This is a genomic window from Pseudomonas sp. B6001 (assembly GCF_013386015.1).
GTDB lineage: Bacteria > Pseudomonadota > Gammaproteobacteria > Pseudomonadales > Pseudomonadaceae > Aquipseudomonas.
The window spans coordinates 118,781-174,906 of the sequence record NZ_JACAOX010000001.1; the positions used below are offsets into that span (position 1 = coordinate 118,781).

The 56,126-nt window shown below is 60.8% G+C and carries 56 protein-coding genes and 1 tRNA gene (1 of these 57 cut by a window edge); 19 read left to right on the top strand and 38 right to left on the bottom strand.

Annotated elements, in window-relative coordinates; translation table 11 throughout:
- Positions 1–136: 136 nt before the first annotated feature.
- The 26 genes from HX821_RS00550 to HX821_RS00675 form a co-directional block, all read right to left on the bottom strand.
- The gene (locus HX821_RS00550) at positions 137–484 is read right to left on the bottom strand and encodes an Hpt domain-containing protein (RefSeq protein WP_003214564.1); all 348 of its coding nucleotides are present in this window, start codon (positions 482–484) and stop codon (positions 137–139) included.
- A gap of 30 nt (positions 485–514) precedes the next feature.
- Entirely contained in the window at positions 515–2,233 is a 1,719-nt protein-coding gene (locus HX821_RS00555; protein WP_177035124.1) for a fused response regulator/phosphatase, read from the bottom strand.
- The gene (locus HX821_RS00560) at positions 2,230–2,535 is read right to left on the bottom strand and encodes an STAS domain-containing protein (RefSeq protein ID WP_003214569.1); all 306 of its coding nucleotides are present in this window, start codon (positions 2,533–2,535) and stop codon (positions 2,230–2,232) included. The genes HX821_RS00555 and HX821_RS00560 overlap by 4 nt, the downstream gene beginning before the upstream one ends.
- Before the next feature lie 88 nt (positions 2,536–2,623).
- A complete protein-coding gene (gene fliJ, locus HX821_RS00565) occupies positions 2,624–3,073 on the bottom strand; it encodes a flagellar export protein FliJ (protein ID WP_008434833.1) in 450 nt (149 codons plus the stop codon).
- A gap of 3 nt (positions 3,074–3,076) precedes the next feature.
- Positions 3,077–4,435 carry a flagellar protein export ATPase FliI gene (gene fliI, locus HX821_RS00570; protein ID WP_087694334.1) on the bottom strand — a complete coding sequence of 453 codons (1,359 nt, stop codon included), beginning with the start codon at positions 4,433–4,435 and terminating at the stop codon, positions 3,077–3,079.
- Positions 4,425–5,189 (bottom strand): flagellar assembly protein FliH, encoded by a 765-nt coding sequence (gene fliH, locus HX821_RS00575; RefSeq protein ID WP_008434837.1) that lies wholly within the window; start codon positions 5,187–5,189, stop codon positions 4,425–4,427. The genes fliI and fliH overlap by 11 nt, the downstream gene beginning before the upstream one ends.
- Before the next feature lie 10 nt (positions 5,190–5,199).
- On the bottom strand, positions 5,200–6,219 hold the full coding sequence (gene fliG, locus HX821_RS00580) for a flagellar motor switch protein FliG (protein WP_003214577.1): 1,020 nt from the start codon (positions 6,217–6,219) through the stop codon (positions 5,200–5,202).
- Positions 6,212–7,987 carry a flagellar basal-body MS-ring/collar protein FliF gene (fliF, locus tag HX821_RS00585; RefSeq protein WP_008434839.1) on the bottom strand — a complete coding sequence of 592 codons (1,776 nt, stop codon included), beginning with the start codon at positions 7,985–7,987 and terminating at the stop codon, positions 6,212–6,214. Before fliF ends, fliG begins: the two co-directional genes overlap by 8 nt.
- A 14-nt stretch (positions 7,988–8,001) precedes the next feature.
- Positions 8,002–8,334: a flagellar hook-basal body complex protein FliE gene (gene fliE / locus HX821_RS00590; RefSeq protein ID WP_003214581.1), complete on the bottom strand. Its 333-nt coding sequence runs from the start codon at positions 8,332–8,334 to the stop codon at positions 8,002–8,004.
- 129 nt (positions 8,335–8,463) lie between these two features.
- On the bottom strand, positions 8,464–9,846 hold the full coding sequence (locus HX821_RS00595) for a sigma-54 dependent transcriptional regulator (RefSeq protein WP_177035125.1): 1,383 nt from the start codon (positions 9,844–9,846) through the stop codon (positions 8,464–8,466).
- A gap of 6 nt (positions 9,847–9,852) precedes the next feature.
- Positions 9,853–11,064: a PAS domain-containing sensor histidine kinase gene (locus tag HX821_RS00600; protein ID WP_102604700.1), complete on the bottom strand. Its 1,212-nt coding sequence runs from the start codon at positions 11,062–11,064 to the stop codon at positions 9,853–9,855.
- Between the two features lie 110 nt (positions 11,065–11,174).
- A complete protein-coding gene (locus tag HX821_RS00605; RefSeq protein ID WP_003214588.1) occupies positions 11,175–12,650 on the bottom strand; it encodes a sigma-54 dependent transcriptional regulator in 1,476 nt (491 codons plus the stop codon).
- 171 nt (positions 12,651–12,821) lie between these two features.
- Positions 12,822–13,118, bottom strand: a complete 297-nt coding sequence (locus tag HX821_RS00610) for a hypothetical protein (RefSeq protein ID WP_003214590.1) — start codon at positions 13,116–13,118, stop codon at positions 12,822–12,824.
- A gap of 24 nt (positions 13,119–13,142) precedes the next feature.
- Positions 13,143–13,538, bottom strand: a complete 396-nt coding sequence (fliS, locus tag HX821_RS00615) for a flagellar export chaperone FliS (protein WP_003214591.1) — start codon at positions 13,536–13,538, stop codon at positions 13,143–13,145.
- Positions 13,539–13,667: 129 nt separating this feature from the next.
- A complete protein-coding gene (gene fliD, locus HX821_RS00620) occupies positions 13,668–15,059 on the bottom strand; it encodes a flagellar filament capping protein FliD (protein WP_087694336.1) in 1,392 nt (463 codons plus the stop codon).
- An 80-nt stretch (positions 15,060–15,139) separates the two neighbouring features.
- Positions 15,140–15,496, bottom strand: a complete 357-nt coding sequence (locus tag HX821_RS00625; protein WP_177035126.1) for a flagellar protein FlaG — start codon at positions 15,494–15,496, stop codon at positions 15,140–15,142.
- A gap of 74 nt (positions 15,497–15,570) precedes the next feature.
- Positions 15,571–17,004 (bottom strand): flagellin, encoded by a 1,434-nt coding sequence (locus HX821_RS00630; RefSeq protein ID WP_087694338.1) that lies wholly within the window; start codon positions 17,002–17,004, stop codon positions 15,571–15,573.
- Between the two features lie 266 nt (positions 17,005–17,270).
- Positions 17,271–18,200: a ketoacyl-ACP synthase III gene (locus tag HX821_RS00635; RefSeq protein WP_003214601.1), complete on the bottom strand. Its 930-nt coding sequence runs from the start codon at positions 18,198–18,200 to the stop codon at positions 17,271–17,273.
- A 303-nt stretch (positions 18,201–18,503) separates the two neighbouring features.
- The gene (locus HX821_RS00640; RefSeq protein ID WP_177035127.1) at positions 18,504–20,087 is read right to left on the bottom strand and encodes a flagellar hook-associated protein 3; all 1,584 of its coding nucleotides are present in this window, start codon (positions 20,085–20,087) and stop codon (positions 18,504–18,506) included.
- A 14-nt stretch (positions 20,088–20,101) separates the two neighbouring features.
- Complete coding sequence (flgK, locus tag HX821_RS00645; RefSeq protein ID WP_102604682.1) at positions 20,102–22,138, bottom strand: flagellar hook-associated protein FlgK; 2,037 nt, start codon at positions 22,136–22,138, stop codon at positions 20,102–20,104.
- A gap of 10 nt (positions 22,139–22,148) precedes the next feature.
- Positions 22,149–23,411: a flagellar assembly peptidoglycan hydrolase FlgJ gene (gene flgJ, locus HX821_RS00650; RefSeq protein WP_102604681.1), complete on the bottom strand. Its 1,263-nt coding sequence runs from the start codon at positions 23,409–23,411 to the stop codon at positions 22,149–22,151.
- A gap of 4 nt (positions 23,412–23,415) precedes the next feature.
- Entirely contained in the window at positions 23,416–24,504 is a 1,089-nt protein-coding gene (locus tag HX821_RS00655; protein ID WP_032899355.1) for a flagellar basal body P-ring protein FlgI, read from the bottom strand.
- 27 nt (positions 24,505–24,531) lie between these two features.
- Positions 24,532–25,227, bottom strand: a complete 696-nt coding sequence (flgH, locus tag HX821_RS00660) for a flagellar basal body L-ring protein FlgH (protein ID WP_003214607.1) — start codon at positions 25,225–25,227, stop codon at positions 24,532–24,534.
- Positions 25,228–25,280: 53 nt separating this feature from the next.
- The gene (gene flgG / locus HX821_RS00665) at positions 25,281–26,066 is read right to left on the bottom strand and encodes a flagellar basal-body rod protein FlgG (protein WP_003214609.1); all 786 of its coding nucleotides are present in this window, start codon (positions 26,064–26,066) and stop codon (positions 25,281–25,283) included.
- 63 nt (positions 26,067–26,129) lie between these two features.
- Entirely contained in the window at positions 26,130–26,870 is a 741-nt protein-coding gene (locus HX821_RS00670; RefSeq protein ID WP_003214611.1) for a flagellar basal body rod protein FlgF, read from the bottom strand.
- A 307-nt stretch (positions 26,871–27,177) separates the two neighbouring features.
- A complete protein-coding gene (locus HX821_RS00675; RefSeq protein ID WP_003214613.1) occupies positions 27,178–28,743 on the bottom strand; it encodes a sigma-54-dependent phenylalanine hydroxylase transcriptional regulator PhhR in 1,566 nt (521 codons plus the stop codon).
- Between the two features lie 266 nt (positions 28,744–29,009).
- Between HX821_RS00675 and phhA the strand changes: the two genes are divergently transcribed.
- From phhA to HX821_RS00690, 3 genes are all read left to right on the top strand, one after another.
- Positions 29,010–29,801, top strand: a complete 792-nt coding sequence (gene phhA / locus HX821_RS00680; RefSeq protein WP_003214615.1) for a phenylalanine 4-monooxygenase — start codon at positions 29,010–29,012, stop codon at positions 29,799–29,801.
- 104 nt (positions 29,802–29,905) lie between these two features.
- Complete coding sequence (locus HX821_RS00685; RefSeq protein ID WP_003214616.1) at positions 29,906–30,262, top strand: 4a-hydroxytetrahydrobiopterin dehydratase; 357 nt, start codon at positions 29,906–29,908, stop codon at positions 30,260–30,262.
- Positions 30,262–31,458 carry an amino acid aminotransferase gene (locus tag HX821_RS00690; protein ID WP_177035128.1) on the top strand — a complete coding sequence of 399 codons (1,197 nt, stop codon included), beginning with the start codon at positions 30,262–30,264 and terminating at the stop codon, positions 31,456–31,458. The genes HX821_RS00685 and HX821_RS00690 overlap by 1 nt, the downstream gene beginning before the upstream one ends.
- Positions 31,459–31,537: 79 nt before the next feature.
- Here HX821_RS00690 and HX821_RS00695 read toward each other — a convergent pair whose 3' ends face one another.
- Positions 31,538–32,347, bottom strand: a complete 810-nt coding sequence (locus tag HX821_RS00695) for a UDP-2,3-diacylglucosamine diphosphatase (RefSeq protein ID WP_003214618.1) — start codon at positions 32,345–32,347, stop codon at positions 31,538–31,540.
- Between the two features lie 133 nt (positions 32,348–32,480).
- Between HX821_RS00695 and HX821_RS00700 the strand changes: the two genes are divergently transcribed.
- Together HX821_RS00700 and HX821_RS00705 are read left to right on the top strand one after the other, a co-directional pair.
- A complete protein-coding gene (locus HX821_RS00700; protein ID WP_003214620.1) occupies positions 32,481–33,272 on the top strand; it encodes an AraC family transcriptional regulator in 792 nt (263 codons plus the stop codon).
- 154 nt (positions 33,273–33,426) lie between these two features.
- Complete coding sequence (locus HX821_RS00705; protein ID WP_003214622.1) at positions 33,427–34,317, top strand: DMT family transporter; 891 nt, start codon at positions 33,427–33,429, stop codon at positions 34,315–34,317.
- Here HX821_RS00705 and HX821_RS00710 read toward each other — a convergent pair.
- Positions 34,311–34,598 (bottom strand): SelT/SelW/SelH family protein, encoded by a 288-nt coding sequence (locus tag HX821_RS00710; RefSeq protein ID WP_003214624.1) that lies wholly within the window; start codon positions 34,596–34,598, stop codon positions 34,311–34,313. The genes HX821_RS00705 and HX821_RS00710 overlap by 7 nt on opposite strands.
- Positions 34,599–34,681: 83 nt before the next feature.
- Between HX821_RS00710 and HX821_RS00715 the strand changes: the two genes are divergently transcribed.
- Positions 34,682–36,871, top strand: a complete 2,190-nt coding sequence (locus tag HX821_RS00715) for a patatin-like phospholipase family protein (protein ID WP_003214625.1) — start codon at positions 34,682–34,684, stop codon at positions 36,869–36,871.
- A 132-nt stretch (positions 36,872–37,003) separates the two neighbouring features.
- On the opposite strand, the gene HX821_RS00720 is transcribed toward HX821_RS00715, so the two are convergent.
- A complete protein-coding gene (locus HX821_RS00720) occupies positions 37,004–37,438 on the bottom strand; it encodes a MarR family transcriptional regulator (RefSeq protein WP_004371158.1) in 435 nt (144 codons plus the stop codon).
- A gap of 121 nt (positions 37,439–37,559) precedes the next feature.
- Positions 37,560–39,686, bottom strand: coding sequence for a DNA helicase RecQ (gene recQ, locus HX821_RS00725; RefSeq protein ID WP_004371161.1), 2,127 nt, complete (start codon positions 39,684–39,686; stop codon positions 37,560–37,562).
- Between the two features lie 276 nt (positions 39,687–39,962).
- Here recQ and HX821_RS00730 point away from each other — a divergent pair, with 276 nt between their 5' ends.
- Together HX821_RS00730 and HX821_RS00735 are read left to right on the top strand one after the other, a co-directional pair.
- Positions 39,963–40,550 (top strand): YecA family protein, encoded by a 588-nt coding sequence (locus HX821_RS00730; protein ID WP_004371163.1) that lies wholly within the window; start codon positions 39,963–39,965, stop codon positions 40,548–40,550.
- Positions 40,551–40,570: 20 nt separating this feature from the next.
- Positions 40,571–40,963, top strand: coding sequence for a YbaN family protein (locus tag HX821_RS00735; RefSeq protein ID WP_177008388.1), 393 nt, complete (start codon positions 40,571–40,573; stop codon positions 40,961–40,963).
- A gap of 117 nt (positions 40,964–41,080) precedes the next feature.
- On the opposite strand, the gene HX821_RS00740 is transcribed toward HX821_RS00735, so the two are convergent.
- Complete coding sequence (locus tag HX821_RS00740) at positions 41,081–41,767, bottom strand: HAD-IA family hydrolase (RefSeq protein ID WP_004371166.1); 687 nt, start codon at positions 41,765–41,767, stop codon at positions 41,081–41,083.
- Positions 41,768–41,871: 104 nt separating this feature from the next.
- Positions 41,872–42,720 carry an oxidoreductase gene (locus HX821_RS00745; RefSeq protein ID WP_087692746.1) on the bottom strand — a complete coding sequence of 283 codons (849 nt, stop codon included), beginning with the start codon at positions 42,718–42,720 and terminating at the stop codon, positions 41,872–41,874.
- 97 nt (positions 42,721–42,817) lie between these two features.
- On the opposite strand from HX821_RS00745, the gene HX821_RS00750 reads away from it, so the two are divergent.
- Positions 42,818–43,714 (top strand): LysR family transcriptional regulator, encoded by an 897-nt coding sequence (locus HX821_RS00750; RefSeq protein WP_004371170.1) that lies wholly within the window; start codon positions 42,818–42,820, stop codon positions 43,712–43,714.
- Positions 43,715–43,738: 24 nt separating this feature from the next.
- Positions 43,739–44,095, top strand: a complete 357-nt coding sequence (locus HX821_RS00755; protein ID WP_177008389.1) for a DUF2784 domain-containing protein — start codon at positions 43,739–43,741, stop codon at positions 44,093–44,095.
- Here the strand turns inward: HX821_RS00755 and HX821_RS00760 are convergent.
- On the bottom strand, positions 44,082–45,050 hold the full coding sequence (locus tag HX821_RS00760) for an SDR family oxidoreductase (protein ID WP_177035129.1): 969 nt from the start codon (positions 45,048–45,050) through the stop codon (positions 44,082–44,084). The two genes, HX821_RS00755 and HX821_RS00760, sit on opposite strands and share 14 nt — an antisense overlap.
- 96 nt (positions 45,051–45,146) lie before the next feature.
- Between HX821_RS00760 and HX821_RS00765 the strand changes: the two genes are divergently transcribed.
- The 6 genes from HX821_RS00765 to HX821_RS00790 all read left to right on the top strand — a co-directional run bounded on the left by HX821_RS00765 (position 45,147) and on the right by HX821_RS00790 (position 49,395).
- Positions 45,147–46,031, top strand: a complete 885-nt coding sequence (locus tag HX821_RS00765; protein ID WP_087692749.1) for a LysR family transcriptional regulator — start codon at positions 45,147–45,149, stop codon at positions 46,029–46,031.
- 54 nt (positions 46,032–46,085) lie between these two features.
- Positions 46,086–46,664, top strand: coding sequence for a DUF4337 domain-containing protein (locus HX821_RS00770; RefSeq protein ID WP_102369684.1), 579 nt, complete (start codon positions 46,086–46,088; stop codon positions 46,662–46,664).
- Positions 46,665–46,846: 182 nt separating this feature from the next.
- Positions 46,847–47,689 carry a hypothetical protein gene (locus HX821_RS00775; RefSeq protein ID WP_158660303.1) on the top strand — a complete coding sequence of 281 codons (843 nt, stop codon included), beginning with the start codon at positions 46,847–46,849 and terminating at the stop codon, positions 47,687–47,689.
- Positions 47,690–47,847: 158 nt separating this feature from the next.
- Positions 47,848–48,510, top strand: a complete 663-nt coding sequence (locus tag HX821_RS00780; protein WP_177035130.1) for a M24 family metallopeptidase — start codon at positions 47,848–47,850, stop codon at positions 48,508–48,510.
- 18 nt (positions 48,511–48,528) lie between these two features.
- Positions 48,529–48,882, top strand: a complete 354-nt coding sequence (locus tag HX821_RS00785; RefSeq protein ID WP_008434891.1) for a gamma-glutamylcyclotransferase family protein — start codon at positions 48,529–48,531, stop codon at positions 48,880–48,882.
- Between the two features lie 243 nt (positions 48,883–49,125).
- Positions 49,126–49,395, top strand: a complete 270-nt coding sequence (locus HX821_RS00790; RefSeq protein WP_087692753.1) for a short-chain dehydrogenase — start codon at positions 49,126–49,128, stop codon at positions 49,393–49,395.
- Between the two features lie 75 nt (positions 49,396–49,470).
- Here the strand turns inward: HX821_RS00790 and HX821_RS00795 are convergent, their stop codons facing one another.
- From HX821_RS00795 to HX821_RS00805, 3 genes are all read right to left on the bottom strand, one after another.
- The gene (locus HX821_RS00795; protein WP_087692754.1) at positions 49,471–49,929 is read right to left on the bottom strand and encodes a DUF2442 domain-containing protein; all 459 of its coding nucleotides are present in this window, start codon (positions 49,927–49,929) and stop codon (positions 49,471–49,473) included.
- Positions 49,930–49,932: 3 nt separating this feature from the next.
- Positions 49,933–50,166 carry a DUF4160 domain-containing protein gene (locus HX821_RS00800; RefSeq protein WP_087692755.1) on the bottom strand — a complete coding sequence of 78 codons (234 nt, stop codon included), beginning with the start codon at positions 50,164–50,166 and terminating at the stop codon, positions 49,933–49,935.
- A 111-nt stretch (positions 50,167–50,277) separates the two neighbouring features.
- Positions 50,278–50,367, bottom strand: a tRNA-Ser gene (locus HX821_RS00805).
- 333 nt (positions 50,368–50,700) lie between these two features.
- Here HX821_RS00805 and HX821_RS00810 point away from each other — a divergent pair.
- The 3 genes from HX821_RS00810 (at position 50,701) to HX821_RS00820 (ending at position 53,404) form a co-directional block, all read left to right on the top strand.
- Entirely contained in the window at positions 50,701–51,390 is a 690-nt protein-coding gene (locus HX821_RS00810) for a crotonase/enoyl-CoA hydratase family protein (protein WP_102604813.1), read from the top strand.
- A 215-nt stretch (positions 51,391–51,605) separates the two neighbouring features.
- Complete coding sequence (locus HX821_RS00815) at positions 51,606–52,361, top strand: 1-acyl-sn-glycerol-3-phosphate acyltransferase (protein ID WP_010165976.1); 756 nt, start codon at positions 51,606–51,608, stop codon at positions 52,359–52,361.
- 71 nt (positions 52,362–52,432) lie between these two features.
- Positions 52,433–53,404, top strand: coding sequence for a magnesium and cobalt transport protein CorA (locus HX821_RS00820; protein WP_177035131.1), 972 nt, complete (start codon positions 52,433–52,435; stop codon positions 53,402–53,404).
- A gap of 165 nt (positions 53,405–53,569) precedes the next feature.
- Here HX821_RS00820 and HX821_RS00825 read toward each other — a convergent pair whose 3' ends face one another.
- The gene (locus HX821_RS00825; RefSeq protein WP_177035132.1) at positions 53,570–54,298 is read right to left on the bottom strand and encodes an amidotransferase; all 729 of its coding nucleotides are present in this window, start codon (positions 54,296–54,298) and stop codon (positions 53,570–53,572) included.
- A 203-nt stretch (positions 54,299–54,501) separates the two neighbouring features.
- Positions 54,502–56,126 carry the 3' portion of a 3-hydroxyacyl-CoA dehydrogenase NAD-binding domain-containing protein gene (locus tag HX821_RS00830; RefSeq protein WP_177035133.1) on the bottom strand. Its footprint extends 523 nt past the window's final position, so the window shows 1,625 of its 2,148 coding nt (coding positions 524–2,148); the start codon falls outside the window, past its right edge — the gene reads right to left on this strand; the stop codon is at positions 54,502–54,504.

Sequence of the window (56,126 nt, forward strand, 5' to 3'; positions counted from 1 at the left end):
AGCAGCTCTGCTTTCGCTCTGGTTTTTGATGGGGCAGAGCGCTTTGGTTACTGTGCCGCTTTTGCAAAGTGACTCGCTGCAAGAGCGAAACCATAAGCCGCCGTTACCGAAGAAACGGATATACACACCAAAAGCGTCAGAGCTGAAACCGCCCCCGCTCATGCTCATACAACGGCCGCACCAGCGCGAATTCATGGTCAATCTCATCCACCAACTGCGCCAAATCCGCAACCACAGGCTTGGCGGACTTATCCTCGAGCAACTGACAAAGCTCAGCCAACCGCACCGCCCCAAGATTACCGCTACTCCCCTTGAAGCTATGCGCAATCCGCCCAAGCGCCTTGGCATCATCTCGAGCCCGGCGCAACGCCTCTACCCGCTTTTGCGAGTCATCGAGAAAAGTGTCGAGCAGCTTCGGATACTCGCCCTCCATGACCTCCTGCAAGCCAGTCAGCACATCGGGGTCCAGATGAATCTCTGCCACTTGTTCGCTCCTTGATCAAGAATCGGCGGATTATGCCAGAGCCTTCCATGAAAACTCCACGCACACACACCGCCCGCCGTCAGACCAGCCTACATCGCTGCTCAACTGGCGCACCAGGCTCAATCCCCTACCAGACAGACGGTCAACATCCAGCGGCCTGGCCAGCACCTTATCCACATCAAACCCGGCCCCACTGTCCTCGATCCGCAGCGTCAGACCCCCCCCCTCCCCGGTCGGCACCACATCCAGGTGCACCCGCACATACCCGCTATCCAACCGCGCCAGCCGCTCATTACGCTCGCGGTAATACGCAGCAAACCCCTGCGCATCCCGCTTGAGCCGCGAATCCAGCCCCAGCACACCATGTTCAAGCGCATTGGAATACAACTCCGCCATCACGCTGTACAACGCCCCGCTCTGCTCCCGCAGCCCATGAATCTCCAACAGCAACTGCAACAAATACGGCAAAGGGTTGTAGGACTTGAGCGTCTCGGCACGAAACTCAAAACTTACCGACCAATCCAGCGGCGACGACTGCCCACTGTCGGAATACACCACCGACGACGAACGCAACGGCTCATCCGCCTGCAGGCTGATCTCCACCATGCTGATGTCATCGCGCACCTCACCGCGAAAACCCGCCAGGGCCTGTTCGATCTCCTCGAACAACCGGTCCGGCTCGCGATTGGCCGCAAACACCTGCTGCAACCGCTCGGCGCCAAACAACTGTTCATGGGCATCGGCGGTATCCAGCACACCATCCGACAGCAAAAACACTCGGTCACCCAGCGCCATCGGCCAGACTTCAGTGCGGTCATCAAACGCCTCGGCCGCCAGCACGCCCAATGGCAAATGCCGCGACACCAGCGGCGTGCGCTTGCCGGTGGTGACGTCATGCACGTAGCCGTCGGGCATGCCGCCGTTCCACACCTCTACCACCCGTCGCTGGGCGCTGAGGCACAGCAAGGTGGCACAACAGAACATGTCCACCGGCAGGATGCGCTTGAGCTTGGCGTTCATCTCCCGCAGGGTTTGCGCCAATCCGTAGCCCTTGGCAGTCATGCCGTAGAACACTTCCGCCAGGGGCATGGCGCCGACCGCCGCCGGCAAACCGTGGCCGGTAAAGTCCCCCAGCAGCACATGCATATCGCCCGACGGCGTGTACGCGGCCAACAGCAAATCGCCGTTGAACAGCGCGTAGGGCGACTGCACATAACGAATATTCGGCGCGGCGTTGATGCAGCCCGAGTGGGCCACCTTGTCGAACACCGCCTTGGCCACTCGCTGCTCCTGCAGCAGGTAGTCGTGGTGCCGGGCGATCAGGTCGCGTTGCTGCAACACCGTGGCCTGCAAGCGACGCAGGCGATCCATGGCATTGATCTTTGCCGCCAGGATCACCTGGTTATAGGGTTTGGCCAGGAAGTCGTCACCCCCGGCATCCAGGCACTGGGCCAGGGCTTCGCTCTCGCGCAGGGAGGTGAGGAAGATGATCGGCACCAGCGCCTCCCCCGCCAGTTGCTTGATCTGACGGGCCGCCTCGAAGCCGTCCATCACCGGCATCAGGGCGTCCATCAACACCAACTGCGGCCGTTCACGGGTAAACACATCGACCGCTTCCTGGCCGTTGCTGGCGGTCAGCACCTGGTGGCCCTGGCGGCGCACGATGGTCGACAGCAACAACAGGTCGGCGGCGCTGTCTTCGGCGATCAACACCGTCAGCGCCTCGAGGACCGGGGCCAGGACGCTCAAGTGAGGTCGAACAGTTTGTCGAAGTTGGAAATGGCCAGGATCTTGCGCACATCGGAGTTGGCGTTGACCACCTGCACTTCGGCATTGTCGCCTCCGGCATGGTCACGCAAGAGCAGGAGCATGCCCAGGGCCGAGCTGTCCATGTAGGTGGTTTCCTTCAAGTCCACCACGTAGATCTCGGGCACCTTGTAGAACCGCTCGTAGGCATCACGAAAGGCCTGGTGGCTACCGAAATCGAATCGTCCCCTGACGGTGATCGTCAACTTCGTCCCGTCCAGGGACACTTCTGATTCGACTGACATACGACTGCTTCCTTGTCATTGGCAATGTGCAACAAGGTGTAGCAGGTGATGGGGAAGTGGGCAAATCCGTGTAGGAGCGAGGGCGTGGTTAATAGGGGTTTTGGCGGGGAAGACGCTGGGACAATTCATCCAGCAATTTCTGCTCGCGCTTGTCTTCCAGTGCACGGGCTTCGTCGATGTAGCGCTGCACCAGTTTGCGCAGGCCTTCGACCCGGGCATAGGCCTGTTGCCAGCTGTCGCGGGCCTTGTCGACGTTGGCCTGGTGCCAGGCCAGGCTCTGGCGCTGCTGGCCGACGGCGGTTTCCAACTGGTTGAGAAAGCCCTGGTAGCCCATCAGCCACTGCCCGGAGACGCCCTTGCTGCCACGCTCGATCCACTGCTGCTGATACTCGCCGCGAAAGCGCTCCAGATCCCCCAGCTTGCTTTCCGCCAGGCGAACCTGGCCCTGGAAGTACCCCAGGCGCTGGACGGCGGTCTTTTCAGCTTTTTCGGCCATGTCCACTACCGGGGCAAGGCGCGCGGCGCGAGTGTTGGCCATGGTTTATCCGCCCGGCGCCGGCGCGAAGATGGTGCCCAGGTGTGCCTCGCTTTCACCCATGCTGATCTTGTCGTTGAGGCCCTGGCGCAGGTACGTCACCAGTTGCGGTTGCAGGGCAATCGCCAGGTCGGTCTCGCGATCGCCGCCGGCCACGTAGGCGCCGACGCTGATCAGGTCGCGGCTCTGTTGATAACGCGACCACAGTTGCTTGAACTGCTGCGCGCGCATCATGTGCTCCGGGGTGACCACCGACGGCATCACCCGGCTGATGGAGGCTTCGATGTCGATGGCCGGGTAGTGCCCTTCTTCGGCCAGGCGCCGGGACAGCACGATGTGCCCGTCGAGCACGCCCCGCGCCGAGTCGGCAATCGGGTCCTGCTGGTCATCGCCCTCGGAGAGTACGGTGTAGAACGCAGTGATCGAACCACCACCGGCTTCGGCGTTACCGGCACGCTCCACCAGCTTGGGCAGCTTGGCGAACACTGACGGCGGATAGCCCTTGGTGGCCGGCGGCTCGCCGATGGCCAGGGCGATTTCCCGCTGGGCCTGGGCGAAACGGGTCAGGGAGTCCATCAGCAGCAGGACGTTCTTGCCCTTGTCGCGAAAATATTCGGCGATGCGTGTGCAGTACATCGCGGCGCGCAGGCGCATCAGCGGCGCGTCATCCGCCGGCGAGGCCACCACGACCGAACGCTTGAGGCCTTCTTCGCCGAGGCTGTGCTCGATGAATTCCTTCACCTCGCGGCCCCGCTCGCCGATCAGTCCGACCACGATGATGTCGGCCTCGGTAAAGCGCGTCATCATGCCCAGCAACACCGACTTACCGACGCCGGTACCGGCAAACAGGCCCAGGCGCTGGCCGCGGCCCACCGTCAATAAACCGTTGATGCTGCGAATGCCCACGTCCAGCGGCACGCTGATGGGGTTGCGCTTGAGCGGGTTGATGGTCGGGCCGTCCATCGGCACCCAGTCTTCGGCCTTCATCCCGCCCTTGCCGTCGAGGGCGCGCCCGGCGCCATCCAGCACGCGGCCGAGCATGCTCATGCCCATCGGCAGGCGGCCGGTGTCGGCCAGCGGCACCACGCGAGCGCCGGGGGCAATGCCGGCAACGCTGCCGACGGGCATCAGGAATACTTTGCTGCCGGAGAACCCCATCACTTCGGCTTCGACCTGCACCGGGTGGTAGCTGTCGTCGTTGATCACCATGCAGCGGCTGCCCATGGCGGCGCGCAGGCCTTCGGCTTCCAGGGTCAGGCCGACCATGCGCAGCAGCCGGCCCTCCAGGATCGGCTGGCCGGGCAACTCGGTGACTTCGGCATAGCCACCCAGGCGCTTGGCGAAGCTGGTGCGGTCAAGGCGCATCGGGGGTGTCCAGCTCGACGCTCAAGTCCGGCTCTGCCGGGTGCAGCGCCTGCTCGTGCAACTGATCGAACAGCTTGGCCATGATCTGCGTGATGCGCGTCTCCACCGTGGCATCGATGCGGCTGTGCTCGGTCTCGACCCGGCAACCACCGGGCAGCAGCGCAGCGTCTTCGACGATGCGCCAGGTTTCTTCATGGCGCTCGCGCAGGGCTTTGACCTGTTCGAAATCCTGCGGGTTGATGTACAGCCGCACGTTGCCGACGCCCAGGGGCAGCAGCTTGAGGGCTTCGCGCATCACGCTTTCGATTTGCGTGGAGTCCAGGGCCAATTCGCGCTGAATCACCTGGCGGGTGATGTGCTCCACCAGCCCGACCATGGCTTTTTCAATCTGCGAGTCCTGCTCGGCGATGGGCTCGAACAGGCTGCCCATCAGGGTTTCCAGGCTGGCCAGCTTGACGCTCAGCGCGGCCTCGGCTTCCTGGCGGACCTTGAGGGTGGTGCTGCGAAAACCGTCCTTCTCGCCGGTGGAGAAACCTTCGTTGTAGGCTTCCTGGCGAATGCTTTCGAGCTCTTCCAGGGTCAGTGGCTGGACTTCCTCCAGCGGCACTTCTTCCATCTCGGCCGGGGGTTCTTCTACCGGCTCCGGCTCAGGCTCCGGGCGATGCGGGTCGAAACTGGGCAGCGACCAGACGTCGAACCCTCCGACGTCCCGTGCGCGAATCAGATCGCTGGGCGTCTCATCTTTGTTCGACATGCGCGGCGCCTTAAATCATTTCTTCGCCGCCCTTCCCACCGAGAACGATTTCTCCGGCTTCGGCCATACGGCGGGCAATGGTGAGGATTTCCTTCTGTGCAGTTTCCACGTCGCTGACGCGCACCGGGCCCTTGGCCTCGAGGTCGTCGCGCAACAGTTCGGAAGCCCGCTTGGACATGTTCTTGAAGATCTTTTCCTTGACGCCCTCGTCGGAGCCCTTGAGCGCCAGCACCAGCACGTCGGAGGACACTTCCCGCAGCAACGCCTGGATGCCACGGTCGTCGACATCGGAGAGGTTGTTGAACACAAACATGAGGTCTTCGATCTGCACCGACAGGCTGTCGTCGATCTCGCGGATCGAGTCCATCAACTGGCCTTCCACCGAGCTGTCGAGGAAGTTCATGATGTCGGCCGCACGCTTGATGCCGCCCAGGGTGGTGCGCGAAGCGTTGGAATTGCCCGAGAACTGCTTCTCGAGAATCGTGTTCAGTTCTTTCAGCGCCGCTGGCTGCACGGTGTTCAACGACGAGACGCGCAGGATGATATCCAGGCGCACCTTATGGTCGAAGTGGCCGAGCACTTCACCGGCCTGATCGGGGTCGAGATACGCCACCACGATCGCCTGGATTTGCGGGTGTTCGTAGCGGATCACATCGGCCACGGCCCGCGGTTCCATCCACTTCAGGCTGTCGAGGCCGCTGGTGTTGCCACCCAGCAGGATGCGGTCGATCAGGCCGTTGGCCTTGTCTTCGCCCAGGGCCGAGGTGAGCATCTTGCGAATGTAGCTGTCGGAGCCGACGCCCAGGCTGGTCTGGTCGCCGACGATCTCGACGAACTCGCTCATCACCTGCTCGACTTGCTCGCGGTGCACATTGCGCATTTGCGCCATGGCCACGCCGACACGCTGAACCTCTTTGGGCCCCATGTGGCGCAGCACTTGGGCGGCGTCGGTTTCTCCGAGGGACAGCAACAGCACGGCGGCTTTGTCGACCCGGGAGAGTTTGGCTACTGCAGCTCGGCTATCACTCATCTGCGTTAATCCACTCTTTCACGACCTGGGCCACACGACCCGGGTCTTCGGCCACCAGGCTCTTGATTGCGTTCAACTGAGCGTCATAACCCTCGCTCGGGCTCGGCAACAGAATGCTTTGCGGGCCACCGAGGCTCACGCGGTCGTTGGCCAGTTCGCCATCGAGGCCGCCCATGCCACCCAGTTCGACGTCGCCGCCGGCCAGGGCCAGTTGCTTCTTGCCGTGGCCGGTGATGTTGTTGAGCACCGGGCGCAGTACGCCGAACACCAGCAACAGGATGAACAACACCCCCAGCACTTGCTTGACGATGTCCCAGAACCACGGCTGAGTATAGAACGCTGCCTCGGCGATGACTTCGCCACGCTCGGCGGAGAACGGCATGTTGATCACGCTGACGCTGTCGCCACGGCTGGCATCGAAGCCCACCGCATCCTGTACCAGGCGAGTGAAGCGCGCCAATTCATCGGCGCTCCATGGGGCGCGGGTGATGGCGCCGTCTGCGGCATTGACCTTGACCTGGTCATCCACCACCACCGACACCGACAGGCGATTGATCCGACCCTGTTGCTGCTTGGTGTGGCTGATGGAACGATCAAGCTCGAAGTTCTTGGTGGACTGGTTGCGCTTGTCGGCCGGGTACGGCGCGAGCATGGGCTGGCCGGTGGCCGGGTCCATGATCTGCTGGCCGTTGGCGTCCAACAGCGGCTGGCCAGGCTGCACCGCGCCTGCGGTAGCGGCAGCGCCACCGGTGGTTTGCGGGGCAGTGGCCGGGGTGGGTGGCTGGTTGCTCAGGGCACCCGGCACGCCTTGCGGGCCATTGCTGGCGGTACGTTGTTCGGTGGTCGATTGCTCACTGCGCAGGGCCGGCTGGTCCGGGTTGAACTGCTCGGAGGTCGATTCGACGGCGCTGAAGTCGACGTCGGCCGACACTTCAGCCTTGTAGCGATCATTGCCCAACACCGGTTGCAGGATGTTGTGCACACGCTGGGTCAGCATGCTTTCCATGCGACGGCTGTAGTCGAACTGCTTGCCGGCCATGGTCAGCGAGGAGTTCTCCGCAAGGTCCGACAGCAGGTTGCCCTTCTGGTCGACTACGGTGATCTGCGACTTGCTCAATTCAGGAACGCTGGTGGCCACCAGGTTGATGATCGCCAATACCTGGCCAGGCTCAAGGGAGCGGCCGGCAAAGAGTTCGACCAGGACCGAGGCGCTGGGCTTGCGTTCATCGCGCACGAACACCGAGCTTTTCGGAATCGCCAGGTGCACGCGGGCGCCCTTGACGTTGTTCAGGGCGGAGATGGTGCGCGCCAGTTCGCCTTCCAGGCCGCGACGGTAGCGGGTGGCTTCCATGAACTGGCTGGTCCCCAGGCCCTGGTCCTTGTCGAGGATTTCAAAGCCGATATTCGCGTCGGACGGGGTTACGCCGGCAGCCGCCAGTTTCATCCGCGCACGGGCCACATCGTCGGCCTTGACCAACAGTGCGCCGGAATTCGGTTCGACGGTGTAGCTGATGTCTGCCGCCGCCAGGGTTTCCATGATCTGCTTGGAATCCATGCCGGCCAGGCTGCCGTACAACGGACGGTAATCCGGTTGCTGGGACCACAGCACCACGGCAAAACCAATCGCCACGCTGGCAGCCAGGCCGACCATCAGGCCTACCTGACGCAACATGGTCATCTCGGAGAGGTTTTCCAGGAACGACAGGCCAAACAGCGGCGGCTTGCCGTCTGCCTTGGCGGGTGCGTTATCCACGAGTGCTTCTGCCATGACTCAAATCGTCCTTAAACCGGCATCTGCATGATGTCTTGATAGGCTTGAACCAGTTTGTTGCGCACCTGGGTCAAGGCCTGGAATGAAACGCTGGCTTTTTGCGAGGCGACCATCACGTCGGTGAGGTCCACGCCGCTCTTGCCGATCTCGAAGGCGGTCGCCAACTGATTGGATGCCTGCTGGGTGTCGCTGACTTTGTTGATGGCCTGGCCGAGCATGTCGGCAAAGCTGCTCTGGCCCAATTCCGGTACGGCTTGCGCGGCGGATTTCGGTTGAGCCATGGCATCCATTTGCATGGACCGCATATCCAACATCAACCGATTGAACTCAACACCTTGGCTCATGAACTTTCTCTCCGACGACCCGCAATTTTTTGACACTACACAGCGATTACAGGGGTGGTAGCAACAAGGGTGCCAGCTCCGTGGCATTCTGTAAGAAAAGGCGACTGGCCCTGTCGGCTTTGAGAATTTTCAGGTGGCGTAGAGATAGGCTTCCACGTCCATCCCGGCGTCACGCATCTGCGCCAGCTTGTAGCGCAGGGTGCGCGGGCTGATGCCCAGGCGCTCGGCGGCTTCTTTGCGGCGCCCGCGCTCGGAGCGCAGGGTGTCGATGATCATCTGGAATTCCCGGCGACGCAGGTCGTCGCCCAGGGCGCCGGCGGATTCGGCAGGCACGGCTTCGACCTGTGGCGCGGCAGCCAGGCTCGGCTGCGGGGCTGCGCCCGGGCCCATGGCCAGGCAGAAATCCTGGGGCTGGATCAGGCCGCCCTGCTGCAAAATCAACGCACGCTGGATCGCATTGTCCAGCTCCCGCACGTTGCCGGGCCACGGGTAGCTGATCAGGCAGGCCTGGGCCTCGGCCGACAGGCGCGCCTGGGCATGCTTCATTTTATTGACGTGCTTGCCCAGCAGGCGCTCGGCCAGCGGGATGATGTCGGCCGGGCGCTCGCGCAACGGGCGCCAGGCCAACGGGAACACCGAGAGCCGGTAGAACAGGTCCTCACGGAAGCGCCCCGCCGCCACTTCGCCCGCCAGGTCGCGGTTGGTGGTGGCGACCACACGGATGTCCAGCTGGATCGGCTTGCGTGCGCCCACCCGTTCCACTTCGCGCTCCTGCAATACCCGCAGCAACTTGGCTTGCAGGCCCAGGGGCATTTCGGAGATTTCGTCGAGCAGGATGGTGCCGCCGTCAGCCTGCTCGAACTTGCCGGCCTGCGCCGCGATGGCGCCGGTGAACGAGCCCTTCTCATGGCCGAACAAGGTGGCTTCGAGCATGTTGTCGGGAATGGCCGCGCAGTTGATCGCAATGAACGGCTGGCTGGCACGATGGGATTGCTGGTGGATGTAGCGCGCCAGTACTTCCTTGCCGGTACCGGACTCGCCGGAGATCAGCACGGTGGAATCGCTGCGGGCAACACGGGCCGCCAGTTCCAGCAATTGCGCGCTGGCCGGTTCGAAGGCAATCGGGCCTTCACCCTCGGCAGCGCCCAGGGTGCCGAGGGCATGCCGGGCGACCAGTTCGATCAAGGCTTTGGGTTCGAAGGGTTTCACCAGGTAATCCGCAGCGCCCTGACGCATGGCGTCGACGGCACGCTCCACGGCGCCGTGGGCGGTCATCAGCAGCACCGGCAGTTGCGGCTGGCGCGCACGCAACAGGCCGAGCAACTGGTGTCCGTCCATGCCCGGCATGTTGACGTCGCTGACCACCAGGCTGAAGGACTCCTGCTCCACCGCGTCCAGGGCTTCTTCGGCAGAACCGACCGCCCGATAGTCATGGCCCGCCAGCAACAGCGTGTCAGCCAATGCTTCACGCAGGGCGCGATCGTCTTCAACCAATAAAACCTTGATAGCCATGACCTTTTACTCCGCGCTGACGGCGCATGAAAACAGCGGCAGCGTGATCAACGCGCACGTGCCACGACCCAACCGGGAATGCAGCTGCAATTCTCCCTGATGTGCACGGGCGACTGCCTTGACCACGGTCAGGCCCAGGCCGGTCCCGTTGGTCTTGGTGGTAAAAAAAGGCTCGCCGAGGCGCTGCAGCACTGCCGGGTCAATCCCGCTGCCGCTGTCGCTGATGCTCAGGCGCAGGGTCTCGCCACGGTTGTACAGGTGCACCTTGAGCCGCGCCCCGGGGCCGCTGGCCTGGGTCGCGTTTTCGATCAGGTTGAGCAGCGCGCCCACCAGGGTGTCGCGGTTGCACAGCAACTCGCCGTAATGGCTGTCGCACTGCCAACGGACTGACGCTTCCTGGATATGAGTGGCGGCCGCCGCTTGCAGGGACTGCATCAAGGCGGCCGGGGTGACGCGATCGGTCAGCGGCAATTCGCCGCGGGCAAACACCAGCATGTCGCGCACCTGATGCTCCAGTTCGTGCAGGCGCTCCTTGAGGCGGCCGGCAAAACGCTGGTGGGTGGCGGCGGGCAATTGCTCATCAGTCAAATGACTGGCGTAAATCAGCGCGGCCGACAATGGCGTACGAATCTGGTGGGCCAGGGAAGCGACCATTCGCCCCAAAGACGACAGGCGCTCATGGCGGGCCAACTGGTCTTGCAGGTGCCGGGTTTCAGTCAGGTCGTTGAGCAACACCAACTGGCCGGGCTCGGCATCCAGGGAACGCGTGGCGATGGACAGGCGGCGCCCATCCTTGAGGGAGATTTCGTGGCCGTCGTCTTCCCGCGGGGCAAAGCAGCGGGTGATGACCTCGCGCCACAGCTCGCCCTCCAGCGGCAGGCCAAGCATGTTGCAGGCCGCCGGGTTGGCTTCGCGCACACGGCCCTGCTCGTCGATGACGATCACGCCACCGGGCAACAGGTCGAGGAGGTTTTGCAGACGGTTGGCCAGTCGCTCTTTCTCGGCCAGCTCTTCCATGCGCTGGGCACTGACCACGGCCAACTCGCCTTTAAGCTCGGAAACCCGGGCTTCCAGCAGGCTGTAGGAGTCAGTCAACTGGCTCGACATCTGGTTGAACAGGGAAAAAGCCTGTTCGAGCCCGAGGCGGCTGATCTGCTCTACGGAGGGGGCCGGCCCCTGAGTGTCAGGGACCGAAGATAGTTGGGCGGCGTGGGGCATCATGCTCTCTCGCTTGGCTGACCGTCAGTTAAACGGAACGTTGCGAGTGCTGTAGCAATACCCGTGCCTAAAAAAAACCGCTGATTAATCAGCTGCTTGAAAAACAGGCGTCAATCATCCGCCTGTTCATCACCTTCCTTGCGGCTCATGCCGTACTTGCGCATCTTCTCCACCAGGGTGGTACGACGGATGCGCAGGCGCTCGGCGGCACGGGCGACGATACCGTTGGCGTCGTCGAGTGCCTGCTGGATCAGGCCTTGTTCGAGGCTGCCGAGGTAGTCCTTCAAGTCCAGGCCTTCCGGCGGCAGCATGGCGGTGGAGCCGAAGTCCGGCGTGTGGCCGTTGATGGCCACGCGCTCTTCCAGGTCGCTGCGCAGGCTGTCCACCAATTGCTCGTCTTCGTCGTCGACGTAGCGGAATTTCTTCGGCAGCTCGACCACGCCGATCACCCCGTACGGGTGCATGATCGCCATGCGCTCCACCAGGTTGGCCAACTCGCGGACGTTGCCCGGCCAGCCGTGGCGACACAGTGACATGATCGCCGCCGAGTTGAAGCGAATCGAACCGCGCTTTTCGTGTTCCATGCGCGAGATCAGCTCGTTCATCAGCAACGGGATGTCTTCGACGCGCTCGCGCAGGGGCGCCATTTCGATCGGGAATACGTTGAGGCGGTAGTACAAGTCTTCGCGGAAGCTGCCGACCTCGATCATGCTTTCGAGGTTCTTGTGGGTGGCCGCGATGATGCGTACGTCGACGCTCTGGGTCTTGTTGCTGCCCACGCGCTCGAAGGTGCGCTCCTGCAATACCCGCAGCAGCTTGACCTGCATCGGCAGCGGCATGTCGCCGATTTCGTCGAGGAACAGGGTGCCGCCGTTGGCCAGTTCAAAACGCCCGGCACGGCTGGTGATCGCCCCGGTAAAGGCGCCCTTCTCGTGGCCGAACAGTTCGCTTTCCAGCAGCTCTGCCGGGATCGCCCCGCAGTTGACCGGCACGAACGGCCCGTCACGACGCTTGGAATGGTAGTGCAGGTTGCGTGCGACCACTTCCTTGCCGGTGCCCGACTCGCCAAGGATCAGCACACTGGCGTCGGTGTCGGCTACTTGCTGCATCATCTGGCGCACGTGCTGGATCGCACGACTGGTGCCGACGAGGCTGCGGAACAGGTTGGGTTCGCGGTGACGGCCGCGCTCGCGGGCCTGGTCGTACATCTCGCGGTAGACCTGGGCACGGTGCAGGGAGTCGAGCAATTTGCTGTAGCTGGGGGGCATTTCGAGGGTGGAAAGCACGCGGCGGCGCTGGTCTTCCGGAAGGTCCACGGAAGAAATATCGCCCATCAGCAACACCGGAAGGAACTCATCCCAGGTCGACAGTGTCTTTAACAAGCCCAGAACTGCACCAGGAGCGTTTACCGTCCCGATCAGCACACAAATGACTTCGCGGCTCGACGACAAAGAGCTGACCGCCTGCTGCCAGTCGTGGCTGCCGCAGGGTAGATTTTCTTCGCCAAGAAAATTCAGGATCACCGCCAGATCGCGGCGCCGAACGCTATCGTCATCGATCAGCAGAATTTTGGTTTCACGCCACATGCAATAGCAACTTCCCTAGTAAAACTCTAATGCCCTCGAGTTGGGGCAATCTAGATTGCTGTAGGCATTTTCTGCGCTACGGCTTTCTGACGTCTGAAAATAGCACTAGTTAAGTCAAAAAATCGTGCACAGTCAAATTTATGACGCGCGGTGTTCGGATTAACTGAGCCTTCAGCCGAACATATGGTAAACCTTTGACGCATGTTTAGCTCGGTTGAACTGCGACATCTCTTCGAAAATAGCCTGTCGCTCCCCTGTCGTCGCCTCAAGCAACTGCTGGTAGACCGAAAGCAAGTCTTCCAGTTTTGCCCGAATGGCTGCCTCATCCGCCGATTCCTCGTTGAGCGCAGCATCGATCAACGCGCGGCAGCCCAAATCCAGTTCGCCGATCGCACCCCAGTTGCGTTCAGCCAACGCCTCGGACAGCGCCTCACGGGTCTCGTCGATTTTTTGCAATGCTTGGCTCATGACATCGTCCTCAGGCCTTACGGCCTACTGTACCTCTGTGGCAATACCGTCCCAGCCTTCCTTGAGCGTAATCATCAGGCCTGCGACCTCATCGATCATCGCAGCGTCATTCTGACGGTTGGCTTCCAGCAGGCGCATGGTCATGAAGGCATACAGGTTATCCAACTGCTGCAGTGCAATCGGGTCCGGGGTCTTCTCGGGGTTCAGGCCGTCACGCAACCCGACGAGGATGTCCACCGCCTTGCCCAGCATCAACCCCTTCTGCGCGATATCACCGCGAGCCATCGCACCCTTGGCCTGCGCCATACGATCCAGTGCGCCTTCCATCAGCAACTGCACCAGGCGGTGCGGGCTGGCTTCGGAGATCTGGGCGTGGGTGTTGACCTTCTGGTATTGGCGAAGGGCTCTCATGGGATTCATGTTTCTACCTCGTGACAGGCGACAGCTAAAAGGGTGGACGCTGATTATTATGTCGACGGCGTTACACAAAACTTTAGCCCGCCTGGCGCTTTGACTCAGCGCCTTCGGCGGGCTTTATCCATCCGCCAATCAGGTGGACTTCGGATTGTTCAGCGAGTTGAGGGTGGTCATGACGCTGTCGCCCTGAGCCTTGAGCTGCGCAACCAGGGAGTCCATGGCGTTGTATTTCAGGGTCAGGGACGCCGTCAGGGCATCAGAACGCGTGTTCAGGGCGGTCTGCTGGTTGGTCAGGTCCTTGAGGTTGTCCTGCAGGGTCGTGGACTTTTGGGCGAACACCCCGGTCTTGCTCAGCGCATAGTTGGCTGTGGCATTCGTCAGGCTCGTCAACAGCCCATTGGGGCCGGTGAAGATGCTGTTGATGTCGGAGCCGTTAGTGAGGGCGGCCTTGTCAAACGCCACATCACTGACGCTCAGCGTGCCCGCTGTCTGGTCCGTGGTCACGCCAAACTGCGCCAGGGATGAAAACGTGCCGCTACCGGTCACCGAGTTCATCACGTTGCGGATCGACGCCATCATGGTACGCACAGAGCTGTCCCCGGTCAGCGCGCCTGGCGTGACGGAACCGTCGGCATTGGTGGTGACCTGAGTCTCGGCATTCACAGCCTTGACCAACGCTGTGTAAGTGTCCGTGAAACCCTTGACTGCCGACTTCAGGGTGGCGGCGTTCGCAGACACCTTGATCGTCGAATCGCCGTTAGGGCCGTCGGCAGCTGCCGAAACCCCCGTCAAGGTGATGCTCACACCACTGATTGCGTCGGGCAGGGTATTACTCGTGGACTCTTGAGGACTGCCGTCCAGGGTATACACGGCGTTCACCGGTGCCGCGCCCACGACAGTCGCGCCCGTATCCAGGCCCGAGGAGCCCTTGAAGGTGATGTCACTACCTTTACCGGTAGTCGAGGACGTGACCACCAACCGGGAACCGTTGGAGTCAGTCAGGATGTTGGCACTCAAGCCCGAATTGCCGTACTGCGTGTTGAGCGAGTCACGCACCTGCTGCAGGGTCCCGCCCGGCGGCACACTGACGCTGTAATCCTTGCCGGACTGGGAGACCGTAAACACCGTCGCCGAAGCCCCGGAATTGACGACGGCCGTCGGCCCGCCAGGAATCACTGCCGTGGAGACTTTGGACGCCGTGGCCAACTTGGTAACGTTCAACGTAAAGTTACCGGCCGCGGCACCCGGGCCCAACGTGACCGTCGCGAGCTTATCGTTCGAAACCGTCGAACTCAGGCCGCTGAAGTTGACGGTCTTGGTCATATTGTCCAGCGCGCCCCGGAACGCGTCCAGGGCCGCCTGGATTTTACCGATCGAGGTCAGTTGCGCAGTGGATATTTTGGTCTGGCTGTCGATCTGCGCTTGCTTGGGTGCGGTTTGCGAACCCACCAATGACTTAACAAGACCTTGAACGTCGATACCCGTACCCGGGCCGTTGACCGTTAGACCTGCTACGACTGTCATCGTCTTTCTCCTAATCCGGGGCTGATGCTTTATTGACGAATCACGCTCTAGGCAGTTTTCGCAACAAAGTTCATGCCAGTTTAGACCTTGGCGTCAAACAGCAAGCTGCTGGCGTCATGAAGGCTCTGGGCGAGTTTCAGGGCCAATTCCGAAGGAATCTGGCGAATGACTTCACCGCTCTCGGTTGCGATGACCTTAACCACAACCTGGTGGGTGGAGTCATCAATGGAAAAATCCAGTTTGCGCTGGGCAGCCTGGATGAATTCGTTTATGTCGTTGACGGCTTTTTTCAAGTCGGTGTGGCTCGGCTGCTGGGCATCTTTCGCGCCAGCAACGGAGTCCACCTTGGGTTTCTGCGGATCGGCACTGACAGGAGCTGGAGCATTCTGTGGCGCTGCCGCAGGGTAAGACAGGTTCAGTTTGACGCTCATGTCCATGACCAATCACCTCATTAGACAAAAGACAAAAGGGCACGTAAACGCGCCCTTCCGTCAGTTACCAAGCGCCGTTATTACTGAAGCAGCTTCAGTACAGCGGATGGCAGTTGGTTCGCCTGGGACAGGATCGCAGTCGAAGCCTGTTGCAGGGTTTGTTGCTTGGTCAGCTGAGCGGTTTCAGCAGCGAAGTCAACGTCCTGGATCACGCCACGGGCAGAAGTGGAGTTGTCCGAGATGCTCTGCAGGTTGGCGATGGTGTTGTCGAAACGGTTTTGTACAGCACCGAGGTCAGCACGCTGGGAGTCGATGGTGGACAGTGCCTGGGTCAGCACGTCAACAGCGCTCTGTGCGTTGGCAGCGGTGGTCACGTCAGTGTTGCTGACAACGACTTTGCCCGAGTTGACAGCAGTAGCACCCGCTGCGCCGAACACGCCGGTAACGCCGTCGCCAGCCAGCGAGTAGCTGGAGCTGGAGTTCAACGAGACTTGGCCAGTAGCAACCAGGTTTGCAGCGGTCAGGGTTGCGGCAGTGCCGAACTGACCGTTGCCGCCCTTGGTTTGCACGCCGATGGTCTGGCCGCCAGCGTCAGCACCGGAGAAGGTGAAGTTCTCACCCGAGTCGGATTTGATCGACAGGGAGTCGGTCGACTGGTCGAAGTTAACGCTGATGCCCAGTTTGGCAGCGTTGGAGTTCAGTTGGTCAGCCAGGTCAGAAGCTTTGGTGATACCGGTGAAGCTAACCGAAGCGCTGCCTACGGCCAGAGTGAAGCTGCCACTTGGGTTAGGAGCCGCGAAGGCTGGAACAGTGAATTTGGCTTCGTTGCTGGCAGAGGCCTGCAGGCCGCCGACCGCGCCGTTCAGTTGAGCAGCGATAGCCTTGGCAGAGGCGCCGGCAGCAATGGTCAGTGCAGCAGAGGTCTGGCCGCCACCGGTAACAGTGATAGTGCCGCCTGCAACGCCGGCGCCTGGAGTCTGAGCACTGGACAGCAGCTGCTGCGAACCAATGTTGTTAGCCGATACGTTGCCCAGGCTCATGTTGATGGTCTGGTTGGCGTTGGCGCCCACTTGGAAAGCGGTAGTACCGAAAGAACCGTCCAGCAGGTTACGACCACCGAAAGTGGTGGTAGAAGCGATACGGGTCAATTCAGAAGTCAGAGCAGCGTACTGAGCCTGGTTCGACTTACGGTCGTCAGCGCTGAGGGAGCCGTTAGCGGACGACAGAGCCAGGGAACGCATGGTCTGCAGGATGTTGGTGGATTGCTGCATCGCGCCTTCAGCAGTTTGCGCGATGGAGTTACCGTCACCGGCGTTCTTGATGGCAACGCCCAGGCCGTTGATCTGGCTGGTCAGACGACCAGCGATTTGCAGGCCGGCCGCATCGTCTTTGGCGCTGTTGATACGCAGGCCGGAGGACAGGCGCTGCATGGAAGTTTGCAGGGCGCTGGAAGCCTTGTTCAGGTTGTTCTGAACGGTCAACGAAGCAAGGTTGGTGTTTACTGTTAATGCCATGACGAAATCCTCGTGGGTGGTGTACTGCGGCTTCCGGCCCTGGCAACCGCCGGGTGTGGCCTAGAGAACCTTCGTAATAGTTATCGTCGTGAAAGCAGGTTGCTTGAGGACTTTTTTGATTTTTTTTACTGGCGCCGTGCCACCCCTTTTAATTCAAGCATTTACGATAGCCCAAACCCCAGCAATTGTTGGCTTTCTGGCGCCAAATAAAAAACGCCCATAATCTTTCGATCATGGGCGTTTTTTTGTGCAGCGCCTTTAAGTCGTCAAGGGCGGTGCAAAATCGCCGAGCCCCAGGACAGCCCCACACCAAAACCACTGATGGCGACGCGCTTCCAGGTGGAGTCGAGCATGTGCTTTTCCAGCAGCAGCGGAATGCTCGAGGACACGGTGTTGCCGGTCTCGACCATGTCCTTGATGAACTTGTCCACCGGCGCGTCTTCGAAACGCCGGGCCACGGCGTCGACAATCGCCGCACTGCCCTGGTGGATGCAGAACGCATCGATCTCGTCAGCCTTGAGGTCCGATTCGTTGAGCAGCTCGTGCAAATGCGCCGGCACCTTGAGCAAGGCGAAGTTGAACACCTGGCGGCCGTTCATGAAGAACACGCCATCGCTGACCTTCAAGTGCGGCGCACCGGAGCCGTCAGTGCCGAACTTGGACTTGCCCAACTGCCACGGCGCGTCTTCACCCATCCAGGTGGCGGTAGCGGCATCGCCGAACAGCATGGTGGTGTTGCGGTCTTCCGGGTCGACGATCTTCGAGTACGGATCGGCGGTCACCAGCAGGCCGTTCTTCAGGCCGGTGGCTTCCATGAAGCCCTTCATCGCATAGATGCCGTAGACGTAGCCCGAGCAGCCCAGGGAAATATCGAAGGCCGCCACGTGCGTCGGCAGGCCCAGCTTGTCCTGGACGATGGCGGCGGTGTGAGGCAAGCCCTCTTCGTCACCATTCTGGGTAACGACGATCAGCGCATCGATGGACTCGCGCTTCAAATCGGGGTTGTTGGCAAACAAGGCGTTGACCGCCTCGACGCACAGATCGGAGGTTTCCTGCGCGGCATCCTTGCGCGGCAGGAACGCCGAACCGATCTTGCCAATGATGAATTCTTCATCCTTGGCGAATTTGGCACCCTGGGCGTAGTTATCAATCCCGTCTGCCGGCACGTAACTGGCGATGCTTTTTATGCCAATCATTGTGGCTTCCCAATACTAAATAGCTGGAGAACACCCCGCGAGACACGTCGCCGGGTGCTGACAATAATGGGGATGACCCCGCAAAAAACTCGCCGAAAACCGCCTTTGTACCCTGGCGGCAGGCCCTCGCAGAGACCTGGCGACGACCTATCCTTTTCACACGATACAGTGAAGATGCGCTTTATGACTCACAGGTCACTCAATTTTCTGCGCTTTGTGCGAAACACGGGGACATACAAACGCCAAAAAGCACAACGGCCCACCCCGTTTCCAGGGTGAGCCGCCGGTTTGCAGCTGCGGACATCACATTTTGTTGAACAGGCTCAACTGAGAGATTTTCACAAAGGCCAACTGAGAGGCCTGCAGCATGGTTTGCTGAAGCTGCAGGTTGATCGCCGCCTGACCCATGTCGACGTTGCCCAAGGAACTCATGGTGTTGGTATTGGCAGTCCCCAGGCTGGTGTTCTCATCCGTTTGAAGATCCAGGGCATTCTGGCGAGCACCGATGGAGCCGCGCACCTGGTCAATCTGTGAACTGGCGTTGTTCAGGTTGCCGATGGTTTTGGCCACCACATCCTTGAGGTTGTTCTGCGCGACCAGATTGCCGTCAGCCGGCGTTTCCAGGGCTTTGCGCAATTGGCTCAACGTGTCCAGGGCGTTTTCGTTCTTGTTGCTGACGGCGCTGACCGCAAACTGGTCGCCCGCCCCTGGCGCACCACTGATGTCGAACGTCACGCCGGCCGCGTTGATCGAGGTGGCACCGGCAGCCATGGTGCCGGTCGCGATGGTCTTGCTGTTCGGACTGTAGGGCTGCGCATACACCTCATACGTGGTGCCGCTGGTGAATTTGATCACCGCACCGGTATCAGGGAAGGTGCTGGCGTAGGCCGCCTGATCCGTCACCTGGCCACCGGTCACTTGTGCAGTCGACGCGTTGCCTGGCGAACGCGAAGCACTGAAGGTGTCCGGCTTGGATTGCAGGGTGAACGCCTTGCCCGCCACCAGTGCGTCGGAGTCAGCGCCGGGCGCAACGTCCGCGCCGAGCGTCAGGCTGATATCGAACTTGACGCCGCGCAGGTTGACGCTGGATGCGCCCTCTTTGGTCGCGTCGAAAGCGCCGTTGCCGGGAATCTCGGAGGTAACGTCGTTACCGTCCTTGTCGGTCACGGAATACTGCGTGCTGCTGCTGAAGGTCAGCTTGTAGGGCTGGCCGTCGGTAAAACTCTTGGTGTAGGTGACACCGGAGGTCACCGTGCCCGCCGATACCGCGACCTTGCCGTCATTGACCGCAGGCGGCAACAACGTAGCCTGGGTGCGACCGGTGTTGGTCGAACTTTCCATCATCGACTTACCGGTGTCGCCCACCGCCATCGACAGATTGTCCGAGATCTGCAAGCTCAGCGGCGTCTCGTCACCCTGATACGTGTAGGTGCCGTCGTTATTGCGGATGTAAGGCGGCGTGTCGGTTTTCGACCCGGAAAACATGTAGTTGCCGTTGGCATCCTTGGAGTTGAGCAAGCCCAGCACCTGGTCCTCAAGCGCGCCCACTTCGCTGGCGATGGATTTACGATCGTCATCGCTCAGGGACTGGTTGGCCGCACGCAGCGCCAGTTCATTACCGCGCTGCAAGGCGGTGTTGATGCTCTTTAACACCGATTCTTCGTTGGTCAGCGAGTTCTGCAGGGTGTTGATGTTGCCGTTGAACTGGCCAAGCATGTCTTTCTGTTGCTGCAATTGCAGCAAGCGCGCGGCCGCGACCGGGTCATCGGAGGCGGTCTGCACCCGGATACCACTGCTCGCCTGGTCCTGGGCTTTCACCACACCGGAATAGTTCGTCTGGTACTTGCTGGCGCTGGTGTCGAAATACTGCTGTGTAGAAATACGCATCGTCCCAGACTCCTTTAAAGGGCATTAATCAGTGTGCTGAAAGTTTCTTGCGCAGCCTTGATGATCTGCGACGACGCGGTGTAGTACTGCTGGAACTTGATCATGTCACCCGCCTCTTCATCCAGGTTGACCTGGGACACCGAGTTGCTGGCCGCCTTGTTCGCTGCCAACAGCGCACCCGTCGCGGTGGAGTCGGTAGCGGCCTGGCTGGCTTTGGAGCCCACCTGCGACACGAGTCGGGCGTTGGCGCTGACCAGGCTCACACCCGGGCTGCCGTCGCTGGCGCCCACGGTGGCCTTGGTCTGCAAGTCCAGCAATTGCTGGGCGTTACGGTTGTCGGAGGTGCCCGAAGCGTTGAACGAGAAAGTCGTGCTGTCACCATTGGCAGGCGAGCCGCCGACCGTGGTGTCGAAGTTGAAGCTTTTGCCCGGGATCAACGCACCGGAGGCATCGCGCATCGGTACGTTGATGCTGATCTTGTTGCCCTGGCCCGGGATGATGGTGCCACTGCCGATCGGATTGCCTTGCGCGTCGCTCACCGTATACGACTGGGTGCCGTCGGCGGCCGGCTTGCCAAAGAGCATTTTTACCGGCATGGAGTTTTCGATGCCGGCGCGCAACTGGGCGGTATCAGCGCCGCCATGAATATCCAGCGGCACAGTCAGCTGAGGCGGTGTGAACGTACCGGTGCCGGTGTTGGTCTTGCTTGCGTTCCCCGCCAAGGGGCCCGCGAAGGCGAGCTTGTTGACGTCCTTCAGGTCGACACCGATGCCCGTGGCCCCGTTGGCCGTGGGGCTGACCTTGAAGCTGTCACCGGCAGCCATGGGCCCTTTGCCGTCCAGCGCCAGGGTAAAGCCATCAATCACCGGCGGCGGCGTGGTGGTGGTGTCGAACGAACCCATGGCCTTGCCGTCGGAGCGGACGACGTTGTACTGGTTACCACTGGTAAACGTGACTTTGTAGTCGTAGGTCGTCAGCTGGCTGCTGTCCTTGATCGTGACATTCAGGTTGCCAGACCCCGCGCTGTTGCCGGCGGCCCCTTGGCTGCGCTGGGAAATCGCCGCCGCGCTGTTGATATCGGTGAACAGCGACGAACCGAATTCGCCGTTGAGGTCCAGGCCCTGGCCCAACTGATTGTTGATCGTGTCTGCCGTGGCAATCGCGATGCGCCCCAGATCATTGATGGCCGGCATCAGCACGTCACTGCGATAGCGCAGCAAGCCACCGATACTGCCGCCGGTGACTACATTGCCAAGGTCAATGGACGAGTCGCCCATCGAGAGCTGGATGGTGTACTGGCTATTGTCGGTGCTACTCGGTACCGCAGAGATATTATTGGATATCCCGCCTTCCACCAGCGACTGCCCCGTACCGGTCGTAATACTGAACTGTCCGTTTTTTTCCGTGGCCGTAACGCCGATCAGCTCGTTGAGCGAGCGCACCGCTTCGTCACGCGAGTCCAGCAGGTTGGCCGGCGCACTGCTGGAAGTCCCCTGGGCCTGGGCAATCTGCTTGTTGAGCGAGGCGATCGAGGACGTCAGCTTGTTGACCTGGTCCGTCATGGTGCTCAACTGACTGTTGATCGTTTGTTTCTGCTGGTTCAACTGGCCGGAAATGGAGTTGAAGCGGTTGCTCAGGGTCTGGGCGCTGGTCAGCAGCAATTGGCGCGCGGACACGTCGCCCGGGGTGGCAGAAGCCGTCTGCGCCGCCGCGAAAAAAGCACTGAGCACCGAAGACATGCCGGTGTTGGAATCCGACAAGGTCTTGTCGATGGCACTGGCCTGGTCCAGGTAGGCGTTGGCATCGCTGTCGAGTGCCGTGCTGTTCTGGTAAGCCGTGGTGAGGAACTGGTTGTACACCCGACGCACGTCCGCCAGGGTCGTACCGGTGCCGATAAATACGCCGCCGTAGGCGTTCGACGCATTCGCGGTCTGAGCGCTCTGTTGACGCGAGTATCCCGGGGTGTTGACGTTGGCGATGTTGTTACTTAAGACCGACAACGATCCCTGGGCGGCATTGAGCCCCGACATCCCGATATTGAGCAAACTCATGATTCAGACCTTATAAATGAGTGGAAGCGCCCGCGGCAGCGTAGTTCTGGTAGCTGTTCATCGTTTTTGCGATCTGCGAAATCTTGCTGGCGTAATCCGGGTCGGTTGCATAACCGGCTTTTTGCAACTCGCGCACAAACTGTTCCGGGTTGTCGGCTGATTTCACAACTTCTTTATAGCGATCATTGCTTTGCAGCAACGTGACCAGGTCATGGAAGCTGTCCTGGTAGGAATTGTAGGAACGGAACTGCGCCGTCTCCTTGACCATCGCGCCATCGCGAAACTCGCTGGTGATCGCCCGGGCCTGTTCGCCCTGCCAACTCTGGCCGGCCTTGATGCCGAACAGGTTGTGGCTGCTGGTGCCATCCTCGGCACGCATCACCGATTTACCCCAACCGGTTTCCAGGGCGGCCTGGGCCACCAGGTAGCGTGGGTCGACGCCAATCCGCGCGGCGGCCTGCTTGGCCATCGGCAACATGGTGGCGACAAATTCATCCTGCGAGCTGAAGGCTTTCTTCGCCGGTGCCAGCGGTGGCTGGGCGACGGCGCGGCCGTAAACCTGCATCTGCCCGCGAGGCGGTATGGCGGCAAGGCTGCGGGCGGTGCTGTTGACCACGCCATCATCGGCAGCGCTGTTGCGCAGCGGCGCGGCCTTGGCGGCAGTGGTAGCCTCGGCACCCGGCACGATGCCGGCCAGCAGGCGATCCGTCAGCTTGCTCGGCAACGAGATGCGTCGCTGGTTCATCAGCGCCATGTCGTTGGCGTGGGAGTTGGTGCCTTCAGGCACCGCCACGCGGTATGCCCACAATGGCCGCTGACCATTGCTGCGGCCCAGCGGGCCATCGGCCTTGGTACCGGCGGCAATTTCAGTCGGCACATCCACCTTCTTCGCGGGCGCAGCCGGGCCTTGCAGGGTGGCCGCCTGGGCGTCCACCGGTTTGTTCTTCTGCATCTGGCGCAGCAACACGTCCGCCAGGCCGATACCACCGCCCTCGCGAGACAGGGAAACCGCCAACTGCTGGTCGTACATTTCCTGGTACTGCTTGGCCGCCGGGGTATTCAGCGGGTTGTCCTTGCCCAGGGCTTCGGTAGCCGAACGCATGGACTTGAGCATCTCGCCGAGAAACAGCGACTCGAATTCCTGCGCGACCTTGCGCATGTTGCCGTCGCTGTTCTTGTCGCCGACCTTCAACTGGTTAAGCCGGTTGAGGTCGGAATAGGAACCCGAATCCGCCGTGCTGGTCAGGCCGCTCTTGCGCATGTCCATGGCCATGGCGTCAGATCACGATCAGGTCGGCTTGCAAGGCGCCGGCCTGTTTCAATGCTTCGAGGATCGCCATCAAGTCGCCGGGCGCTGCGCCCACCTGGTTCACCGCACGGACAATCTCGTCCAGGGTGGTGCCGGGGCCGAACTTGAACATCGGCTTGGCTTCTTGCTGGGCATTCACCCGCGAACGGGGTACCACGGCAGTCTGGCCGTTGGACAACGGGCCAGGCTGGCTGACGATCGGGTCTTCGGTGATGGTCACGGTCAGGCTGCCGTGGGTCACGGCCGCTGGCGAAACCTTGACGTTCTGGCCAATCACGATGGTGCCGGTCCGCGAGTTGATGATGACTTTCGCCACCGCCTGGCCCGGGTCAACCTCAAGGTTTTCCAGCAGGGACAGGTAGTCCACACGCTGGCTTGGGTCCAGCGGTGCCGTCACACGAACCGAGCCGCCATCGATGGCCTGGGCCACGCCCGGGCCGAGCAGCTCATTGATCTTGTCGACCACGCGCTTGGCGGTGGTGAAGTCAGAGCGGTTGAGGTTCAGGGTCAGGCTGTTGCCCTGGTTGAAGCCGCTGGGCACGGTGCGCTCCACCGAGGCACCACCGGGAATCCGCCCGGCCGACGGCACGTTGACGGTGATCTTCGAACCGTCGCGGCCTTCGGCATCAAAGCCACCCACCACCAGGTTGCCCTGGGCAATGGCGTAGACGTTGCCGTCGATACCTTTGAGCGGCGTCATCAGCAAGGTGCCGCCGCGCAGGCTTTTCGAGTTACCCATGGACGACACGGTGATATCGACCACCTGCCCCGGCTTGGCGAACGGCGGCAAGTCAGCGCTGATGGACACCGCAGCGACGTTCTTCAACTGCACGTTGCCCGAGCCCGGCGGTACCTTGATGCCGAACTGCGAGAGCATGTTGTTGAAGGTCTGCAGGGTGAACGGGGTCTGGGTGGTCTGGTCACCCGTGCCGTTAAGCCCCACCACCAGGCCGTAGCCGATCAGCTGGTTGGACCGCACGCCGGAAATGCTCGCGATGTCTTTCAAGCGCTCGGCCTGGGCGCCTGCGCTCAGGGCCAGCAGCAACATCGCAGCCATCAGCTGTTTGAAGTTCAAAGTGATCACCTAGAAAGGGAACAGCGGGCTAAGGAAGAAACGGTCAAACCAGCCCGGCTGACTGGCGTCAGCAAACGAACCCGTACCCGAGTAGGTGATGCGTGCATCGGCAATCCGTGTCGACGGCACGGTGTTGTCGGTGGAGATATCGTCGGCGCGAACCATGCCCGCAATGCGCACCAGTTCGTCACCGGTGTTGAGGGTCATCCACTTCTCGCCGCGTACGGCAATGATGCCATTGGGCAGCACGTCGGCCACGGTCACGGTGATCGAGCCGGTCAGGCTGTTGCCCTGCCCTGCCGCACTCTTGCCGTTGGTGGCGCGGTCGCCGCTGTAGCCGGCGTCCAGGCTCAGGTCACCGCTGCCCAGCGGGTTGTTGGTGTTCGGTACACCGCCAAACAATGAAGTCAGGCCGATGCTGGTCTTGCTGGTCTTGCCGATCTGCGAGTTGGCGTTCTTGCTCGCCTGGGTCTTCTCGTTCAGCGTGATGGTGATGATGTCACCGACCCGGAAGGCCTTGCGGTCGCTGTACAGGTTCTGTTCGAACCCGGCCTGGTAGATCGAGCCATTGTTGGCGGCCGCCGGCAACGGCGTGCGCGGCAACACCGGCGCATAGTACGGGTCATTGGGTTTAGGCGTCGGGGCGACACAGCCCGCGAGCACAGCAATCCCACTCAATGCCAGAACAGAAACATAGCGATTCATGACCCATACCTCACGGTGTTGCAGGCGCCTTCAAGGGCGCCCCATAGACTTGATTACAGATTCTGCGTTACGAACGAAAGCATCTGGTCGGCGGTGGAAATCACCTTGGAGTTCATCTCGTAGGCGCGCTGAGTGGTGATCATGTTGACCATCTCTTCAACGGTGCTGACGTTGGACGTTTCCAGGGTGCTTTGCAGGGTGGTACCAAAACCGTTGAGGCCCGGGGTGCCGATTTGCGGCGCGCCGCTGGACGCGGTTTCCAGGAACAGGTTGTTACCGATCGCCTGCAGGCCGGCCGGGTTGATGAAGTCGGCGGTTTGCAGGTTGCCGATCACCTGGGACGCCGGGTTGCCGGCCACGGTGATCGACACGGTGCCGTCGTTGCCGACGGTGAAGGTCTGGGCGTTGTTCGGCACGACAATCGCCGGCTCCAGCGCGAAGCCATTGGCGGTCACGACCTGGCCGTTGGAGTCCAGGTGGAACGTACCGTCACGGGTGTAGGTGGTGGTGCCGTCCGGCTGCAGGATCTGGAAGAAACCCTTGCCGTTGACTGCCAGGTCCAGCGGCTGGCCGGTCTGCTGCAAGTTACCAGCGCTGAAGTTCTTCTGGGTGCCAACGATTGCCACACCGGTACCCAGTTGCAGGCCCGACGGCAATTCGCTGTCCTGGGTCGACTGGGCGCCAGGCTGCTTCTTGATCTGATAGAGCAAGTCCTGGAACTCGGCGCGGTCACGTTTGAAACCCGTGGTCGACACGTTGGCCAGGTTGTTGGAAATGGTGGTCAGGTTGGTGTCCTGGGCGGACAGGCCTGTCTTGGCAACGTATAGAGCCGGAAGCATGTTCTTCTCCTTCGTGCGCCTGTTTTATGGCGCCGCGCTACAAAAATTAGTGTGTGGCTGCTATCAGCTCATCGCCAGGACGCGGGTCATGGCCTGGTCGTCTTCTTTGGCGCTGTTCATCATCTTGATGTGCAATTCGAACTGCTTGGACAGGGCCAGGACTGCCGTCATTTCTTCGACGGCGTTCACGTTGCTCGCCTGCAGGAAGCCCGACGTCAGCTTGACGTTGGCATCGGCCTGGGCCGGCTGGCCATCCTTGGTGTGGATGGTGCCGTCGAGGCCCTTGGTCATGTTCTTGAGGTCGGGCTGCACCAGCTTGATCCGGTCCACTTCAGCCATCACCCGCGGGCCTTCGCCCATGGCGCGGATGCTGATGGTGCCGTCCTGGCCGACTTCGATCTGCTGCTGGGGCGGCACGGCAATCGGGCCGCCGTTGCCCATGATCGGCATACCGTTGCCGGCCCGCAGCACGCCCAGCGCATCGACGTTCATGCTGGCGCTGCGCACGTAGGACTCGCCGCCATCCGGGTTTTGCACGGCCATCCAGCCGTCACCGCTGACGGCCACATCGAGGTCACGGCCGGTTTCAATCATCGCGCCAGGGGAAAAGTCCGTGCCTGGACGCTCGGTCAAGGCAAAGGCCCGCGCCGGAAAGCTGTCACCGAACACCGGCATCGAGCGCGCCTGTTCCAGGTCACGCTGGAAACCATTGGTGGAAACGTTCGCCAAGTTGTTGGCGTGGGCCTTCTGCGCCAGTGCATTCTGGCTGGCGCCGGTCATTGCCACGTAAAGGTACTTATCCACGCTCTTTCCTCTTTCTGACGGACGCTTGCCGCCCACCGCTGTACTGATGAGGCTTAAGCAATTTGCGAACCAACTTTTTGAAATGAGGAAAAGTCCAGGCGGGGCGGGGGTTTGCCGGCAGGTGGCAGCTGAGGGCAGTAGGAAGAGAGTCGAAAAAACGGCGGACTTATGCCGCTAACGGCAAGTGCAGGTATCAAGACCGACAAAGAACCCATGTGGGAGCGGGCTTGCTCGCGAATGCGGAGTGTCAGTCACCGGATAATTCGACTGACCCACCGCATTCGCGAGCAAGCCCGCTCCCACAGGCTTAACCGCGTTCGGCTTTGACGACTTCGTAGTCCCGCAACTTGTTGGCAATAGTGGTGTGGGACACGCCCAGCCGCTTGCCCAACAGACGGCTGCTGGGATGCTCGGCATACAACTGCGCCAGCACCGCCTTTTCAAAGCGCCCGACGATCTCCTCCAACCCGCCTTCCAGGGAAAAATCCCCCAGCGGCTGGCGCACGCCATAGTCCGGCAGGCGAATGTGCTCGGCCTTGACGGTGCCGCCCTCACACAGCGAAACCGCCTGGAACAGCACGTTCTCCAACTGCCGCACATTCCCCGGCCAGTGGTAATGGCTGAGGCGTTCCATCGCCGCCGGTGCGAGCTTGGGCAGCGGGCAGCCGATCTGCCGGCTGGCCTGATCCAGGAAGTGCTCCACCAGCGGCGGCAAACCGTCGAGGCACTCGCGTAGCGGCGGGATATGCAGCGAGAGCACATTGAGACGATGGTAAAGGTCCTGGCGGAATTCGCCCCGGGCGCACAGTTCGGAAAGGTCCACCTGGGTCGCGCAGATCACCCGCACATCCAGGTACACCTCTTCATCACTGCCTACACGGCGAAAGCAGCCGTCCTGCAGAAAGCGCAGCAACTTCACCTGCAACCGCGCGCTCATTTCGCCGACGCCGTCGAGAAACAACGTACCGCCCGCCGTCAGCTCCAGCAGTCCCAACTTGCCCTCCGCCCTCGCCCCTTCAAAGGCGCCGGGACCATAGCCGAACAACTCGGTCTCGGCCATGGACTCGGGCAAACCGGCGCAGTTGAGCGCCATCAACGGCGACTGGCCGCGTGGGCTGGCCAGGTGACAAGCGCGGGCCAGCAACTCTTTGCCGGTGCCGGTTTCGCCTTCTATTAATAGAGGCGCATCCAACGGCGCCATGCGCCGAGCCTCACGCACCACGGCAGCCATGACCCTGGAGCTTTGGAAAATGCTGTCGAAGCCGCGCAGCTCCTGCTTGCGCACATTGTAGATACGCTCACCCACCCGGTCGGCGCGGTGCAGGGTCAGTACGGCGCCGGCCATGGCTTCGCTGTCGTCATGCTCGGAGGATTGCAGCGGCGCAATATCGGCCAGGAATACATCGCCCTTGACCTTGACCCGCAGGCCGTTGATTCGCGATTTGCTGGCCCGTACCAGTTCCGGCAAATCGAAATCTTCGGCGTAGCGCGACAACGGAATGCCCGGCACCTCATCCACCCGTACTCCGAGCAACTGCGCCGCCGCGCGGTTGGCCGCGACGATGGAGCCGCCCATGTCGATGGACAGCACCGGAAACTCCAGCGCCCCCAGCAGCGCGTTGAGCTCCATATGCCGACGCTCGCTGGGCATCAGCCCTACCCGCTTGACGCCAAATACCCCGGCAATCGCCTCGAACTGCGGGCGCAATGCCTGGAACTGCAGGTTCACCAGGTTCGGGCAATAGAGGTAAATGGCGTTGCCGTGCTCGCCACCGACCTCGCCCTTGGCGACGTTCACGCCGTACTCCACCAGCAGGTTGAGGATGTCCCGCAGGATGCCGATGCGGTTCTGGCAATGCACTTTGATACGCATGAGAAGGCCCGAAGAGGTGGAGTCGCTGCGTCTTTTTGCCGCCGGCCGCAGATAATCGTCAAGATTATGTGACAGCTGCGAGGCGATTCACACCCAAAATACGCCACAGGGAGAACGAATCGCCTCAGCCGTAACGAAAACTTTACGAATACCGGTAACTTTTCCTACAAAAGCGTGGCGCAGGAGGATGGCTTCCTGGCCCAGGCGGCGTATCAATAGGCTCATCCCAGGACATAACAAGAACGAATGCCTAGCAGGAGAGCAGTATGAAGCAGACGCAGTACGTGGCCCGCGAGCCCGACGCGAACGGTTTTATCGACTACCCGCCCGAAGAACACGCGGTGTGGAACACCCTGATCACGCGCCAACTGAAAGTGATCGAGGGCCGCGCCTGCCAGGAATACCTGGACGGCATCGACAAGCTCGGCCTTCCCCACGACCGCATTCCACAGCTGGCGGAAGTCAACAAAGTGCTGGCCGAGACCACGGGCTGGCAAGTCGCCCGGGTGCCGGCGCTGATCCCCTTCCAGACTTTTTTCGAATTGCTCGCCAACAAGCAGTTTCCGGTGGCGACGTTTATTCGTACCCGTGAAGAGCTGGATTACCTGCAGGAACCGGACATTTTTCACGAGATCTTCGGCCATTGCCCACTGCTGACCAACCCCTGGTTCGCGGAATTCACCCACACCTACGGCAAGCTCGGCCTGGCCGCCACCAAGGAACAGCGCGTGTACCTGGCGCGCCTGTACTGGATGACCATCGAGTTCGGCCTGGTGGACACGCCCGAAGGCCGGCGCATCTACGGTGGCGGCATCCTGTCTTCGCCCAAGGAGACCGTGTACTGCCTCTCGGACGTGCCCGAGCATCAAGCCTTCGACCCGCTCGAAGCGATGCGCACGCCGTATCGCATCGACATTCTGCAACCCGTGTACTTCGCCCTGCCCAACCTCAAGCGCCTGTTCGAAGTGGCGCAGGAAGACATCATGGGTATGGTCGAACGCGGGATGCAGCTGGGGCTGCACGCACCGAAGTTCCCGCCCAAGCCAAAAGCGGCTTGAACTGCGGCTTTTAGGGGCAGGTGAGTCTGTTCCCTGGCCCCGCGTTGCTTTAGGGTGACGCTACTGACGACCGTTTCCAAATACTCGATTTCAGGAATACCCACATGACCACGTTGAACCAAGCCCACTGCGAAGCCTGCCGCGCCGACGCCCCGCAAGTCAGCGACGAAGAGTTGCCGGTGCTGATCAAGCAGATCCCCGACTGGAACATCGAAGTACGCGATGGCGTGATGCAGCTGGAAAAGGTCTTCCTGTTCAAGAATTTCAAATTCGCCCTGGCCTTCACCAACGCCGTGGGCGTGATCTCCGAAGCTGAAGGCCATCACCCGGGCCTGCTCACCGAGTGGGGCAAAGTCACCGTGACCTGGTGGAGCCACTCCATCAAGGGCCTGCACCGCAACGACTTCATCATGGCCGCGCGCACCGACGAAGTGGCCAAGGATGCCGAGGGCCGCAAGTAATGCATTTCGACGCAATTGGCCGGGTGCCCGGAGACCCGATCCTCGGGCTGATGGAGCTGTATGCCCAGGACCCGAACCCGCTCAAGTTCGACCTCGGCGTGGGCGTGTACAAGGACGACCAGGGCCTGACGCCGATCCCGCACTCGGTGAAACTGGCCGAGCAGCGCCTGGTGGAGCAACAAACCACCAAGACCTACATCGGCGGCCATGGCAACGCCGCGTTCGGCTCGCTGATCAGCGAGCTGGTGCTGGGCGCCGGTTCGCCACTGCTGGGCGAGCGCCGCGCCGGCGCCACCCAGACGCCAGGCGGCACCGGCGCGCTGCGCCTGAGCGCCGACTTTATCGCCCACAGCCTGCCTAGCCGCGGCGTGTGGCTGAGCAACCCGACCTGGCCGATCCACGAAACCATCTTCGCCAAGGCCGGGCTCAAGGTCAGCCATTACCCGTACGTGGGCAGCGACAATCGCCTGGACGTAGCGGCGATGCTGGCCACCCTGTCCACCGTGCCAAAAGGCGATGTGGTGCTGCTGCACGCCTGCTGCCACAACCCGACCGGTTTCGACCTGTCCCACGATGACTGGCGCCAGGTGCTGAAGATCGTCCAGGAACGTCAGTTGCTGCCGCTGATCGACTTTGCGTATCAGGGTTTTGGCGATGGCCTGGAACAGGATGCATGGGCCGTGCGGCTGTTCGCGGCTGAGCTGCCTGAAGTGCTGATCACCAGTTCCTGCTCGAAGAACTTCGGCTTGTACAGCGACCGTGTCGGCGCGTTGATTGTGTGCGCGGCGGACGCCGAGAAACTGACGGATGTGCGCAGCCAGCTGGCGTTCATTGCGCGTAACTTGTGGTCGACGCCGCCGGACCATGGTGCTGCTGTGGTGGCGACGATTCTCGGTGACGCCGGGCTGAAAAAGCAGTGGGCCGAGGAAGTGGAAGCGATGCGGGCGCGGATTGCGCAGTTGCGCTCCGGGCTGGTGGAGGCGTTGGCGCCCCATGGGTTGTCGGAGCGGTTTGCGCACATCGCGGCGCAACGCGGGATGTTTTCCTATACCGGGTTGAGTGCGGACCAGGTGAAGCAACTGCGGGACAAGCACAGCGTGTATATGGTCAATTCCGGGCGTGCGAACGTGGCGGGGATTGATGCGACGCGGTTGACGCTGTTGGCCGAAGCCATCGCGGATGTTTCCCACACCTGACTGAAGAAACCGGCTCCAAATGTGGGAGCGGGCTTGCTCGCTCCCACATTTAGACCGAGTGAGTCTGTGGGTTTGAGGCTTAGCCCGCGACCATTTCGGCCTTTAGCTGTGCCTCTTTCGCCTGGGCATCCGCCAATCGATACAGCTCGATATGCCCGTCCCAGTGCTCGATCAGCGCCGTGCACGACTCCACCCAATCCCCGCAATTGAGGTAGTCCACCTCGCCCACCTTGCGAATCTCCGCATGGTGGATGTGCCCGCACACCACGCCATGCAGCTCGCGCTTGGTCACTTCGTGGGCGATCGCTTCTTCAAAATCACTGATAAAGCTCACCGCCGTCTTGACCTTGTGCTTGAGGTACGCCGACAACGACCAATAGCCGTAGCCATAGCGCGCCCGCCAGTGGTTCAACCAGCGGTTGAGCGTGAGGGTGAATTCGTAGGCCGAATCGCCAAGGAACGCCAGCCAGCGGTGATACCGGGTGATCACGTCGAACTGGTCGCCATGGATCACCAGCAAATGCCGGCCATCGGCAGTCACGTGCACCGCTTCGTCCACCAACTGGATATTGCCAAGGATCAGCTTCGAATAACGCCGCAGGAATTCATCGTGGTTGCCGGTGACGTAGATCACCTCGGTGCCGCGCTTGCTCATGGTCAGCAGGCGGCGGATCACGTTGGTGTGGGCCTGGGGCCAATACATGCCGCTGCGCAGCTTCCAGCCGTCGATGATGTCGCCCACCAGGTAGACCTTGTCGGCGTGGTAGCCCTTGAGGAAATGCGAGAGGTGTTCGGCCTGGCAATCCCGAGTGCCCAAATGCACGTCGGAAATCCACAGGGTACGCACGCGTTGCTTGCGGCTGGGTTTGGCGAGTTCGGCGCTGGTCATGGGCATGCCTCACGGTGTTTTCGCGAGCTTGCGCCCACGGGATTAATAGCCCATGACAGTGTTGCGTCAGTCTGATGACAGCGCCCACAGGCGGCGAAGCGATGTAAACTGCAGGCCTGCCCAGGAGACTGCGATGAGACCCAACCTCACGCTACGCCACTACCCCGATGCGCCTATCGCCCATAGCCACGACCATGCACAGCTGGTGTTTGGCCTGTCCGGGCACCTGGACTTCGAGGTGGATGGCCGGGGCGGCCAGGTGCAGCACAGCAGTGTGATGGTGCTGCCCTACTCCGCCCATCACGCATGCCGCAGTCGCGATGGCAGCCGCTGCCTGGTGCTGGACGTGCCCGATGAGCAATGGCTGGCGCAGTCCCTGGGGGAGCATGCCGACGCCAGCCGCCGCTTGCTCGACCGGTGCGCACACCTGACCCTCGACAATCGCCAAAGCCAACTGGTGCAATGGCTGGCAAGCAGCCCGGTGGACGACCCGCTGATCGCCCAGCAAGGCGCCGTATTGCTGCTGGCCAGCCTCAACCTTGCGCAGCCGCCGGTGGGCAAGCGCCTGCCCTATGCCGCGTTCGATGCGCATATCCAGCGGCACGCCGCGCACCCACTGCAAGTGGCGGACCTGGCGAAGCTCGCCGACCTGTCCGTCGCCCGCCTGCATGCACGGTTTATCGCGGAAAGCGGGCAGACGCCGATGGACTACATACGCACCCGGCGCTTGCAGATGGCCCGCGGCCTGTTGCGCGACAGCCAGCTGCCGATCGGCGAGATTGCCGCGCGGGTGGGCTATGGTTCGCAAAGTGCATTTGCTGCGGCGATGTTGCGCGAGTTTGGCCTCTCGCCCCGAGCCTTCAGACGAGCACCGCCCGGTGTGGGAGCTGGCTTGCCTGCGATAGCATCACCGCGCGCTATCTGAACGACCGAGTTGTCTGCATCGCAGGCAAGCCAGCTCCCACAGGGATCTTCACCAAGCAAGAGTCCTGCGACAAAAGCCGCGAGCCCAACGACAGACGCGAATGCCTGCAACCCTCTAGACTGCGATCCTGTAAACCCGTCGTTTAAGGATCGCAATGACTCCCCGCACAGCCCTCGGCGCCCTGCATATCGGCGCATTGATGTTTGGCCTCACTGGTGTGTTCGGCAAACTGGCGGCCGCTTCGCCGGCGATTATCGTGTTCGGCCGCGCCGCGTTCGCGGTCATTGCCCTGGCGATCTTTGCGCGCTTTGCCAGCAACACGCCCTGGCAGAAGCTGCAAGCCCGCGACTGGCGCCGCCTGCTGGTCAGCGGCCTGCTGCTGGCCGGGCATTGGGTGAGTTTCTTTATTGCGGTAAAGGTCGCCGGTGTGGCCATCGCCACCCTGGGCTTCGCCACCTTCCCGGCGTTCACGGTGATTCTCGAAGGCCTGATTTTCCGCGAGCGGATTCGCGCCAACGAGATCCTGCTGGTGGTGCTGGTGAGCATCGGCCTGGTGCTGGTCACGCCGGATTTCAATCTCGCCAGCCAGGCCACCAGCGGCTTGTTGTGGGCGGTCGGCTCCGGGTTGTTGTTCTCGCTGCTGTCGCTGAACAACCGCGCCAGTGGGCGCATCCCGCCGGTACAGGCCGCCTTGTGCCAGAACGTGGTGGTAGCGCTGTGCCTGTTGCCCGTCGCCGCGCCCGGGCTGGCCGAAGTGCGACCACTGGACTGGCTGTGGATCGGCCTGCTCGGGGTGTTCTGCACCGGCCTGGCCCATAGCCTGTTTGTCGCCAGCCTCGCGGTGCTCAAGGCGCGCACGGCGGCGGTGGTGTTTGCAATGGAGCCGGTGTACGGCATCACCGCGGCCTGGCTGCTGTTTGCTGAAACACCAACCCTGCGCATGCTGATGGGCGGCGCGCTGATCATCGTGGCCATCGTGGTGTCCGGGCTGATGGGCGGCGCCAAACCGGCCAAGCAGCCGGCCACCACGGCCGAGGTTCACTGAGTACGGTCGTTATGCCCCAGGTCCCGTTGCGGGTCGATCTGGTCACGTACCCGTTGCTTGAGCACCTTGGCTTCCGGGAAGCCGCCGTCGGCCTTGCGTTCCCAGATCTGCACACCGTCGCAGGTAATCCGAAACGCACCGCCGGTGGCCGGCTCCAGGGCCACTTTGCCGAGGTCATCGGCGAACGTGCTCAGCAGTTCCTGGGCCAGCCAGGCGGCGCGCAGCAGCCACTGACACTGGGTGCAATAGGTGATGACAATCTCGGGCTTGGCCGCTGACATGAATTGACTGGCTCCTGCTTGGCGGGTTGAAAGGATCGAGTGGCTATAATACCGGCCTTTATCGTCCTGCCTTGAGATTGATGATGCGCCGCCTGTTGTCCTGCCTGTTGCTGTGCCTGTTCCCTGTCCTCGTCCAAGCCGTCGAAAACCCGCGCCCGAAGATCGGCCTGGTGCTCTCCGGCGGTGCCGCCCGTGGCCTGGCGCACATTGGCGTGCTCAAGGCCCTGGAAGAACAGGGCATCCACATCGATGCGATTGCCGGCACCAGCATGGGTGCGGTGATCGGCGGGCTGTACGCCTCGGGCTACAAGATCGACGAGCTGGAAAAACTCGCGCTGAACATCGACTGGAAGCTCGCCCTGTCTGACGCGCCACCGCGGGAAGACGTGCCATTCCGGCGCAAGCAGGATGACCGGGATTTCCTGGTCAAACAGAAACTCAGCTTCCGCGACGACGGCAGCCTCGGCCTGCCACTGGGGGTGATCCAGGGTCAGAACCTGGCCTTGCTGCTGGAAAGCATGTTCGCTCACACCAGTAACGTGCGGGATTTCGACAAGCTGCCGATCCCCTTCCGCGCCGTGGCCACCGACATCACCAGTGGTGAAAAAGTGGTGTTCCGCAAAGGCCACCTGCCCCAGGTGATCCGCGCCAGCATGTCGATCCCGGCGGTATTTGCCCCGGTGGAGCTGGATGGCCGGCTGCTGGTGGATGGCGGCATGACCGATAACATCCCGCTGGATGTGGCGCGGGAAATGGGGGTCGACATCGCCATCGTCGTCGACATCGGCACCCCGCTGCGCTCACGCAAGCAACTCAACACCGTGGTGGACGTGCTCAACCAGTCCATCACCCTGATGACCCGGCGCAATTCCGAAGAACAACTCAAGGCCCTGGCGCCCCGCGACGTGCTGATCCAGCCGCCCCTGGCCGCCTACGGGGTGACGGATTTCGGGCGCGCCAAGGACATGATCGACGCGGGCTACCGCGCCACCCGCGCACTCGACGTGCGCCTGGCGCACCTGCGCCCGGCCGAACCGGTGGACCCGTCGCTGGTGGCCGCGCGAACGCCCGGCGAGCGCAACCCGGTGATCACCGCAATTAAGGTAGAGAACGACTCCAAGGTGGGCGACGAGGTGATCCGCTACTACATCCGCCAGAACCTCGGCGAGCCCCTGGACCTGGCCCGCCTGCAAACCGACATGGGCACTCTGTACGGCCTGGATTACTTCGAACAGGTGCAATACCGCGTGGTGAAAAAGGGCAAGGACAACACCCTGGTCATCAGTGCCCGGGGCAAACGCAGCGGCACCGACTACCTGCGCCTGGGCCTGAACCTGTCGGATGACATGCGCGGCGACAGCGCCTTCAACCTCGGCGCCAGCTACCGCATGAACGGCATCAACCGCCTCGGCGCCGAATGGCTGACGCGGGTGCAGATCGGGGACAAGCAGGAGTTGTACAGCGAGTTCTATCAGCCGATGGACACCGGTTCACGCTACTTCGTCGCGCCCTATATCAGTGCCCAGGCGCAGAACGTCGAACTGATTGAAGACAATAACCCGATCTCCGAATACCGCCTGGAACGCTACGGCTTCGGCCTGAACGTGGGCCGGCAGATCGGCAACAGCGGCGAGATTCGTTTCGGCGTCGGCGAGGCCTGGGGCAAGGCGGATGTGCGCATTGGCGACCGGAATTCACCGAGCATCAACTTCAGCGAGGGTTTCTATGAGCTGAAGTACTCCTTCGACTCGTTCGACAACGTGTACTTCCCCCATACCGGCGAAGACATTGGCCTGGCCTTCCGGGAGTTCGAACCGGGGCTGGGTTCGGACCAGCGCTATCGCCAGTGGGAGTTCAAGCTGGACAAAGCCATGAGCAGCGGGCCGGACACGCTGATCCTCGGCGGGCGCTATGGGCGCACCCTGGATAAGTCGGACGTGGTGATTTCCAGCTTCCTGCTGGGGGGCGCGCGGCAGCTGTCGGGCTTCCGGGAGGATGCGATTGCCGGGCAGAACATCAGCCTGATGCGCGCGGTCTACTATCGCCGGCTGACGCCGCGGTCTTATTTGCCGCTGGATTTCCCGTTGTACCTGGGCGCATCACTGGAGCGAGGGCGGGCTTGGAACAACGACAATGAATACGACAGCGGGTACATCAACGCCGCCAGTATTTTCCTGGGGTTTGATACGCCGCTGGGGCCGTTGAATTTCAGTTATGGGTTTAACGATGACAGTCAGCAGGCGGTGTACCTGAACCTGGGGCAAACCTTCTAACTACGCCGCAAAACCCATGTGGGAGCGGGCTTGCTCGCGAAGGCGGTGTGTCAGTCAGCACATGTATTCACTGACACTCCGCCTTCGCGAGCAAGCCCGCTCCCACATTTTTGATCTTCTGTGTACCTGGGGTCAGGACTTCTCGAGATTTCCGAGGATGTGTTCATGCACCCGCATGCACACCCGCAGATCCTCTTCATCAACCCCCACAAACAGCTCATGGCGCAAGGCCGTGGCGATGGTCTCGATCTGCTCGATCAGCGGCTTCGCGGTGTCGCACAGCACAATGCGCTTGGCGCGGCGGTCTTCCACCACGGCCTGGCGTTGCACCAGGCCCTGGCTTTCCAAGCTGTCGAGCAAACGGGCCAAGGTGGGCCCCTCTACCCCGACGCTCTGCGCCAGCTCACGCTGGGTAGGCGGTTCGGTAAAACGGGCCAGGTGCAGCAGCACCAGCCAGCGTGCCTGGGACAGTCCCAAACCTGCCAAGCGGCGATCCAGCTCGGCACGCCATCCTCGGGACATATGCGCCAACTGCATGCCAAAACGGTGTTGATCGGTTAACGGCATAAAAAACTCATGGATTAGACTGAAAATAAAGTGTGGCTAATTATTAGTCAGCTAAGCATGACCCATGCCAGTAGGCAAGACCCGGTATGTACTGATTCGTTACATTGTCGTAATTGGCACATCAAATCTCGAATTCCGACTGCAAAGCGGCCCTTACGCAGTACAAAACGCCCTCGGGAACGCGGCCGGTAAACAGCGGCGCAATCTCGGAAACGGGTGGCAATTCGCCTTCTCCATCCAGGAATGCATCCTGGATTTCACCGAGCAAATCTTCCGGCAGATCAAGGGCCTGCTCCAACGACAACTGCTGCTTGCCAATGGACTCGGCGAGCAAGGTGTAGACGTTCTTTTCCGAGCACTGCAGCTGCCCGGCGATCTGGATCGGGGTCATGCCGGCACGGGCGAGGCTGATCAACTCGTGGCGGATGTCGGCGACCTCTTTCGGCGCCTCGACCTGGCCGCCGAGCACTTCGAGGAAGGCCTGGCCATAACGCTCCAGCTTGCGCGCACCGACGCCGCTGACCCTGGCCATCTCGCCGAGGGTAGTGGGATGGTCGCGGAGCATTTCCAGCAAGGTGGAGTCCGGGAAGATGACGTAAGGCGGCACGCTGTGTTCCTGCGCCAACTTCTTACGCAGCGCGCGCAGGGCTTCCCACTGTTCGCGCTCTTCGAAACGCACCAGTTGGCTGGCCTGGCTGGTGCTGCTCTTGGCGGTGGTTTGCGGCTTGAGGTCGCGGCGCAGCTCCAGGCTGACTTCGCCCTTGAGCAGCGGCCGGCAACTGTCGTTCAGGCGCAGGCCGCCGTAGCCTTCCAGGTCGATGTCCACCAGGCCACGGGCGACCATCTGCCGGAACAGCGAGCGCCACTCGCCTTCGGCGCGAGCCTTGCCCACACCGTAGACCGAGAGTTTTTCGTGGCCGAAGCTGCGAATCTTTTCATTGTCCTTGCCCAGCAACACGTCCACCAGGTGGCCGACGCCATAGCGCTGACCGGTGCGGTAGATCGCCGACAACGCCTGGCGCGCCGGCTCGGTGGCGTCCCAAGTCTGCACGCCGTCCACGCAGTTGTCGCAGTGGCCGCAGGGCTTGGGCATGTCTTCGTCGAAGTAGGCGAGCAAGGTCTGGCGACGGCAGCGGGTTTCTTCACACAGCGACAGCATCGCGTCGAGCTTGTGCTGTTCCAGGCGCTTGTGGCGCTCGTCGCCTTCGGAGTTCTGCAGCATCTGCTTGAGCATCACCACGTCTTGCAGGCCGTAGACCATCCACGCATCCGCCGGCAGGCCGTCACGGCCGGCACGCCCGGTTTCCTGGTAGTACGCCTCAAGGGATTTGGGCAAATCCATGTGGGCCACGAAGCGCACGTTGGATTTGTCGATGCCCATGCCGAACGCGATGGTGGCGACCATGATCAGGCCTTCCTCGTTGAGGAAGCGCTTCTGGTGGTAGGCCCGCAGTTCGTTGGGCAAACCCGCGTGATACGGCAGTGCCGGGTAGCCTTGTTCACTGAGGAATGCGGCGACCTCATCGACCTTCTTGCGCGACAGGCAATAGACAATGCCGGCGTCGCTGCGCCGATCGGAGAGGAACGCCAGCAACTGCTTGCGCGGCTGTTCCTTGGGCACAATGCGGTAAAAGATATTCGGCCGGTCGAAGCTCGAGAGGAAGCGCTCGGCGTTCTGCAGGTGCAGGCGCTCGACGATTTCTTCGCGGGTCCGCTTGTCGGCGGTGGCGGTCAGGGCGATGCGCGGGACGTTGGGGAACAGTTCCGCCAGTTGGCCCAGTTGCAGGTATTCACGACGGAAATCGTGGCCCCATTGGGACACACAGTGGGCTTCGTCGATAGCGAACAGGGCGATTTCCAGGCTCTGCAGGAACGCCAGCATCCGTGGCTGCACCAGGCGCTCGGGGGCGAGGTAAAGCATCTTCACTTCGCCGCGCTTGATCCGGGCGGCGAGGTCACGCTGCTGTTCGGCGCTGAGGGTGGAGTTCAGCGAAGCGGCCGCCACGCCGAGCTCTTCAAGGGTGGCCACCTGGTCGTCCATCAGGGCGATCAACGGCGACACCACCACCGCAAGCCCTTCCCGCAGGAGTGCCGGTACCTGGAAGCACAGCGACTTGCCGCCGCCGGTAGGCATCAGCACCAGGGCATCGCCGCCGTTGGCCACGCGCTCAATGATCGCACCCTGGCGGCCACGAAAACTGTCGTAGCCGAAGATGTCCTTGAGGACGCGTTGAGCCTGCTCGAGCATGAAAAACTCCAAATATCGCCGAAATCCCTCTGTACAGGCTGGTCGAAAAAACACGCTTGAGCGGGAAATAATCCGTAAGCGAACTTTTCCCGCGACTGGCGCTTGGCCTGCAGGGGCATCACAAAACGCGGCAGTATACCCGAGCGTTACCCGGCAAAGGGTGCCGTTGGTGAATTGCCGCCGGGCTCAAATACCTCTCAAATCTGTGCTGCGGCTGGCCTGGCAGCTCAAGAAAGCCTAGAATTGCCCATCGTTTATTCCCAAGGTAGTCCGTCAATGTCCTTCGCTGAGCAACTAACCCGCCTGCAAGCCTTCCTCGATGCCGATGAGCTGCACGACGAGGCGCTGGACTACGTGGCCGCCCACGGCTATCTGACCGCGCTGTCGATCTGCTCCGATGTCGTTCCCGACCGTGAATGGATCGACGCCCTGTTCTCCGAAGAGCCTCACTACAGTGATGCCGCCCAGCGCGAAGAAATCGAATCGACCCTGCTGGCCCTCAAGGCTCACATTGGCCGCCAACTGGCTTCCGATGAAGAGTTCGAACTGCCTTGCGACCTGGACCTGGGCGAAGACCCGGACGACTCCGAACTGCGCGGCTGGTGCATCGGTTTCATGGAAGGCGTGTTCCTGCGTGAAGAGGCCTGGTTCGAAACGGCTGAAGAAGAAGTCAGCGAAATGCTGCTGCCGATCATGGTCGGTTCCGGCCTGTTCGACGAGCAACCTGAGTTCTCCGACATCGCCGCCGACGCCAACCTGATGGACGACATGATCGTTCAGATCCCGGAAGCGCTGACCGCCCTGTACCTGCTGTGCAACGCACCTGACGAAAAGCCGGCGATCCTCAAGCCTCGCCACCACTAAGACCGTTGCCCGTGGCGCCCATGGGCAACCGTTCCGCGATCCTGCGTTACGTTCTGCTGGCCATCGGCTGGTTGAGCGTGGCGCTCGGGGTAATCGGCATCTTCCTGCCGGTGCTGCCCACTACCCCCTTCCTTCTGCTGGCTGCCGCCTGCTTTGCCCGTAGCTCCCCGCGCTTCTACCACTGGCTGGTGGAACACCCGCGCCTGGGGCCGTGGATTCGTGACTACCTGGATGGCAACGGGATTCCGCTCAAGGGCAAGGTGTATGCCATTGGGTTGATGTGGGTGAGTATCGGGTTTTCCTGCTACCTGGTGCCGCTGATCTGGGCGCGAGGGTTCATGCTGACCAGTGCGGTGTTGGTGACGGTTTATATTTTGCGGCAGAAGACCTTGCCCAAGGCACCGCAGGACTAAATGTGGGAGCGGGCTTGCTCGCGAATACGGTGGATCAGTCAGCACATGTATCGGCTGACACACCGTATTCGCGAGCAAGCCCGCTCCCACATTTTTAATCCAGTGGCTTCAGAGGGATCAACGCATCGGCGGCAAGCCATACGCCGCCAAATCAAAGTCAGCCAACTTGCGAATAATCTGGTCGGCATGGTGGTACTTGCTGTCCGCCATCGCCTCATCCGGCACCGCAATCGCGGTCATGTGCGCAGCCTTCGCCGCTGTCACGCCAAACGGCGAATCCTCAAACACCAGGCAATCCTCCGGTGCCACACCCAAGCGGCGCGCCGCCGTCAGGAAGATATCCGGCGCCGGCTTGGCCGCCCCGACTTCCGGGTCATCCGCCGTGACGATGGTGTCGAACAACCCAAACCACTCACGGTGCAACGTGGTCTTGTGGCCAAACGAATTGCGCGACGAACTGGTGCCCACGGCAATCGGAATGTTATGCGCCTTCAAGTGCCGCACCAGCGCCTCAGCACCCGGCATGCCCAAGGCCTTGGGGAAACGCTCGCTCATCAGCGGCTCGCGGATCACCAGGAATTCTGCGGGGGTAATCGGCAGGTCCAGCGCCTTGACCACGTAATCCGCCAGGTCCTGGGCGCCGCGACCAATGATGTGCTGCTTGATCCCCCAGTCATAGGTACGGCCATAGCGTTCGGCGATGATCTGTGTGACTTCGGTGTAGATGCCTTCTGTGTCCAGCAACAACCCGTCCATATCGAAAATGACAGCCTTGATCGGGACAGCGGTACGCGGTGCATTCATCACTACAGATCCGTGGGCAAAAGGACTAAAAGGATTCAGCACAATAACGGCCAGCGTTACCTGCAAGCAACCGTTACGGCCTTGTGCCGAATCCAGTCAGTGCTTCACTCGGGAAAATCCGCCCCCTCAGTTACCTCAGCCCACGCATCAAAATCCGCACTCAGCGCCTTCACCTTGGTCCGCGCAAAGGTCAACGCAGCCTTGCCCAGCAACAGGCGCAATGGCGGTTGCTCAGCCTCCACCGCCTTGACGATGGCAATCGCCGCGCGCACCGGATCACCCGGCTGCTTGCCGCTGTAGTTGCGAACCATATTGGCCCGTGCCACCGCCGTTTCCTTGTAGTCGGCAATCCCGTGAGCCGCCTCGTTGGCCGAACGCCCGGCCCAGTCGGTGCGGAACGGGCCCGGCTCGACCAGCAACACCTTGATCCCCAACGGCGCGACTTCCTGGGACAGCGCCTCGGAAAGGCCCTCCACCGCAAACTTGGTCGCATTGTAGAAACTCAGCGACGGGAACGCCGCCACACCGCCCACCGAGGAAATGTTCACGATGCTGCCCGAGCGCCGGGCGCGCATGCCGGGCAAGGCCGCGCGGGTCATGGCGCTCAAGCCCCACACGTTGATTTCGAACATGTTGCGCACGTCATCCAGGTCGCTTTCTTCGAAGGAGCCGAAGTAGCCGACACCGGCGTTGTTGACCAGTACGTCGATATGGCCGAAACGTTCTTCAGCCGCTTTGACAGCCGCCTCGACCTGGGCCTGGTCGGTAACGTCCAGCGTCAGGACCAGGGCGTTTTCTTCGTGACCGGCAACGATGTCTTGCACCTGCTGCGGATTACGCGCGGTGACCACGGTCGGGTAGCCGAGGCTCAGGGTGTGCAACGCCAGCTGGCGGCCGAAACCGGTGGAGCAGCCAGTGATGAACCAGACGGGTTTTGCGGTGGAAGTCGTCATAAAGGGCCAATCCTCGTGTGTGTAGGAAAAGTATGCGCGCCGCTGTTCTTGCTAAAAAGATGCATAATCCACAAGGCCCTTTCGGAAATACCACACAATGGACACGCCCGATTTTCAGCAGTTGCGACTGTTCCTGCAGGTCGCCCGCTCGAAAAGCTTCACCCAGGCGGCCGACGCCAGCAGCCTGTCGGTGTCGACCGTCAGCCATCGCGTGCGCGCCCTCGAGAAACAGTTGGGTGTGCAACTGCTCAACCGCACCACCCGCAGCGTCAGCGTGACCGAGGCCGGCGAGCAGTTGATCCAGAAGATCACGCCGCTGCTGGAAGAACTGCAAACCAGCCTGCACAGCGTAGCAGCGGCGACGGTCGACGCCGCCGGCACCTTGCGCCTGAACATTCCCTCCACCGCCAGCCGAATGGTCCTGCAACCGTTGCTCCAGCGCTTCCTGCGCAAATACCCGGGCATCAACCTGGAAGTGGCGGTGGACAACAGCCTGGTGGACATCGTCGCCCAGGGTTTTGACGCGGGCATCCGCTACGACCATGTGCTGGCCGAAGACATGGTGGTGGTGCCGGTGGCGACGCAGTTGCGATTCGTCATCGTCGCCACGCCGCAGTATTTGCAGGGGCGCAAACTGCCCACTCATCCCCACGACTTGCTCGAGCATGAGTGCGTCAACTACCGCAGCGCGCAGACCGGCTCGCTGCACCGCTGGGACTTTGAAAAAGCCGGCAAGCAGATGCGGGTTACGGTAAAAGGCCGGCTGGCGACCAACGATGTTGAATTGATGGTGCGCGGTGCGCTGGACGGGTTTGGCTTTGCCTACGTGGCGCGCTCCAGCGTCGAGCAATACCTGCAACGCGGTGAGTTGGTGGAGGTGCTGGACGACTGGATTGCCCACAGCGCGCTGTATTTGTATTACTTCAACCGTACGAACACGCCGAAGAAATTGCGGGTGTTTATCGAGTTCCTGAAGGAAGAATTCGGGACCTGATCCATTCAAAAAGCGAACCCCATCATGCTCTACCGCTTCGCCGCCGACGGCCTGGTGCTGTTTCATTTGTCGTTCATTCTGTTCGTGCTGTTTGGCGGTTTGCTCGCCCTCAAATGGCGACCGGTCATGTGGCTGCATTTGCCTGCCGCCGCGTGGGGCGTTGCCGTTGAAGTGTTCCATCTGCCCTGCCCGCTGACCCGCTGGGAAAATCTGTTTCGTCATTTGGCCGGGCAGGACGGATATGGCGGCGGCTTTATCGAGCATTACATCCTGACCCTGATCTACCCGGCCGGGCTGACGCCGCAGATTCAATTGGGGCTGGGCGCGCTGGTGCTGTTGATCAATATCGCGGTGTATGTACGGCTGATCAGGCGCGCTTAGGCAAGCAGCCGATACCCACCAATGTCGCCTCAACCGCCTCGTCCAAAGGCGTGTGCGGTTCGCTGCCCAATATCTGTACGAGACGGCCGTTATCCATGCGCACCTCGGTTTGCCACAGGTAACGCATTTCCTGCATCTCGCGGAAGGTGGTGACAAAGGGCGCGGCCAGTTTCAGCAGCCACCACGGGAAAGCACGTACAGAAGGCTGCTGGCCGGTCCTGCGTGACACCACCCGCTGAATCGCCTGGCTCATCTGCCGACCATCGGCATCTATGTGCCCCGCCATATGAAAGCGGGCGAAGGCATCAAGGCTGTCGCGGCGTGCAATCAACTCGACCATGGTCCTCGCCACATCAGGCAGGTAAGCCCACTGATGCCCCACGCCTGGTGCTCCCGGATAACTCACGCTGGCCACCGGTTTTGCGGGTTTGACCAGGCCTTGGGAAAACCAGCTGCTGCCGGCCTTGGCGCCGAAAAAATCGCCTGCCCGCACGATCAGCGCTCGTGCGCCCTGCCGGGTCGCCTCAAGCAAACGCTGCTCCAGCTCTACCCGGATCGCGCCCTTGCGGGTAAGGGGATGCTGCGGCGAATCTTCCTCCAACCGCGCGAATGCATCAGGCCCGAAGTTGTACACCGTGCCCGGCAAGACAATCGTCGCCCCTTCCGCGACTGCCGCCGCGATGCTGTTGTCGATCATCGGCAGCACCAGCTCCGCCCAGCGCTGGTAACCGGGCGGATTCACCGCATGCACGATCACCGAACAACCCCGGGCCGCTGCGACGACTTCCCCACGGTTCAGCGCATCACCTTTTATCCAGGTGAAATCGGCATTCTGCTTGTGAGCCTTATCCACATCCCTCGTCAGGGCGCACACCTGCCAGCCCGCAGCGAACAACTGCCGCGCCACCTCGCCACCAATCCCGCCTGTCGCGCCCATTACCAGAACCTTGTTCATGCTTTTTCCCCTGAGGGTTGTGTGATGGGGCGATTCTGTTCGCCGGCGAGCTATAGAGGAATTGCCGAAGATCATCCAGACGCTATACATTTATGCATGGCATCAAATATTGGTTGGGAGCTTTACCGGTCGTTCCTCGGGGTACTCAAGGAAGGATCGTTGTCGGGGGCCGCACGGCAGCTCGGCATCACGCAGCCCACGGTCGGGCGGCACATCGCTGCGCTGGAAAAATCCCTCAACGTGGTGCTGTTCACCCGCTCCGCCAGCGGCCTGTTGCCCACGGCGGTCGCCCTCACCCTGCGCACCCATGCCGAAACCATGGAAACCACCGCCGCCGCACTCGAGCGCGCCGCGTCGCCCCAAGGCCCCGAAGTGCGCGGCGTGGTACGAGTGTCTGCCAGCGAAGTGATCGGCGTGGAAGTCCTGCCGCCGATCATCACCCGCCTGCGCCAACAGCACCCGCACCTCAAGGTCGAACTGGTGCTGAGCAATCGCCTGCTGGACCTGCTGCAACTGGAGGCAGACATCGCTGTGCGAATGGTCCGACCCAGCCAGGAACAACTTCTGGCGAAAAGGATCGGCGTTATTGAAGTCGGCCTGCATGCGCGCAACGACTACCTGCAACAACATGGCATCCCCCAGAGCCTGAATGATCTCTCAGCTCATTCAGTCATCGGCTACGACCAGGAAAGCGCCTTCATCCGCAGCCTGGCCGTCAAAGGCTTCGAGCGCAGCGCCTTTTCCCTCAGCAGCGACAGCGACCTCGCACAACTGGCCCTGATCCGCGCCGGTGCCGGTATCGGTGGCTGCCAGGTCAAACTGGCCCGGCAAGACGCCCGCCTGAGCCGAGTGCTGCCGGACGCATTTGCCCTGCAACTGGACACCTGGGTCACCATGCACGAAGACCTGCGCAACAGCCCGCGCTGCCGCGTCACCTTTGACGCCCTGGTGGCCGGTTTGCAGCATTACGTACAGGATTGAGACAGCTTCGCTGGTGAAGAATCAGAGTCCCTCAAACCCTTCATAGACGCCCCCATGTCCGAAGCCTTCGAAGTCCCCAGCCCCCACGAAAAACACGTCGAACACGCCACCGAACATGCCCACCGCAGCGGGGACAATTTCGCCAGCCGCATCGCCGTGATGACCGCCATCATGGCCACCGTCGGCGCCATGCTCAGCTACCAGGCCGGCTCCACCGAAAGCGAAGCGGCGATGGACAAAAACAACGCCGCCATCTTCAAGACCGAAGCCGCCAACCAGTGGAACTACTACCAGGCCAAATCCAGCCGGCAGAACCTTGCGGAGCTGGCGACGCATATTCCGGGGGTTGATGCCAAGCACTACACCGACGAGATCGAGCGTTATAAAACCCAGAAGGAAGACGTGCGCAAACAAGCCGAAAAGCTCGAAGCCACCTCGAAGGAATGGGATGAAAAGTCCGAACAGGCACTGCACCAACATCACCGCTGGGCACAGGCGATGACCGCGATTCAGATCGCGATTTCGCTGGCGGCAATTACCTTGCTGACAAGGAAGGAATGGTTGAAGCGCATGGCCTACACCGCTGGCAGTGTGAGCGTGGTGCTCGGCGGGATGGCATGGTTGCATATTTGAGAGCTGGATTTTCATCGCCCTTCGGAAGCAGAAATACGGCGTCACGTATCGTCGTATTTCGCTGATAGCTATCACCAAACCAAACCGACTATAAAACTCGCCATCGCAACCTGGAAAGTTGACTATTGATGGGAGAAAACGAATTCAGTCAGTGCGTCCCGGATGCCAGAAGCCCTGTAACGTTGAACACCTCACTGGATGATTACTTCGCGGCAGAATGCCTTCAGATCTTCGCTCAAGTGGAGGACCTGTTTCTCTACCAGACCAGTAGCACCAAATACCTGACTGAGTTAATGCCGGAAGTGAGCCTCGGCACCAAATTTATCGGCTTTGAGGTTGAGAAAATCTATTCCGATACGGAGGTTTATACCTTTCGTACGGAAGGGATGAATGGAAACTACTTCTCCGTGATGGTGAAGCCAAAAAAGGTTTGGATTGATGTAAGTTGGGTTGAGCCAGGCAGAGGTGGTAACGGTATATACGCCGCTGTGGGGGCCTTCGCAGCCAATACAAAGCGCGAGTTTATCGGTGACCCGGACGGACTATCGGACATAGCAACGCGCCGCAGAACCGATGCAATGCTTTCATCCGCCCTCAAACACAAAACAACTGACCATGTCCGACCCCATCTGCGGCAAATTGACGGTGATGAACAGCTGGGCATTCCGTCGCTGAGCTGGGTTGAGGGTGACACGCTTGGCAATATCCAGCGTATGATTAAAACGACCTATGAATCCCTGACCTTCTACGTGCCGGAGGTACGAAATGCTTATTACGACTTCGCAAACAAAACCTTCCGAGACACTGCGGGCCGACAGCTTCTGGATGGAAATCTGGCAAAGTGGAGCTTTGAGCATCCAGGAAGCCGAAAGGCGGGCGCAGGGCTCGCGACGCTTAAAAGAGGCCTACTCGTCGGTACCCTTCTACGCGAAGAAGGCAGCTCGAGACTCTCAATTCTGGAGCAAATTTTACGCGAGCCGCGTGAATTCGTAGAAAAGGGCAATCTTGCGGGAATCTTCTACTGACCATCTGATACCCCCTCCTCCTAGACTCACTTATATTCACCAGCCCCCTCGCGTCAGAAAACATCGGCATATTCCGGCATATCCGCTTGGGGACCTACACCTACTCGCTATATAGTAAAACGCATAACGCCTGACACTATAAAGCCGAGGAAAAGCCGGTGACCGCACAATCATCCAAGGAAGCTGTGGGCGTCGCCTACAGCATCGAGTCAATGCGCTACGCACAGGCCATGACCTGGCGCGCCATCGAAGCGCTGTCCAAACTCATCCGCCCCGGCATGCTCGAATCCGAAGCCCGCGAACTCGGCAAAAAAGTCCTCGCCGACCTCGACATGCAGCGCATCTGGCACCCGCTGCTGGTGCGCTTCGGCGCCAACACCCTCAAGACCTTCAAGGAACGCTCCGACGGCGACCCGGTGCTGGGGGAAAACGACATCTACTTCATCGACATGGGCGCCGTTTGGCAAGGCCATGAAGGTGATGCGGGGGCGACCTTCAGCACCGGTAACGACCCCGAGCTGAAGGCGTGTGCGAGCGCGGCAAAAGAGTTGTTTGATCGGGTTGAGCGGCGCTGGAGGAACGATAAAGTCGTCGGCCTGGAGCTGTATCGTTTTGCCGAAGAGCAAGCGAAGGAAATGGGTTGGGTGCTGAACCTGGACATCAAAGGGCACCGTGTCAGCGACTTTCCCCATGCGATTTACCGTGGCGGTGATCTTGGGGATTTTGACCAGTATCCGAATGAAGGGCTGTGGATTCTGGAGATACAGATCGCGCACCCGAGCGGGGCTTATGGTGCGTTTTACGAAGATTTGCTGGCTTAACTTTTTCAAGGAATAAAGATGGAACGCTCGACCGAATTTCCCGTGCTGTTGTTTTCCTACGGCACGTTGCAGGACAAGGCAGTGCAGCTGGCCAACTTTGGGCGGGAGTTGGTGGGTCAGCAGGATGCGATGCTGGGGTATTCGACAAGCTGGGTGGAGATTACCGATCCTGAGGTGTTGGCGGCCAGTGGCAAGACCCATCATCCGATTGTTTCGCCGAGCGGGCGGAATGAGGACAGTGTTGAAGGGATGGTGTTTCAGATTACCGAGCAGGAACTGGCGGCGGCGGATGCGTATGAAGTGTCGGACTATAAGCGGGTTTCGGTGGGGTTGGCTTCGGGGTTGACGGCTTGGGTGTATGTGCAGGCTTGAGGGCGTGCAGTTGGTCAGTCGGAGTGATTTCCTACAGATCAATCGGAAGGCATGCCCTGCCCGCTTCGTAATGCTAGGTCTATAGTTCCTCGGTCGCCGTCATGGCGACCGAGTTTGGCGACTCGAAGACAAATCTGAAAACTAAAACTCTGCGAACCAGTTTTTCAGGCGGCGGCTGTTTTATGAAGGTCTAACTTGAAAAAAGGTTAGCTATTTTTCTATTTGTCTCAGATGGACTCCCGTATGAATCAATATATGGCACTCACCAGCAACGACTGCACCACACCCGCCCTTTTCGTAGACACAACAGCACCGCTGGATGTCCTGCTTGATGCTGCAAACTATCGGATTCGCGCCGTAACCCAAGTTCTAGAAAACCTGGCGCTGCGTGCAGAAATCAGTAGTGATACGGTCGTGCTGGGCGACTTTTCCTTGCTCTGCGCAATTCCGTTACGCGATGGATGCGATCTGCTGGATGTCATAGGTCGGAGGATGGCAGCGCAGTATTCCTGAACCCATTGGCTTGACCCCGCAAAAACGAAAAAGGGACGACCTCTCAGTCATCCCTTTTTGCGAACATTACCCAACCTAAACGCAACGTGTGCCACGAGCCTTATGCTCGTACTCCCACCCCTTACACGCCAACCCTACATGCTTGGGAATCAGAGCGGCCCCGCTGCTGTAGGAAGTAATGGTCCTACGAGTGAAGCCTAGTTCCACAGCCGCAGCGGAGAGCGACAGATTGTTGCTGAGCATCCACTTTCTGAAGTCCTGCGTCAGCATGACCTCGCCGGACTGTTCCAGCGCCAAACGATGCAAGGTGACGGAGGACAACTCCAGGTCATTGCCCCAAGTCACGTCAAAGCCCCACTCACCGACTTCAACCCGACCAAATAGAGCCAAGTCCTGAAGGGGTTTTAGAATCGGGAAGGTATTTATGTGATCAGTGAGATCAACGGTGTGCCGCTTACCGTTATTCCACTCAATTTCGATGGCATGCTTGCCGGCAACTGGTTGCACAGCAGAGATGCGAAGCTTGCTGGTCATAAGTCAGTTCCTCCGGTTTTGTTCATTCCATACGCGCCAAAGATCAGTGGTATGGACTTTTGCCCAAAGCAGGGCAGCTTTCAAGGCCTTGGTTTCGGCACCTTTGCCGAGAACCACCAGCCCTTCTATCTGAACCAACGACTCTCCGTCCGGCGTTTGCACGTGAAAGTGCGGCGGCGCGTGGTCGTCGGGATAGATTTTTATTTTCCAGTTTCGTTCACTGTGAAGGGTAGCCATGGGGACAGATGCTAGAGAAAATTTTTCTCTAGCACAACCCTGTATTCAAACCCCAGAAACCACAAAACCCCTGGCTTCTCTCGAAACCAGGGGTTTTGTTTACATCGAATTTGGCGGTGAAGGAGAGATTCGAACTCTCGATACAATTTCTTGTATACACACTTTCCAGGCGTGCTCCTTAAGCCACTCGGACACTTCACCGTATCTCGTCAAACTGATTCAGTCTGTCGAGGCGCGCTAATGTAGTCGAAAGCTTTTCCGATGGCAAAGGTTTTTTTCAGAATTTTCATGCGCTTAGGCGGTTATGCCGTTCCAGACCTCTGCGGCGCCATGCACACCAAGGCGATTCTGCCATTCTCGGGCACTCGCGGCGCTTGTCTATAGTAGCTGCTGCGCCTTGCCGAAGGCCGCCTGCGGGCGGGCATGGGGGAAAAGTCTGACTGGGTAGTCAGTCATGGCGCTTTACCAGGGCGGGCGCGGTGGGTAACGTCTGCCGTCTGTCCTTCTATTACAAGCATTACAAGGAATCGCGTCATGAGTGAGTTGATTGCCTACCACCTCGAAGACGGTATCGCGACCCTGACCCTGAGCAACGGCAAGGTGAATGCCATTTCGCCGGCAGTGGTCAGTGCGTTTAATCAAGCGCTGGATCAGGCCGAGAAGGATCGGGCGGTGGTGATCATCACGGGCACGCCGGGGATTTTGTCCGGTGGCTATGATTTGAAGGTGATGACCGCCGGCCCTAAAGAAGCCGTGAGCCTGGTGACGTCGGGCTCCACCCTCGCCCGCCGCCTGTTGTCGCACCCCTTCCCGGTGATCGTGGCGTGCCCCGGGCACGCGGTGGCCAAGGGGGCATTCCTGTTGTTGTCGGCGGATTACCGGATCGGTGTGGACGGGCCTTTCAGCATTGGCCTGAATGAAGTGATGATCGGCATGACCATGCACCACGCCGGGATCGAGCTGGCGCGGGATCGTCTGCGCAAGTCGGCGTTCCACCGTTCGGTGATCAATGCCGAGATGTTTAACCCGCAGGACGCGTTGAGCGCCGGGTTCCTGGACAAGGTGGTCGCGCCGGAAGCGTTGCAGGCAGCTGCACTGGAAGCGGCTCGCCAGTTGAAGAAGATCAATATGAACGCCCACAAGCACACCAAGCTGAAGGTGCGTAAGGCGCTGCTGGAAGCCCTGGATGACGCGATCATTCAGGATCAGGGGCACTTGGGTTAATCAAACCTACGCCTGCTGAATCGAAGCCCGACCTTGAGTCGGGCTTTTTCTTACAAAGAATTCCGGATTGCCTACAACCGCTCTAAACAGTGTCTGTCACAGCATGTTGAAACATGCGCTTAAACATCGCCTATCTCCTGACTCTATAGGGGCAATTGCCGAATACAGTGCACATCCGTACACTGCGCCACCTTTTGTCCCGATGGGCCGTGTCGATGCTTTTTTTGTTACGCATGTTGTTGATGGGCCTGCATTTTATGATTGCGGGCGTACTGGGCGTGCTGCTGGGGATCTGTCGGCCGTTCAATCCGGACAACAGCCGTTACTGCGCGCGCCTGTATGCGGTACCGGCGATGTGGCTATTGCGCCTGCGAGTGAAGGCCGATGTCGACTCGCTGCGTAACAAGCCCAGCAGTTGCGTGATCATCGCCAACCATCAATCCAACTACGACCTGTTTGTGTTCGGCACCGTGGTGCCGTACCGCACGGTGTGTATCGGCAAGAAGAGCCTGAAGTGGGTGCCGTTGTTCGGACAGTTGTTCTGGCTGGCGGGCAATGTGTTGATTGACCGGGGCAATGCGCACAAGGCGCGGCGTTCGATGCTGACCACCACCCACACCTTGCAGCATGCCGACACCTCGATCTGGGTGTTCCCGGAAGGCACGCGCAACTTCGGTGAAACCCTGCTGCCGTTCAAGAAAGGCGCGTTCCAGATGGCGATCGCCGCAGGCGTGCCGATTGTGCAGGTGTGTGTCAGCACCTATGTGAAGCAGATGAAGCTCAATCGCTGGAACAGTGGCGATATTCTGATTCGCTCGTTGCCGCCGATTCCTACGAAGGGGCTGACGATGGATGACATGCCGCTGTTAATGCAGACCTGTCGCGAGCAAATGCGCGACTGCATCGAGGCGATGGACCGCGAGCTGCAAACCACGCCTGCAATCACGGCTGAACCCCGCCGAATTTGCTGACTCTGATTGGGCAGGGCAGCTAAGCTGCCTGACAGTTGTCATCTGCCATTCAAGAAGAAGCGATCAGCACTATGGGTAGAGTTGTTGCGGCCGCCGTCTATAGCGCCGGAAAGAAAGTCACTGATATCACCCTCGACGAAGGCGCCGCGTGGGCCGCCAAGCCTGACCACTTTGTGTGGATCGGCCTGGAGGAGCCCAGCGCGCTGGAACTGGCCAACCTGCAGCGCCAGTTCAACCTGCACGAACTGGCCATCGAAGACGCCCTGGAAAAACACAGCCGGCCCAAGCTTGAAACCTTCGGCGACGCGCTGTTTATCGTGACCTACTCACCGGTGCGCGATAACGGCAAGCTGGAGTTTATCGAGACCCATATCTTTGCCGGCAACGGCTACATCATCACTGCCCGCAACGGCCATTCGGCGTCCTACGGCTATGTGCGCCAGCGCTGTGAGGCGCGACCGCTGTTGCTGGAGCATGGGGAAGATTTCGTACTCTATGCGCTGCTGGATTTTGTTACCGAGAACTATCAGCCGGTGAGCGAGGCGATTCATGCCGAGGTCGATGAGCTGGAGCGCAACGTGTTGTGCAACTCCCTGAATGAAGCGGATATCCAGAAGCTCCACGGCCTGCGCCGCGATGTGCTGCGACTGAAGCGCTATGTGGCACCGATGGTGGAGATCAGTCAGGAATTGCAGAAACTGAGCTTCCCGTTTATCGACAAGAACATGCGTCCGTACTTTCGCGATGTGCAGATTCACGTCACCCGGCAGATGGAAGACCTGACCACCTTGCGGGATATCGCCAGCCAGACCATCGAGATTGGGGTGTTGCTGGAAGCCTCGCGCCAAAGCGTGGTGCAACGCAAGTTTGCCGCGTGGGCAGCGATTCTGGCGTTCCCAACGGCGGTGGCCGGGATTTACGGGATGAACTTCCAGAACATGCCGGAGCTGCAGTGGCACTACGGCTATTTTGCGGTGCTGGGGTTTATTGCGGTGGGGTGTACAAGTTTGTGGGCCAGCTTCAAGCGTTCAGGCTGGCTGTAACAAACCCAGCTCAATTTGCTAAAGATCAAAAGTGTGGGAGCTGGCTTGCCTGCGATGCAGGCACCTCGGTTTGTCAGTTACACCAAGGTGATGCTATCGCAGGCAAGCCAGCTCCTACATTAACCTGCTTTGCCTTGAAGACCGTGCTTCTTGCCCTGGACGGTTTCAGGCCGCTCCTTCTTTTGGTTTGTGCGCCACAAACCGCATCATCCATTCCGCCACGGTAACGCCGTGATGGTCTCGCTCCAGGCTGGCCACACCGTTGGTGTAGACCTTCTCCCCCAGCGTTGTCTGAAGAATCTCCAGCAACTCGCGGGAATAGTCGTGGATAAATTCCGGGTGGCCCTGGAAGCACAGCACCTGGTCTTCAATGTGGTACGCCGCAAACGGGCAGAACTCGCTGGAGGCGATCACGGTGGCGTTTTCCGGCAAGGTGGTGACCTGGTCCTGGTGGCTGATCAACAGCGTCAGTTCTTCCACCACCGGGCTCATCCACGGTGCCTTGGCGTTCAGTTTGTAGTCATGGATGCCCATGCCCCAGCCCTTGGTCGCCCGCTCGGTCTTGCCACCCAACAGCAGCGCCAGCAACTGGTGGCCGAAGCAGATGCCGATCAGTTTGTCGCCGTGGGCATGGCGGTCCAGCAGGTAGGTCTTGAGGGTCTGGATCCACGGATCGGTGCCAAATGAGTCGGCCTTGCTGCCCGTCACCAGGTACGCGTCGAAGACTTCTTCATCCGCCGGGTATTCACCCTGCACCACGTTATAGATGACGAACTCGGCGGCAATCGGCTGTTTGGAGAACAGGCGCTTGAACATCTGCCCGTACCCTTGGTACTGATCGATCAGCCCAGGACGCAGGATATCGGTTTCCAGGATGCACACGCGTAACGACATAAAAAATACCTGACACGGCGATGGGAATAATGAACACCCCCAGAGCCTGCCTTGAAATACCCTTCCAAGGCAAGCCCCATCGCCATGCTCAATGTGGGAGCGGGTTTGCTCGCGAATGCGGTGTGTCAGTCAACACACTCGTTAGCTGATCCACCGCTTTCGCGAGCAAGTCGAATCGTCGCACCGCCGCTCCCACATTTGGATCACCGAAACGCTTCACCCTGTGCAGCTTTCTCCAACAGCAGCGCCGGCGGCGTGAAGCGCTCACCATATTGCTCGGCCAGGTAGCGGGCGCGGGCGACGAAATCGTTCAGGCCGTACTGGTTGATGAATTGCAGCGCTCCGCCGCTCCAGGCGGCAAAACCGATACCGAAGATCGAGCCGACGTTGGCATCAGCCGTCGACATCAACACGCCCTCCTCCTCACAGCGCACGGTTTCGATGGCCTGGATGAACAGCAAACGGTCACGCACGTCTTGCGGCGAGATCTGTTGGCCAGGCTTTTCGAAGCGGTTTTTCAGCTCCGACCACAGGTGTTTCTGCCCGCCCGCCGGGTACTCGTAGAAACCGCCACCCGCCGCCTTGCCCGGGCGCTTGTATTCATTGAGCAACAGGTCGATCACGGCAAACGCCGGGTGCTGCGGTAACGGCTTGCCTTCGGCCTGTAAGTCCTTGGCCGTCTGTTGACGGATATGGCTCATCAGGCTGAGGGAAACTTCGTCAGAGACCGCCAGCGGCCCCACCGGCATCCCGGCCTTGCGCGCCTCGGTCTCGATCATCGGTGCGGCCACGCCTTCGCCGAGCATGGCGATACCTTCATTGGTGAAGGTGCCGAACACCCTTGAAGTGAAGAAGCCGCGGCTGTCGTTGACCACGATCGGGGTTTTCTTGATTTGCAGTACGAAGTCGAACCCCCGCGCCAGGGTTTCGTCGCTGGTGCGGGCGCCCTTGATGATTTCCACCAGGGGCATTTTTTCCACCGGGCTGAAGAAGTGCAGGCCGATAAACTTGCCCTGGTCTGGAACGGCGGTGGCTAACCCGCTGATGGGCAAAGTGGAGGTGTTGGAGGCGATCACCGCTTCGGCACCCACCACGTTTTGCGCGGCCGCCGAGACCTTGGCCTTGAGTTCCCGATCCTCGAAGACGGCTTCGATGATCAGGTCGCAGCCGGCAAGATCAGCATCGGATTCGGTAGGAACAATCCGCGCGAGGATGGTTTCCCGCTGTTCGGCGGTCAATTGCCCACGCCCGACCTTCTTGTCCAGCAACGTGGCCGAGTGGGCCTTGCCCTTCTCTGCCGCCGCCTGGCTGATGTCCTTGAGCACCACCTCAATGCCCGCCGAAGCGCTGACGTAGGCAATGCCCGCGCCCATCATCCCGGCGCCGAGCACGCCGACCTTGCGTGTCACATACGGCGCAAAGCCCTGGGGCCGCGAACTGCCGGCATTGATTTCATTGAGCTGGAACCAGAAGGTGCCAATCATGTTTTTCGCCACTTGCCCGGTGACCAGCTCGGTGAAGTAGCGGGTCTCGATCAAGTGCGCGGTGTCGAAATCCACCTGGGCACCTTCCACGGCGGCGCAGAGGATTTTCTCCGGGGCCGGGAAGCAGCCGTTGGTTTTGGCGCGCAGGATCGATGGCGCAATGGCAAGCATTTGCGCGACTTTCGGGTTGGACGGCGTACCACCCGGGATCTGGTAGCCCTTGATGTCCCAACGCTGTTTCGCCTCGGGGTTGGCCAGAATCCACGCCCGGGACTTGGCCAGCAGCTCGTCACGGTCTGCCGCCAGCTCATCAATCAACCCGGCTTGCAGCGCCTGCTGCGGCG

What these genes read in the sequence shown, in the direction of transcription:
- HX821_RS00560 (WP_003214569.1), bottom strand. Translation starts at nt 2,535, where the DNA reads ATGTCAGTCGAATCAGAAGTGTCCCTGGACGGGACGAAGTTGACGATC.
- fliJ (WP_008434833.1), bottom strand. Translation starts at nt 3,073, where the DNA reads ATGGCCAACACTCGCGCCGCGCGCCTTGCCCCGGTAGTGGACATGGCC.
- fliI (WP_087694334.1), bottom strand. Translation starts at nt 4,435, where the DNA reads ATGCGCCTTGACCGCACCAGCTTCGCCAAGCGCCTGGGTGGCTATGCC.
- fliH (WP_008434837.1), bottom strand. Translation starts at nt 5,189, where the DNA reads ATGTCGAACAAAGATGAGACGCCCAGCGATCTGATTCGCGCACGGGAC.
- fliG (WP_003214577.1), bottom strand. Translation starts at nt 6,219, where the DNA reads ATGAGTGATAGCCGAGCTGCAGTAGCCAAACTCTCCCGGGTCGACAAA.
- fliF (WP_008434839.1), bottom strand. Translation starts at nt 7,987, where the DNA reads ATGGCAGAAGCACTCGTGGATAACGCACCCGCCAAGGCAGACGGCAAG.
- fliE (WP_003214581.1), bottom strand. Translation starts at nt 8,334, where the DNA reads ATGAGCCAAGGTGTTGAGTTCAATCGGTTGATGTTGGATATGCGGTCC.
- HX821_RS00595 (WP_177035125.1), bottom strand. Translation starts at nt 9,846, where the DNA reads ATGGCTATCAAGGTTTTATTGGTTGAAGACGATCGCGCCCTGCGTGAA.
- HX821_RS00600 (WP_102604700.1), bottom strand. Translation starts at nt 11,064, where the DNA reads ATGCCCCACGCCGCCCAACTATCTTCGGTCCCTGACACTCAGGGGCCG.
- HX821_RS00605 (WP_003214588.1), bottom strand. Translation starts at nt 12,650, where the DNA reads ATGTGGCGTGAAACCAAAATTCTGCTGATCGATGACGATAGCGTTCGG.
- HX821_RS00610 (WP_003214590.1), bottom strand. Translation starts at nt 13,118, where the DNA reads ATGAGCCAAGCATTGCAAAAAATCGACGAGACCCGTGAGGCGCTGTCC.
- fliS (WP_003214591.1), bottom strand. Translation starts at nt 13,538, where the DNA reads ATGAATCCCATGAGAGCCCTTCGCCAATACCAGAAGGTCAACACCCAC.
- fliD (WP_087694336.1), bottom strand. Translation starts at nt 15,059, where the DNA reads ATGACAGTCGTAGCAGGTCTAACGGTCAACGGCCCGGGTACGGGTATC.
- HX821_RS00625 (WP_177035126.1), bottom strand. Translation starts at nt 15,496, where the DNA reads ATGGACATGAGCGTCAAACTGAACCTGTCTTACCCTGCGGCAGCGCCA.
- HX821_RS00630 (WP_087694338.1), bottom strand. Translation starts at nt 17,004, where the DNA reads ATGGCATTAACAGTAAACACCAACCTTGCTTCGTTGACCGTTCAGAAC.
- HX821_RS00635 (WP_003214601.1), bottom strand. Translation starts at nt 18,200, where the DNA reads ATGATTGGCATAAAAAGCATCGCCAGTTACGTGCCGGCAGACGGGATT.
- HX821_RS00640 (WP_177035127.1), bottom strand. Translation starts at nt 20,087, where the DNA reads ATGCGTATTTCTACACAGCAGTATTTCGACACCAGCGCCAGCAAGTAC.
- flgK (WP_102604682.1), bottom strand. Translation starts at nt 22,138, where the DNA reads ATGAGTTTGCTCAATATCGGGATGTCGGGGCTCAATGCCGCCCAGGGA.
- flgJ (WP_102604681.1), bottom strand. Translation starts at nt 23,411, where the DNA reads ATGGCCATGGACATGCGCAAGAGCGGCCTGACCAGCACGGCGGATTCG.
- HX821_RS00655 (WP_032899355.1), bottom strand. Translation starts at nt 24,504, where the DNA reads ATGGCTGCGATGTTGCTGCTGGCCCTGAGCGCAGGCGCCCAGGCCGAG.
- flgH (WP_003214607.1), bottom strand. Translation starts at nt 25,227, where the DNA reads ATGAATCGCTATGTTTCTGTTCTGGCATTGAGTGGGATTGCTGTGCTC.
- flgG (WP_003214609.1), bottom strand. Translation starts at nt 26,066, where the DNA reads ATGCTTCCGGCTCTATACGTTGCCAAGACAGGCCTGTCCGCCCAGGAC.
- HX821_RS00675 (WP_003214613.1), bottom strand. Translation starts at nt 28,743, where the DNA reads ATGCGTATCAAAGTGCATTGCCAGAACCGCATCGGCATCCTGCGGGAC.
- phhA (WP_003214615.1), top strand. Translation starts at nt 29,010, where the DNA reads ATGAAGCAGACGCAGTACGTGGCCCGCGAGCCCGACGCGAACGGTTTT.
- HX821_RS00685 (WP_003214616.1), top strand. Translation starts at nt 29,906, where the DNA reads ATGACCACGTTGAACCAAGCCCACTGCGAAGCCTGCCGCGCCGACGCC.
- HX821_RS00690 (WP_177035128.1), top strand. Translation starts at nt 30,262, where the DNA reads ATGCATTTCGACGCAATTGGCCGGGTGCCCGGAGACCCGATCCTCGGG.
- HX821_RS00695 (WP_003214618.1), bottom strand. Translation starts at nt 32,347, where the DNA reads ATGACCAGCGCCGAACTCGCCAAACCCAGCCGCAAGCAACGCGTGCGT.
- HX821_RS00700 (WP_003214620.1), top strand. Translation starts at nt 32,481, where the DNA reads ATGAGACCCAACCTCACGCTACGCCACTACCCCGATGCGCCTATCGCC.
- HX821_RS00705 (WP_003214622.1), top strand. Translation starts at nt 33,427, where the DNA reads ATGACTCCCCGCACAGCCCTCGGCGCCCTGCATATCGGCGCATTGATG.
- HX821_RS00710 (WP_003214624.1), bottom strand. Translation starts at nt 34,598, where the DNA reads ATGTCAGCGGCCAAGCCCGAGATTGTCATCACCTATTGCACCCAGTGT.
- HX821_RS00715 (WP_003214625.1), top strand. Translation starts at nt 34,682, where the DNA reads ATGCGCCGCCTGTTGTCCTGCCTGTTGCTGTGCCTGTTCCCTGTCCTC.
- HX821_RS00720 (WP_004371158.1), bottom strand. Translation starts at nt 37,438, where the DNA reads ATGCCGTTAACCGATCAACACCGTTTTGGCATGCAGTTGGCGCATATG.
- recQ (WP_004371161.1), bottom strand. Translation starts at nt 39,686, where the DNA reads ATGCTCGAGCAGGCTCAACGCGTCCTCAAGGACATCTTCGGCTACGAC.
- HX821_RS00730 (WP_004371163.1), top strand. Translation starts at nt 39,963, where the DNA reads ATGTCCTTCGCTGAGCAACTAACCCGCCTGCAAGCCTTCCTCGATGCC.
- HX821_RS00735 (WP_177008388.1), top strand. Translation starts at nt 40,571, where the DNA reads ATGGGCAACCGTTCCGCGATCCTGCGTTACGTTCTGCTGGCCATCGGC.
- HX821_RS00740 (WP_004371166.1), bottom strand. Translation starts at nt 41,767, where the DNA reads ATGAATGCACCGCGTACCGCTGTCCCGATCAAGGCTGTCATTTTCGAT.
- HX821_RS00745 (WP_087692746.1), bottom strand. Translation starts at nt 42,720, where the DNA reads ATGACGACTTCCACCGCAAAACCCGTCTGGTTCATCACTGGCTGCTCC.
- HX821_RS00750 (WP_004371170.1), top strand. Translation starts at nt 42,818, where the DNA reads ATGGACACGCCCGATTTTCAGCAGTTGCGACTGTTCCTGCAGGTCGCC.
- HX821_RS00755 (WP_177008389.1), top strand. Translation starts at nt 43,739, where the DNA reads ATGCTCTACCGCTTCGCCGCCGACGGCCTGGTGCTGTTTCATTTGTCG.
- HX821_RS00760 (WP_177035129.1), bottom strand. Translation starts at nt 45,050, where the DNA reads ATGAACAAGGTTCTGGTAATGGGCGCGACAGGCGGGATTGGTGGCGAG.
- HX821_RS00765 (WP_087692749.1), top strand. Translation starts at nt 45,147, where the DNA reads ATGGCATCAAATATTGGTTGGGAGCTTTACCGGTCGTTCCTCGGGGTA.
- HX821_RS00770 (WP_102369684.1), top strand. Translation starts at nt 46,086, where the DNA reads ATGTCCGAAGCCTTCGAAGTCCCCAGCCCCCACGAAAAACACGTCGAA.
- HX821_RS00785 (WP_008434891.1), top strand. Translation starts at nt 48,529, where the DNA reads ATGGAACGCTCGACCGAATTTCCCGTGCTGTTGTTTTCCTACGGCACG.
- HX821_RS00790 (WP_087692753.1), top strand. Translation starts at nt 49,126, where the DNA reads ATGAATCAATATATGGCACTCACCAGCAACGACTGCACCACACCCGCC.
- HX821_RS00795 (WP_087692754.1), bottom strand. Translation starts at nt 49,929, where the DNA reads ATGACCAGCAAGCTTCGCATCTCTGCTGTGCAACCAGTTGCCGGCAAG.
- HX821_RS00800 (WP_087692755.1), bottom strand. Translation starts at nt 50,166, where the DNA reads ATGGCTACCCTTCACAGTGAACGAAACTGGAAAATAAAAATCTATCCC.
- HX821_RS00810 (WP_102604813.1), top strand. Translation starts at nt 50,701, where the DNA reads ATGAGTGAGTTGATTGCCTACCACCTCGAAGACGGTATCGCGACCCTG.
- HX821_RS00815 (WP_010165976.1), top strand. Translation starts at nt 51,606, where the DNA reads ATGCTTTTTTTGTTACGCATGTTGTTGATGGGCCTGCATTTTATGATT.
- HX821_RS00820 (WP_177035131.1), top strand. Translation starts at nt 52,433, where the DNA reads ATGGGTAGAGTTGTTGCGGCCGCCGTCTATAGCGCCGGAAAGAAAGTC.
- HX821_RS00825 (WP_177035132.1), bottom strand. Translation starts at nt 54,298, where the DNA reads ATGTCGTTACGCGTGTGCATCCTGGAAACCGATATCCTGCGTCCTGGG.